At 65.3% G+C, this 57,671-nt stretch carries 46 protein-coding genes and 1 tRNA gene (2 of these 47 running past the window's edge); 27 read left to right on the top strand and 20 right to left on the bottom strand.

What is annotated here, in order from left to right; all coding sequences use genetic code 11:
* The 12 genes from G342_RS23255 to G342_RS0104560 all read left to right on the top strand — a co-directional run.
* On the top strand, nucleotides 1–982 hold the 3' portion of the coding sequence (locus tag G342_RS23255; RefSeq protein WP_018181912.1) for an OpgC family protein. 509 nt of this gene lie to the left of the window's left edge; 982 of the gene's 1,491 nt are visible here — the last part of the coding sequence; its start codon lies beyond the left edge, outside the window; it ends in the stop codon at nucleotides 980–982.
* A gap of 161 nt (nucleotides 983–1,143) precedes the next feature.
* A tRNA-Arg gene (locus G342_RS0104505) sits at nucleotides 1,144–1,220 on the top strand.
* A gap of 351 nt (nucleotides 1,221–1,571) precedes the next feature.
* Nucleotides 1,572–1,805 carry a ChaB family protein gene (locus G342_RS0104510; protein WP_018181913.1) on the top strand — a complete coding sequence of 78 codons (234 nt, stop codon included), beginning with the start codon at nucleotides 1,572–1,574 and terminating at the stop codon, nucleotides 1,803–1,805.
* 17 nt (nucleotides 1,806–1,822) lie between these two features.
* A complete protein-coding gene (locus G342_RS25135) occupies nucleotides 1,823–2,638 on the top strand; it encodes a BON domain-containing protein (protein ID WP_281170438.1) in 816 nt (271 codons plus the stop codon).
* 100 nt (nucleotides 2,639–2,738) lie between these two features.
* Complete coding sequence (locus G342_RS0104520) at nucleotides 2,739–5,399, top strand: erythromycin esterase family protein (RefSeq protein ID WP_018181915.1); 2,661 nt, start codon at nucleotides 2,739–2,741, stop codon at nucleotides 5,397–5,399.
* Nucleotides 5,400–6,208: 809 nt separating this feature from the next.
* A complete protein-coding gene (locus tag G342_RS0104530) occupies nucleotides 6,209–7,279 on the top strand; it encodes an HlyD family secretion protein (protein WP_026304122.1) in 1,071 nt (356 codons plus the stop codon).
* Nucleotides 7,276–10,026 carry a ribosome-associated ATPase/putative transporter RbbA gene (rbbA, locus tag G342_RS0104535; protein ID WP_018181918.1) on the top strand — a complete coding sequence of 917 codons (2,751 nt, stop codon included), beginning with the start codon at nucleotides 7,276–7,278 and terminating at the stop codon, nucleotides 10,024–10,026. The genes G342_RS0104530 and rbbA overlap by 4 nt, the downstream gene beginning before the upstream one ends.
* On the top strand, nucleotides 10,026–11,138 hold the full coding sequence (locus tag G342_RS0104540; protein ID WP_018181919.1) for an ABC transporter permease: 1,113 nt from the start codon (nucleotides 10,026–10,028) through the stop codon (nucleotides 11,136–11,138). The genes rbbA and G342_RS0104540 overlap by 1 nt, the downstream gene beginning before the upstream one ends.
* A gap of 345 nt (nucleotides 11,139–11,483) precedes the next feature.
* A complete protein-coding gene (locus G342_RS0104545) occupies nucleotides 11,484–12,764 on the top strand; it encodes an ABC transporter substrate-binding protein (RefSeq protein WP_018181920.1) in 1,281 nt (426 codons plus the stop codon).
* 196 nt (nucleotides 12,765–12,960) lie between these two features.
* Nucleotides 12,961–13,701 carry a carbohydrate ABC transporter permease gene (locus G342_RS0104550; protein ID WP_018181921.1) on the top strand — a complete coding sequence of 247 codons (741 nt, stop codon included), beginning with the start codon at nucleotides 12,961–12,963 and terminating at the stop codon, nucleotides 13,699–13,701.
* Nucleotides 13,694–14,515, top strand: coding sequence for a carbohydrate ABC transporter permease (locus G342_RS0104555; protein WP_018181922.1), 822 nt, complete (start codon nucleotides 13,694–13,696; stop codon nucleotides 14,513–14,515). The genes G342_RS0104550 and G342_RS0104555 overlap by 8 nt, the downstream gene beginning before the upstream one ends.
* Before the next feature lie 154 nt (nucleotides 14,516–14,669).
* Entirely contained in the window at nucleotides 14,670–15,614 is a 945-nt protein-coding gene (locus G342_RS0104560) for a sugar-binding transcriptional regulator (protein WP_018181923.1), read from the top strand.
* A 133-nt stretch (nucleotides 15,615–15,747) separates the two neighbouring features.
* Here the strand turns inward: G342_RS0104560 and tkt are convergent, their stop codons facing one another.
* From tkt to G342_RS0104590, 6 genes are all read right to left on the bottom strand, one after another.
* Nucleotides 15,748–17,754, bottom strand: a complete 2,007-nt coding sequence (gene tkt, locus G342_RS0104565; protein WP_018181924.1) for a transketolase — start codon at nucleotides 17,752–17,754, stop codon at nucleotides 15,748–15,750.
* A gap of 168 nt (nucleotides 17,755–17,922) precedes the next feature.
* Nucleotides 17,923–19,401 carry a xylulokinase gene (gene xylB, locus G342_RS0104570; RefSeq protein WP_018181925.1) on the bottom strand — a complete coding sequence of 493 codons (1,479 nt, stop codon included), beginning with the start codon at nucleotides 19,399–19,401 and terminating at the stop codon, nucleotides 17,923–17,925.
* Nucleotides 19,402–19,427: 26 nt separating this feature from the next.
* On the bottom strand, nucleotides 19,428–20,399 hold the full coding sequence (locus G342_RS0104575) for a sugar-binding transcriptional regulator (protein ID WP_018181926.1): 972 nt from the start codon (nucleotides 20,397–20,399) through the stop codon (nucleotides 19,428–19,430).
* Nucleotides 20,400–20,435: 36 nt separating this feature from the next.
* Complete coding sequence (locus G342_RS0104580; protein WP_018181927.1) at nucleotides 20,436–21,224, bottom strand: alpha/beta fold hydrolase; 789 nt, start codon at nucleotides 21,222–21,224, stop codon at nucleotides 20,436–20,438.
* An 11-nt stretch (nucleotides 21,225–21,235) separates the two neighbouring features.
* Entirely contained in the window at nucleotides 21,236–21,475 is a 240-nt protein-coding gene (locus G342_RS0104585; protein ID WP_018181928.1) for a biotin/lipoyl-containing protein, read from the bottom strand.
* Nucleotides 21,476–21,513: 38 nt separating this feature from the next.
* Entirely contained in the window at nucleotides 21,514–23,973 is a 2,460-nt protein-coding gene (locus G342_RS0104590; protein WP_026304123.1) for an alpha-ketoacid dehydrogenase subunit alpha/beta, read from the bottom strand.
* A gap of 231 nt (nucleotides 23,974–24,204) precedes the next feature.
* Between G342_RS0104590 and G342_RS0104595 the strand changes: the two genes are divergently transcribed.
* From G342_RS0104595 to ku (G342_RS0104605), 3 genes are all read left to right on the top strand, one after another.
* Nucleotides 24,205–24,519 carry a hypothetical protein gene (locus G342_RS0104595; RefSeq protein WP_018181930.1) on the top strand — a complete coding sequence of 105 codons (315 nt, stop codon included), beginning with the start codon at nucleotides 24,205–24,207 and terminating at the stop codon, nucleotides 24,517–24,519.
* 71 nt (nucleotides 24,520–24,590) lie between these two features.
* Complete coding sequence (locus G342_RS0104600) at nucleotides 24,591–24,746, top strand: hypothetical protein (protein WP_156830805.1); 156 nt, start codon at nucleotides 24,591–24,593, stop codon at nucleotides 24,744–24,746.
* Between the two features lie 10 nt (nucleotides 24,747–24,756).
* Entirely contained in the window at nucleotides 24,757–25,578 is an 822-nt protein-coding gene (gene ku, locus G342_RS0104605; RefSeq protein WP_018181932.1) for a non-homologous end joining protein Ku, read from the top strand.
* A gap of 1 nt (nucleotide 25,579) precedes the next feature.
* On the opposite strand, the gene ligD is transcribed toward ku (G342_RS0104605), so the two are convergent.
* From ligD to G342_RS0104630, 5 genes are all read right to left on the bottom strand, one after another.
* Nucleotides 25,580–28,165 (bottom strand): DNA ligase D, encoded by a 2,586-nt coding sequence (ligD, locus tag G342_RS0104610; protein WP_018181933.1) that lies wholly within the window; start codon nucleotides 28,163–28,165, stop codon nucleotides 25,580–25,582.
* A 40-nt stretch (nucleotides 28,166–28,205) separates the two neighbouring features.
* The gene (ku, locus tag G342_RS0104615; protein WP_018181934.1) at nucleotides 28,206–29,087 is read right to left on the bottom strand and encodes a non-homologous end joining protein Ku; all 882 of its coding nucleotides are present in this window, start codon (nucleotides 29,085–29,087) and stop codon (nucleotides 28,206–28,208) included.
* A 140-nt stretch (nucleotides 29,088–29,227) separates the two neighbouring features.
* Entirely contained in the window at nucleotides 29,228–31,489 is a 2,262-nt protein-coding gene (locus tag G342_RS0104620) for a N,N-dimethylformamidase beta subunit family domain-containing protein (protein WP_018181935.1), read from the bottom strand.
* Between the two features lie 69 nt (nucleotides 31,490–31,558).
* Nucleotides 31,559–31,879: a N,N-dimethylformamidase alpha subunit family protein gene (locus tag G342_RS0104625; protein ID WP_018181936.1), complete on the bottom strand. Its 321-nt coding sequence runs from the start codon at nucleotides 31,877–31,879 to the stop codon at nucleotides 31,559–31,561.
* Between the two features lie 24 nt (nucleotides 31,880–31,903).
* Nucleotides 31,904–33,124, bottom strand: coding sequence for an ROK family protein (locus G342_RS0104630; RefSeq protein ID WP_018181937.1), 1,221 nt, complete (start codon nucleotides 33,122–33,124; stop codon nucleotides 31,904–31,906).
* A 326-nt stretch (nucleotides 33,125–33,450) separates the two neighbouring features.
* Between G342_RS0104630 and G342_RS0104635 the strand changes: the two genes are divergently transcribed.
* The 4 genes from G342_RS0104635 to G342_RS0104650 all read left to right on the top strand — a co-directional run bounded on the left by G342_RS0104635 (nucleotide 33,451) and on the right by G342_RS0104650 (nucleotide 37,794).
* On the top strand, nucleotides 33,451–34,896 hold the full coding sequence (locus tag G342_RS0104635; RefSeq protein WP_018181938.1) for an extracellular solute-binding protein: 1,446 nt from the start codon (nucleotides 33,451–33,453) through the stop codon (nucleotides 34,894–34,896).
* 99 nt (nucleotides 34,897–34,995) lie between these two features.
* Nucleotides 34,996–35,910, top strand: a complete 915-nt coding sequence (locus G342_RS0104640; RefSeq protein WP_018181939.1) for a carbohydrate ABC transporter permease — start codon at nucleotides 34,996–34,998, stop codon at nucleotides 35,908–35,910.
* Complete coding sequence (locus G342_RS0104645) at nucleotides 35,910–36,743, top strand: carbohydrate ABC transporter permease (RefSeq protein WP_018181940.1); 834 nt, start codon at nucleotides 35,910–35,912, stop codon at nucleotides 36,741–36,743. Before G342_RS0104640 ends, G342_RS0104645 begins: the two co-directional genes overlap by 1 nt.
* 7 nt (nucleotides 36,744–36,750) lie before the next feature.
* Nucleotides 36,751–37,794 carry a Gfo/Idh/MocA family protein gene (locus tag G342_RS0104650; protein WP_040878233.1) on the top strand — a complete coding sequence of 348 codons (1,044 nt, stop codon included), beginning with the start codon at nucleotides 36,751–36,753 and terminating at the stop codon, nucleotides 37,792–37,794.
* An 84-nt stretch (nucleotides 37,795–37,878) separates the two neighbouring features.
* Here G342_RS0104650 and G342_RS0104655 read toward each other — a convergent pair whose 3' ends face one another.
* The 5 genes from G342_RS0104655 to G342_RS0104675 all read right to left on the bottom strand — a co-directional run bounded on the left by G342_RS0104655 (nucleotide 37,879) and on the right by G342_RS0104675 (nucleotide 43,538).
* Nucleotides 37,879–38,808 carry a carbohydrate ABC transporter permease gene (locus tag G342_RS0104655; RefSeq protein ID WP_026304124.1) on the bottom strand — a complete coding sequence of 310 codons (930 nt, stop codon included), beginning with the start codon at nucleotides 38,806–38,808 and terminating at the stop codon, nucleotides 37,879–37,881.
* A gap of 29 nt (nucleotides 38,809–38,837) precedes the next feature.
* The gene (locus G342_RS0104660; RefSeq protein ID WP_018181943.1) at nucleotides 38,838–39,950 is read right to left on the bottom strand and encodes a carbohydrate ABC transporter permease; all 1,113 of its coding nucleotides are present in this window, start codon (nucleotides 39,948–39,950) and stop codon (nucleotides 38,838–38,840) included.
* A gap of 109 nt (nucleotides 39,951–40,059) precedes the next feature.
* On the bottom strand, nucleotides 40,060–41,736 hold the full coding sequence (locus G342_RS0104665) for a type 2 periplasmic-binding domain-containing protein (protein ID WP_018181944.1): 1,677 nt from the start codon (nucleotides 41,734–41,736) through the stop codon (nucleotides 40,060–40,062).
* A gap of 393 nt (nucleotides 41,737–42,129) precedes the next feature.
* Nucleotides 42,130–43,068, bottom strand: coding sequence for a ribokinase (gene rbsK, locus G342_RS0104670; RefSeq protein ID WP_018181945.1), 939 nt, complete (start codon nucleotides 43,066–43,068; stop codon nucleotides 42,130–42,132).
* A gap of 14 nt (nucleotides 43,069–43,082) precedes the next feature.
* Entirely contained in the window at nucleotides 43,083–43,538 is a 456-nt protein-coding gene (locus tag G342_RS0104675) for an RbsD/FucU family protein (RefSeq protein WP_018181946.1), read from the bottom strand.
* Nucleotides 43,539–43,732: 194 nt separating this feature from the next.
* On the opposite strand from G342_RS0104675, the gene G342_RS0104680 reads away from it, so the two are divergent.
* Nucleotides 43,733–44,296: a dihydrofolate reductase family protein gene (locus G342_RS0104680; RefSeq protein ID WP_026304125.1), complete on the top strand. Its 564-nt coding sequence runs from the start codon at nucleotides 43,733–43,735 to the stop codon at nucleotides 44,294–44,296.
* A gap of 9 nt (nucleotides 44,297–44,305) precedes the next feature.
* Here G342_RS0104680 and G342_RS0104685 read toward each other — a convergent pair whose 3' ends face one another.
* Nucleotides 44,306–45,109, bottom strand: coding sequence for an IclR family transcriptional regulator (locus tag G342_RS0104685; RefSeq protein ID WP_026304126.1), 804 nt, complete (start codon nucleotides 45,107–45,109; stop codon nucleotides 44,306–44,308).
* Nucleotides 45,110–45,238: 129 nt separating this feature from the next.
* Between G342_RS0104685 and G342_RS0104690 the strand changes: the two genes are divergently transcribed.
* From G342_RS0104690 to G342_RS0104715, 6 genes are all read left to right on the top strand, one after another.
* Nucleotides 45,239–46,600, top strand: a complete 1,362-nt coding sequence (locus G342_RS0104690; protein WP_018181949.1) for an aspartate aminotransferase family protein — start codon at nucleotides 45,239–45,241, stop codon at nucleotides 46,598–46,600.
* A gap of 309 nt (nucleotides 46,601–46,909) precedes the next feature.
* On the top strand, nucleotides 46,910–47,692 hold the full coding sequence (locus tag G342_RS0104695) for a transporter substrate-binding protein (protein WP_425402198.1): 783 nt from the start codon (nucleotides 46,910–46,912) through the stop codon (nucleotides 47,690–47,692).
* Nucleotides 47,693–47,710: 18 nt separating this feature from the next.
* Complete coding sequence (locus tag G342_RS0104700; RefSeq protein WP_018181951.1) at nucleotides 47,711–48,370, top strand: amino acid ABC transporter permease; 660 nt, start codon at nucleotides 47,711–47,713, stop codon at nucleotides 48,368–48,370.
* A gap of 18 nt (nucleotides 48,371–48,388) precedes the next feature.
* On the top strand, nucleotides 48,389–49,045 hold the full coding sequence (locus G342_RS0104705) for an amino acid ABC transporter permease (RefSeq protein ID WP_018181952.1): 657 nt from the start codon (nucleotides 48,389–48,391) through the stop codon (nucleotides 49,043–49,045).
* Nucleotides 49,042–49,824 carry an amino acid ABC transporter ATP-binding protein gene (locus G342_RS0104710; protein ID WP_018181953.1) on the top strand — a complete coding sequence of 261 codons (783 nt, stop codon included), beginning with the start codon at nucleotides 49,042–49,044 and terminating at the stop codon, nucleotides 49,822–49,824. The genes G342_RS0104705 and G342_RS0104710 overlap by 4 nt, the downstream gene beginning before the upstream one ends.
* A gap of 182 nt (nucleotides 49,825–50,006) precedes the next feature.
* Nucleotides 50,007–50,873, top strand: coding sequence for an NAD(P)-dependent oxidoreductase (locus tag G342_RS0104715; RefSeq protein ID WP_018181954.1), 867 nt, complete (start codon nucleotides 50,007–50,009; stop codon nucleotides 50,871–50,873).
* Nucleotides 50,874–50,992: 119 nt separating this feature from the next.
* Here the strand turns inward: G342_RS0104715 and G342_RS0104720 are convergent, their stop codons facing one another.
* Together G342_RS0104720 and G342_RS0104725 are read right to left on the bottom strand one after the other, a co-directional pair.
* Nucleotides 50,993–52,432 (bottom strand): mannose-1-phosphate guanylyltransferase/mannose-6-phosphate isomerase, encoded by a 1,440-nt coding sequence (locus G342_RS0104720; protein WP_018181955.1) that lies wholly within the window; start codon nucleotides 52,430–52,432, stop codon nucleotides 50,993–50,995.
* A 167-nt stretch (nucleotides 52,433–52,599) separates the two neighbouring features.
* Nucleotides 52,600–54,828 (bottom strand): GumC family protein, encoded by a 2,229-nt coding sequence (locus tag G342_RS0104725; protein ID WP_018181956.1) that lies wholly within the window; start codon nucleotides 54,826–54,828, stop codon nucleotides 52,600–52,602.
* Between the two features lie 245 nt (nucleotides 54,829–55,073).
* Here G342_RS0104725 and G342_RS0104730 point away from each other — a divergent pair, with 245 nt between their 5' ends.
* Complete coding sequence (locus G342_RS0104730; protein ID WP_018181957.1) at nucleotides 55,074–57,134, top strand: ATP-dependent helicase; 2,061 nt, start codon at nucleotides 55,074–55,076, stop codon at nucleotides 57,132–57,134.
* Nucleotides 57,135–57,420: 286 nt separating this feature from the next.
* On the opposite strand, the gene G342_RS0104735 is transcribed toward G342_RS0104730, so the two are convergent.
* Nucleotides 57,421–57,671: the 3' portion of a VOC family protein gene (locus tag G342_RS0104735; protein ID WP_018181958.1), read on the bottom strand. Its footprint extends 121 nt past the window's final position; the window shows 251 of its 372 coding nt (coding positions 122–372); its start codon lies off the right edge, out of view — the gene reads right to left on this strand; its stop codon occupies nucleotides 57,421–57,423.

Genomic DNA, 57,671 nt, shown 5'->3' on the forward strand with positions numbered 1-57,671 from the left:
CTTCGTGTTCCTGTCGGGCGCGTCGCTGGCGCTCGCCTATGGCCACCGGTTCCACGCCGGCGAGCGGACCGGCGTGCTGCTGGCGCTGCTGCGCCGGGTCCTGAAGCTCTACGGCGTGCATGTCGCGCTCTCCTTCGCGGCGATCGCCATCTTCTCAGCCGGCGCGCTCGCCTGGCACAAGCCGGAATTGCTCAAGGGGCTGGGCCTCGATCTCTACGTCGCCGATGCCCCGACCTGCCTGATCGGCATCCTGTCGCTCGGCCACCAGCTCGGTTATTTCAACATCCTGCCGCTCTATCTGGTCCTGATCCTCGCCGTGCCGCTGCTGCTGTGGCTGGCGCAGATCGACGTGGCGGTCATGCTGGTCGTGTCGGCGCTGGTCTATGCGGTGGCCCGCAGCTTCGGCTGGAATCTGCCCAACTGGCCGGGGCAGGGCGGCTGGTTCCTCAATCCGCTCACCTGGCAGTTCGTCATGGCGATCGGCATCGCCGCTGGGCTGGCGTTGCGGCGGACGGGCAGCGTCCCGATCCAGCCGACGCTGGTCGCCGTGGCACTCACCGTCGTCATCCTCGGTTTCCTGATCTCGCCATCGGGGCCGGGCGCCGTGCGCAATTGGATCGGCGTGCACGGCCATCTCGACGTCAACAAGTCGTCCCTCGGCCTGACCCGGTTGACCCATTTCCTGGCACTCGCCTATCTGATCTATGCCAGCGGCCTGACGCGGCTTTGCCGCCGGCTGCCGGTGTTCGCGCCGCTTTCGACCATCGGCCGGCACGGCCTGCTGATCTTCGCGCTGCTGTCGCTGCTGTCGGCCGTTGGCCAGGTCCTGAGCAGCACGGTGCGCACGGGCAGGCTGTTCGATGTCGTCTTCCTCGGCGGCGGTCTGGTGCTGATCTGGGGCGCCGCCCATCTCGCCGACGCGGCGCGGCCGCTGCGCCCGCGCCGCCGGGTCGGCGGCATCGTCCCGGCCGGCGCCCGCTAACGGCGGCGTCGGGGGCAGGGATATGGCCAGCCCCGGGGAGTCGGCGCCGGACGACCGTCCGGTCGGATCGGAACTCTTGGGGGAAAGCGCGCCTTTCGCCATTGCTGCCCGCCGGTCCTTCGTTTATGTAGTCCGGCACGCGGCTCAGCCGCTTCCGGCATGCACCCGTAGCTCAGCTGGATAGAGCGCTGCCCTCCGAAGGCAGAGGTCACAAGTTCGAATCTTGTCGGGTGCACCATAAAATCAAAGACTAAGCACGTTCAGGGAGTTCCGTACGAGAATGGTACGGAACACACAGGGCGGCGCTGTAGCCCTTCAGGGACACCGGATTGGGTTTGACCCGTCCCGACACAATCGGGCGCAGCAGGCGGTGATTCTAGGTGCACTCATGCGCATCGTTGGCGCGCCGCCTAGAAACACAATTTGCGCTGCACTGTTTGCCGGCCCAGCGGCGAATCCTGCCGCTCCGCCTGTAAAAAGGTCTTGCTCTGTCCTTTGCGGAGTTGACGCCTCCCATTCCGCAGCCATGGCCGTGTTAGTTTTAATGTCATAGCGACCGCGGAATTCCAGACAGGCGAGCGTGCGCATCATGCCCTATCCCGCGTTGGAGGATCTGCCGCTCGCCGTTCGAGCCCACTTGCCGATCCATGCCCAGGAGATCTTTCTCGCGGCGTTTGACGATGCATGGACCGAATACGCCGCGAGAGGCGAGGAGGCACAGGAGGAAATCGCGCGTCGGGTTGCCTGGGCCGCCGTCAAGCACAAGTGCTGCAAGGAAAGCGATCAATGGATCGCGCTTACTGTCGGCCAGCGAACTAACTGAAGCCGCATGGGAGGAACATTAAGGCGTTCTGGACGGCTTCGTCCGAGGATCTGTTTCGGATGCTGCAGGCCTGCCCCGAGGGTCTCACCACGGCCGAAGCCGGCGAGCGATTGCGTCGGTTCGGTCCCAATCTCCCCGTCGTCAGCGCGCGCTCCAGCCTGTTGGCCAAGCTGGGACGGCGCCTCGCCGAGCCGCGGATCGCGATTCTGCCGATCGCTGCGGCGATTTCCGGTGCAACGGGCGACTGGCAGAGCTTCGTCATCATCGTCGCCAAAAAACGTCATAGTAATCGCAGGATCCGTTTAGCCTTGGTTGGAGCCAAGCAGGTTTCTGCTTGTTGTGCCGCCTCGGCGGCCTCGCTCGTTGAGGCCGCCGGCGGAGAACGCGCGATCTGCTGCGATCGCATCCCGCTCCATCTCCACAGGCACTGCGAGTCCCGTAAGTGCCATCACAATCTCTCGACAGGGCTTGTCGATCATGAGCGACAATTCCAGTTTAAATATGGGTGCAGTGGAGGGTCGCGGTTGGAGGGGAAGATGTCAGATTCGGATCTTCGTCGGACTATATTGTCGCAACTCGAATTTGACCCGAGTATTAATGCAGAGAATATTGGCGTTTCGGTCGATAAAGGGGTTGTGACGCTGACTGGGCATGTACTGACGTTTCTCGAGCGCGCCAAGGCCGAGGCAATCGTGTCCAGGATCCGAGGAACTTCTGACGATGAAATCGCGAAACGCGCTGTTGCTTCATTCAAGTGGAGCACCGCCGTTCCGATAGATAATATCCTCATCGTTGGGTGTTCGACAGGTGTCGATCGCCTTCAGGTCCTCTGATTGCCCATTTCGATCTGTGCGATTGACGATACGCCTATCGGGTTTGGCGTTAGGCTGAACGTTCAACGGAGCCAGATATAGCAGTATGCAGGGAAGCCCGATGTACGGCTCGCCTTTGCGTTTCATGGATCGTGCAGACGCGGGGCGCCAGTTGGCGACAAAGCTGGCGGCGATGTCGCTGCGCAATCCTGTGGTCTACGCCTTGCCGCGCGGGGGAGTCCCCGTCGCCCTGGAAATCGCGCGGGTCTTGCGGGCGCCGCTCGACCTGATCCTTGCCAAGAAGATATCAGCACCGATGGCGCCCGAACTGGCCTTGGGTGCCGTGGTAGAGGGGGAGCCCCCTCAGATCGTCATCAACGAGAGTATCAAACGCGCCACGCAGGTGGACGATGCCTATATCTCGCAGGCCCGCGAACGAGCGATCCTGGAACTCGTGCGGCGCCGCGCCCGCTATCTCGGTGACCATGCGCGGATAGACCCGACAGGGCACACCGCGATTGTGGTCGATGACGGAATCGCGACGGGAGCGACGGCGCGAGCCGCTCTGATCGCCCTCAAGAACCGGGGTGCGATCCAATCGATATTGGCCGTACCTGTGGCACCAAGGGAAACGCTGGCCGGGATGGCCGAGGATGCCGACACGATCGTGTGCCTGCATCCGGCGAGCTACTTCCAGGGTGTAGGCTTCTTCTATGACGATTTCCATCAGCTCTCCGACGAGGAAACGATCGGCTTGATGCGGCAGGCCTGGTCGGAGGGGTTGGAGGCGCCGTCGGGGCTGGGGGACCCAACCGAGCGACGGGAAGTGGTGATTCCGCCGGTGCATCTCACGGGAGATTTGTGCGTGCCCGCCAATCCACGCGGGATCGTGCTGTTTGCGCATGGGAGCGGCTCGAGCCGACGGAGCCCTCGCAACAGGGCTGTCGCCGAGACGCTGAACGGCACGGGTTTCGCGACCCTGCTTCTGGATCTGCTGACCCCGGCCGAAGCCAAGGACCGGCGGAACGTATTCAACATTCCCCTGCTTGCCGAGCGATTGATCGAAGCGACGCTCTGGATCAGTTCCGAACCCGATATCTCCGATCTTCCGCTTGGGCTCTTCGGGGCCAGCACAGGGGCAGGGGCGGCCCTGCTTGCGGCAGCCGAACTCGGCGACCGGATCAGCGCGATCGTATCCCGGGGCGGCCGGCCGGATCTGGCAGGTCCCCGAATGTCGGAGGTGAACGCGCCAACGCTTCTCGTCGTCGGTGGCGCCGATCAGCAGGTGCTGGATCTGAACCGCCAGGCCTTGGCCAGGCTGACATGCGAAAAGCTTCTTCGAATCGTCCCCAACGCCAGCCACCTATTCGAGGAGCCGGGCGCGCTGGAGGCGGTCACCAGCATGGCGAGTGCCTGGTTCCAGCACTATCTGCTGCCGCTGCCAGGCTCGCGACCGTTACCCATTCCGGAACCAATACCCAGGCGGCCCTTGGCCGAATTGCTTCGCGCCGCCGCCGAACCCTTGCCTCCCCTGGATGACCCGCTCTTCGCCGCCGCGTTCGATCGATTTGGCCGGGCGCGGATTGTCCTACTGGGGGAATCGTCGCACGGAACCTCGGAGTTCTACCGCGCCCGCGCGGCTATCACGCGTCGGCTGATCGAGCGTCACGACTTCAAACTTGTCGCTGTCGAGGCTGATTGGCCCGACGCCGCCGCCATCGACCGTTACGTTCGCCATCACCCGCATCGTTCGCCCGGCGCATCGACCTTCACCCGGTTTCCCAGCTGGATGTGGCGCAATCGGGATGTCGATGACTTCGTCGGCTTCCTGCGTCAGCACAATCGCGCGCTGCCGGCTGCGGACCGCGTGGCATTTTACGGCCTCGATCTCTACAGCATGACCGCGTCGATCGCTTCCGTGCTTGCCTATCTGGATCGAGTTGACCCCGAAGCCGCGAAGGTCGCCCGAGCCCGATATTCCTGCCTGTCCCCCTGGTCGCGCGAGCCCTCCGCCTATGGCCGAGCCTCCCTTTCGGAAGGCTATGCGCTCTGCGAAGCGCCCGTGACGCGGATCCTCATCGACTTGCTTCAGAAAGAGATCCGATATTCGCAGCAGGATGGACAGAGCTTCTTTGACGCCATGCAAAACGCGAAGCTCGTCGCCAATGCGGAGCGCTATTACCGGGCTATGTACTACGGCGCCCGCGAATCCTGGAATTTGCGCGATCGCTACATGTTCGAGACGCTTCAAAGCATCCTGACCCGCGCGGGGCCGCACAGCCGAGTCGTTGTCTGGGCCCACAATTCGCACATCGGCGACGCCCGCTATACGGACATGGGCGCCGAGCGAGGCGAGGTGAATATCGGTCAGCTCTGTCGCGAGCAGTACGGGCAGGACGCCGCGCTGATCGGCTTCGGCACCCATTCCGGCACGGTTTCCGCGGCGAGTGAATGGGATGCTCCCATGGAAGTGAAACGAGTCCTGCCCTCGCGGCCGGACAGTTTCGAGGCCCTCTGCCATGAAACAGGATACGAACGCTTCCTGATCGATCTGCAGCAGGGCGATCAGGAAGCGCTGAGGGAAGGACTGAGCCAACCGATTCTGGAGCGATATATTGGCGTGATCTACCGGCCGGACACGGAACGCTGGAGCCATTACAGCTATGCGCGCCCCGCCGATCAGTATGATGCCTTCGTTTGGCTGAGCGATACACACGCCGTGACGCCGTTGCCCGGCCAGGTAATGTCGGGAGAAGACGAAACCTACCCGTTCGGATTATGAGGCTTCAAGTTTCTGGCCGTCAGTACTGGTCTCGCATGAGACAAGCTTGCTTTGGGTGCGAGTCGTTCACTTCACACTTGCGCTTGCGAAGAGAAGCGGCCTGATACTTGAGCAAGGCAACCGAATGCGTTTGATGCCGGGATGATTGTTGCCGGACTGGTGGTGCTGCGCCGGCGCGGGACAGCCAGCAACGCGGAGGTTCACCTCACGGACGGAGCCGCCAAGTATATGCTGTGCCGCGCCTGCTCGCGGTGGGCCTTGGCGTCGGTGCCGTGTTCGGTGTTGGCGGCGGCCTCTTCATCGTTCCGGGCCTGATGGTCGCCACCGGCATGCTGCGGCATTGGCCATCGGGACCTCCCTGGTGGCTGTCCGCGCCTTGGGCATGGAGATGCTGGCCATCTTGATTCTTCGATCACGTCACCTTGATCACTTTTGACGAGCGGTGACTTTGGGCAACGCGGATCGGGGTGCTAGATTTTAGAGGAGGAGTTGGTTTGAGTTATGTTATTTGAATAAGAGATCCATACTGGTGAATTATAATTCCTGAGAGATGTTGATATTCACTGGCAAGAGTCGTTAGTTATGCTCGAGTCGAAGATTTTTTGAAAATTGCGTAAATTATGAATTTGTCATTTATTTAGGTTTAGGCGCCCGAATATCGACTTTTTGCCGATTTACGGGGCGCGCAGGATGGCTTTATGCGTCTGTCGCTCAGCCAGAGAAATGGAGATACCGTCAGTTCTAGACGAGTTCTTCCTCGATGACATCCAATGTGAACTGACGCCATTCAGCCGTGAAACTTCTCAGATATGAGAAATGCAAGATCCTATTGGCTGATCGTGGGTCTGATTGTGGTCCTTGGCGCGACCGCGCTTTATTCCTGGCAACGATCCCGTAGCGACGCCTTGCCCAAGAGCATTGCGAGCGCAAACGGCCGCATAGCGGCCGTCGAAATCGATATCTCGGCGAAGTCTCCCGGACGCGTTAAAGAGATCCTTGCTGACGAAGGTGATTTCGTGAGGGCCGGTGACGTGCTGGCGCGCATGGACACGGCCCAGTTGCAGGCGCAGCGTCGCCAAGCCGAGGCCCAGTTGCGACGGGCCCGAGTTGCCGTGGATACCGCCAACCTTCTGGTCACCCAGCGGCAAGCCGAGAGGAGGACCGCTGAAGCCGTCCTCGGCCAGAGGCAGGCAGAACGCGACGCGACGGAGCAGCGGTTCAAGCGTTCGGAAAAGCTCGCCGCCAGCAACACGATCTCGCAGCAGACCCTCGACGATGACAGGGCGGCCGAACGCGGCGCCGCCGCAGCTGTCGCCGCAGCCGAAGCCCAACTGGCAGCCAGTGACGCGGCGATCAATACCGCGCGGGCGCTGGTCGTCGACGCCCAGGCAGCGATGGATGCAGCCGGCGCCGCCACCGAGGCAATCGACACGGAAATCGACGATGCGACCCTCCGCGCACCGCGCGATGGACGGGTTCAATATCGCGTGATCGAACCCGGGGAGGTGCTGGGCAGCGGGGGCAGGGTGATCAACCTCGTCGATCTCGAAGACGTCTACATGACCTTCTTCCTGCCCACCGCCGAGGCGGGGCGCGTGGCGATCGGCAGCGAGGTCCGGCTGATCATGGATGCCGCGCCGCAATACGTCATACCGGCCAAGGCCACCTATGTTGCCGACGTGGCGCAGTTCACGCCCAAGACGGTCGAGACGGATGAAGAGCGCCAGAAGCTGATGTTCCGCGTCAAGGCCAGGATCGAGCCGGAGCTGCTGCGCAAATATGTCCGGCATGTGAAGACCGGGCTGCCCGGCACGGCTTATGTCAAGCTGGATCCAAAGGCCGAGTGGCCTGCCGCGCTGCAGGGAAACCTGCTCCGATGAAGCCTGGAGCGCCGCCCGAGCCGGTCGTCCGGCTGCAGGGCGTCGGCCAGACCTATCGGGCGGTCGCGGCGCTGCAGGAAATCACGCTGGATATCCCGTCCGGCTGCGTGGTCGGCCTGATCGGACCCGACGGCGTCGGAAAATCGAGCCTCTTGTCCCTGGTGGCGGGCTCGCGCGTGATCCAGCGCGGCAGCATCACCGTGCTCGGCGGCGACATGGCGGATGCGGCGCACCGCCAGCGCACCTGTCCCCGCATCGCCTACATGCCGCAGGGGCTGGGCAAGAACCTCTATCCGTCGCTCTCGGTCTTCGACAATGTCGACTTTTTCGGACGCCTCTTCGGCCTCGGCCGACAGGAACGGGAACGCCGCATCGGCGCGCTGCTGGATAGCACGGGGCTGGCGCCTTTCGCCGACCGCAGGGTGGCCGATCTTTCAGGCGGCATGAAGCAGAAGTTGGGGCTTTGCTGCGCCCTGATCCATGATCCCGACCTCCTCATTCTCGACGAGCCGACGACCGGCATCGACCCGCTGTCCCGGAAACAATTCTGGGGGTTGATCGAGCGGATCCGCGCCAACCGCGACGGCATGAGCGTGATCGTGGCCACCGCCTATATGGAGGAAGCCGCGCGCTTCGACTGGCTGGTGGCGCTGGACGCTGGGCGCGTGCTCGCGACCGGCACGCCCGGGGAATTGCTGGCCCGGACCGGCGCCGCGGACCTTGATGCCGCCTTCATCGCCCTGTTGCCCGCCGGGGCGTCACAAGGCCATGAGGCGGTGGTTCGGACGGCCCGCCTGCCGGTCGCCGACGGCGAGCCGGCGATTGAGGCAGACCATCTGACGAAGCGCTTCGGCGATTTCACCGCCGTGGACGATGTCAGCTTCCGCATCGCACGGGGCGAGATCTTCGGCTTCCTCGGCTCTAATGGCTGCGGCAAGACAACCACCATGAAGATGCTGACTGGCCTGCTTGCTGCGAGCGCCGGGCGGGTCCGGCTGTTCGGGCGCGAGGTCGATCCGCGCGACATCCAGATCCGCCACCGCGTTGGCTACATGTCGCAGGCCTTCTCGCTCTATTCCGAGCTCACGGTCCGCCAGAATCTGGAACTGCACGCCCGGCTGTTCGCCCTGCCGGAGACCGGCATACCGGCGCGGATCACGGAAGTGGCGCGGCAATTCGGCCTGATCGGGCAGATGGATGCGCTGCCGGGCGAGCTGTCGCTCGGTATCCGACAGCGATTGTCGCTGGCGGTCGCCATGATCCATTCGCCCGAGATCCTGATCCTCGATGAGCCGACATCGGGTGTCGATCCGGTCACGCGGGACAATTTCTGGCGCATCCTCATCGAGTTGTCCCGCCGTGACGGGGTCACTATTTTCGTGTCCACCCATTTCATGAACGAGGCCGAGCGCTGCGATCGCGTCTCCCTGATGCACGCGGGCAAGGTCCTGGTGAGCGATACGCCCGAGGCAATCATGGCAAGCCGCTCGGCGCCGACCCTCGAGGCTGCCTTCATCCGCTATCTGGAAGTTGCGGCGGGCGGCACGACCCGGAGCGTCACGCCCGCTCCGTTGCGCGTCGGCGATTCAAGGCGTGCCGAGGAGAGCGCCACCCGTCTCCTGTTCGATCCGCGCCGCATGCTGGCCTATACGAAGCGCGAGAGCGTGGAACTGCTGCGCGATCCGATCCGCGCGACCCTGGCGACGATTGGTAGCCTGCTCCTGATGTTCGTCATCGGCTACGGCATCAACATGGATGTCGAGAACCTGTCCTTCGCCGTTCTCGATCATGACGACACCGTCATCAGCCGAGACTATGCGCTCCAGCTGTCCGGCTCGCGCTACTTCACGGAGAGGCCGCCCCTGACCGGCTATGCGGACATGGACCGGCGGATGGAGCGCGGCGAGATCAGCCTGGCGCTCGAGATCCCGCCGGATTTTGCGCGCAACCTCTCGCACGGCCGTGAGGTCGCCGTAGGCGCCTGGATCGATGGCGCCATGCCGACGCGGGCGGAGACGATCCGCGGCTATGTCGAGGGAATGCACTCGACCTGGCTCGTCCAGAAGGCGCGCGAGACCTATGGCAAGGCGGCCGACCAGCGCGATTTCCAGCTGGAGATCCGCTACCGCTACAACCCGGATGTTCGCAGCCTTGACGCCATGGCGCCGGCCATCATTCCCATGCTGCTCCTGATGATCCCGGCCATGCTGGCGGTCTTGAGCGTCGTGCGCGAGAAAGAGCTTGGGTCGATCACGAATTTCTACGTCACCCCGGTGACGCGGATGGAATTCCTGCTGGGCAAACAGATTCCCTATGTCGCGCTGGGGATGCTCAACTTCCTGCTGCTGACGGCGTTCGCCGTCTACGGCTTCCAAGTGCCCTTTACCGGCGGCTTCGCGACCTTCGCGGCAGCCGCCTTCCTCTATGTCGTCATCGCGACATCGATGGGCTTCTTCCTGTCGACCTTCATGCGCAGCCAGATCGCCGCGATCTTCGCCACCGTGCTGCTGACGATGATTCCGGCGTCGCAATACTCGGGAATGATCGACCCCGTTTCCTCGTTGCAGGGGGCGGGCGCGTTCATCGGAAAGATCTACCCGGCGACCTATTTCATGATGATCTCGCGGGGTGTCTTTTCGAAAGCGCTGGGATTCCAGGATTTGTGGGGCGCGTTTATCCCGCTGCTGATCACGGTTCCCGTCGTCATCGGCCTCAGCGTCGCCTTCCTCCGAAAGCAGGCACGCTGATGCGACTGGCCAACATCTTCCAGCTGGGCGTCAAGGAACTGCGGGTCCTGCTGCGGAACGTCACGCTGCTCCTGCTGATCGCCTATTCCTTCTCGCTGCAGGTTTACACCGCCTCTCGAGCCTTGCCCGAGACACTCAACCGGGCGCCCATCGCCATCGTCGACGAGGACCGGTCGGCCATCTCCGACCGCATCGCGAGCGCTTTCTACCTGCCCTATTTCGTCGAGCCGAAGCTGATCTCCCAGTCCGAGATGGACAGCCGGATGGATGAAGGCCTGGATACGTTCGCGCTCGACATTCCTCCCAACTTCCAGCGCGACCTTCTCGCCGGCCGGTCTCCGACCATCCAGCTCAACATCGATGCGACGCGCATGACCCAGGCCTTCGCGGGGGGAGGCTATGTGCAGTCGATCGTCTCCGGCCAAGTGAGCGAGTTCCTGGCACACCACAGGGCGGAGACGCAACTCCCCGTCGGGCTCGACCTTCGCGCCCGCTTCAATCCGGAGCTGAACAAAAGCTGGTTCGGGGCGGTCAACGAACTGATCGAGGCAATCACGATGCTATCCGTCATCCTCACGGGCGCCGCGCTGATCCGGGAGCGCGAGCATGGCACGATCGAGCAGCTGCTGGTGATGCCGGTGACCGCCTTCGAGATCATGGTCGGCAAGCTGTGGTCGATGGGGCTGGTCGTGCTGGTGGCTGCCACCTTCTGCCTCATTGTCATCGTGCAGGGCCTTCTGGCGGTGCCGATCCACGGATCGCTGCTGCTGTTCCTCGCGGCCGCCGCCCTGGATATCTTTGCCATGACCTGCCTCGGCATGTTCCTGGCGACCGTCGCCGGCTCGATGCCGCAATTCGCCCTGCTCGTCATGATGGTGCTAATTCCGCTGCAGCTCCTGTCGGGCGGCGTCACCCCGCGGGAGAGCATGCCCGAGATCATCCGGATCATCATGTTCGCGGCGCCCACCACCCATTTCGTGATGCTCTCGCAAGCCGTCCTCTTCCGCGGCGCCGGCATAACGGTCGTCTGGCCGCAACTCGTGGCCTTGCTGGCGATCGGCGTCGCGCTCTTCACGCTCTCGTTGAACCGCTTTCGTGAAATGTCGGGCTAAGGGGCGCCCCAACACGTCGCGCCCACTGAAATGCGTTCAGGTCCGCGCCGTTTGGCGTGCATCGTCGATACCTCGTTGTCAGGCCGGCGTGTTGTACGAGAGCTGACCCCAATCGCCAAACGTCGCGGCTGTTGCGGCGAATTAATGAAATTTCCTTCTTTATGAAGGCTTATTGCATTAAACTTCGAAATCATCTCTATTGATCGGCAAGCTTGCTTCTTCCAACGAGTTTGGTTGCCGCTTGAACGATCTGGCAGACGCTGGCTGAGTGCGCGGGCGTGTCGTGCAACCAAAGCCCGAGGAAATAATGGTGAGACAATAAGAATCTGAGGAGGAGAATGGGAAATGCGCTCTCTAAAAGCACGGAATTGGGTATTCGCGGCGTCACTTGCCGCCCTTGGACTTTCCAGCAGCCTGGCGAATGCCGTCGAACTCAAGATATGGCATCACACCTATCCGCCGGCGGAAGAATTCATCAAGAAGAAGGCGGCTGAGTACACCAAGCTGCATCCGGACGTGACGTTCCAGTTCCAGTCCGATCCGCATGGCGACTATGAGGTCAAATTGCTGGCGGCCATCGCGGCCGGCGAAGCGCCGGACCTGATCAACGTCCTCGACTATCTCTATCCGAAGTTCGTCAGCAAGGGCATTCTGGCCGAGGCCGACCTGCCCGCCATGGGCGTCAAGTCCAATGAGGAACTCGAGGCGCTCTATTCGCCGGGCGCCCTCAAGGGCCTGATGATCGACAACAAGATCTATGGCCTTCCCGAAGAGCTGAACACCTTTGCCTTGTTCATGAACAAGGAACATTTCGCGGAAGCCGGCATCGATATCACCGACAAGGCCAACTGGCCGAAGACCTGGGACGATCTATTCGTTCTGGCCAAGAAGGTCCAGAAGAAGGACGAGGCCGGAAACTTCGAGCGCCTCGGGTTCAACTGGGTCTGGGGTCTCGACGGCTTCTGGTATGCGATGGAGTACTGGCCGATCCTGAACCAGTATGGTTGCAAGGTGCTCGATGACGCCGGCAAGGCGGCGATCAATTCGCCCGAATGCGTCGCCGCCTTCACCGACACCTGGCAGCGCGTCGTCACCGACGGCATCGGCGGGCCGGACTACGCCACCGTCAATCCCGTCAATGCCCTGCAGGACTTCTCGGACGGCCGCCAGTCGATGATGATGGCCGGCATCTGGTCGCCGCCGCTGTTCGGCGAGGACGTCAAGCAGAACTACGTCGTCGCGCCGATCCCGCAGAAGGACCCGGCCAATCCGAAGACGCTGCTCTACAACTATTCGATGACCGTCACGGCGGCCTCGAAGAACCAGCCGGAAGCCTGGAACTTCCTTCGCTTCCTGACCTCGGACGGCGACGGCTACTTGCGCAATACCGGCTATGTCACGGGCCTGAAGGACTGGGAGAAGTCCGACGCCGCCAAGGACACGATCGGCGCTGAGATCTTCGCCGACCAGCTCCAGTACGGCTCGTACTACTGGCGCTCGCTGACCTGGAACGAAGAAGGCAAGGCGATCAAGGACGCCATCGAGCAATTCGCCCAGGGCACTTCGGTGCAGGAAGCGCTCGACCAGGCCGCCAAGCAGATCGATTTCGTTCGCAGTCAGCAGTAATTTCTATCGAGGCAGGCGCTCATCCGGCAGGATAGCCGGATGGGCGCTCTATCTGTCGAGAAGGTACAGGCGCGTGGTAAAGTCGCGAAAGAACTGGGCGCTGATTTTCATCGCCCCCTCTCTGTTGTATTTAGCTCTTTTCCAGCTTTATCCCGTTCTATACGCCGTCTATATCAGCTTTCATAAATATGATCTGATGTCGCCGCCGCAGTTCGTCGGGATCTCCAACTACATCCGGTTGGCGTCGGACGAGCAGTTCCTGCGCTCCCTGTGGGTGACGGCGTTCTATGTCTTCTGGACGATCGTTCCGGTGATCGGGCTGTCGTTCATTCTGGGCGGCTTGCTGAGCACGCTCAACCGCAGCCGCGGCGTCTGGCGGGTCCTGCTCTATCTGCCCTCCATCCTGCCATTCGTCTCGGTCGCGCTGGTCTGGAAGATCATGTTCAATCAGCGCGGTCCGATCAACGACGCGCTCAACACGGTCGGCGTCGCGTCGATACCCTGGCTCACCAACAGCGCCTATGCGCCGTGGGCCCTGATCTTCATGAGTTGGTGGCATGCGACCAGCTACTACACCATCATCTTCCTTGCCGGCTTCCTGACCTTGCCGCGCGACTGCTTCGAGGCGGCGCGGCTCGACGGGGCGGGGCTCCTGCAGACGATCCGCCACATCACCATTCCGCTGATGAAGCCGACCATCGTCCTGGTCGTCGTGCTGGCGACCGTGAACGGCCTGAAGGCGTTCGTCTTCCAGCAGGTGCTGACCGATGGCGGCCCCGCCAACGCCACCCAGATCCTGACGATCCTGATCTACAAGACCGCGTTCAGCTATCTCGACATGGGGCGCGCGAGCACTTACTCGATCGTGCTGTTCGGCGGCATCATGGCGCTCGGGCTGATCCAGATCTGGCTGATTTCGGGGCGCCGCGATGCGTAACGCCCGCACCGAACGCATCGCCGTCTTCGCCTTTCTGGCGATCTTCACGGCCATCGCCCTGTTTCCGATCGTCTGGATGCTCGGCGCTTCCTTCAAGACGGACAAGGAACTCCTCGACGGGTCGCTGTGGAGTTTCGGCAGCGCTGGCATCAGCAACTATGTGAAGGCCTTCAGCGCGCGGCCGTTCCTGCGCTACCTGTTGAACTCGTTGCTGGCGGCCGGCGTCTCCGTCGTCATCACCGTCGTCCTCGGCGTGCTAGCCGGTTATGGCTTCGCCAAGCTCCGGAACCAGTACACCGAGATCATCTGGATCGTCGTCCTCGCCTCGATCATGATTCCGATCGAGTCGATCGTCATCCCGCTGTTCCTGCAGGTCCACGCCTTCGGATGGCACGACACCTATGCCGGCATCATCCTGCCGACCGCGCTCAACGCCGCCGGCATCTTCATCCTGCGACAGGCGATCCAGTCGATCCCGAACGAATTGCTCGAGGCGGGCCGGATCGACGGCGCCAGCGAGTTCAGGATCCTGAGGCTGATCGTCGTTCCGCTGCTGGCGCCCAGCATCGTCGTCGTCTCGGTGCTGACGTTCAGCCTGAGCTGGAACAGCTATCTGTGGCCGCTGATCATCACCAGCACGGATTCACTGCGGACCCTGCCGCTCGGAATGGCGGCGTTCCAGATGACGCTCAACACGAAATACAGTGAGATCATGGCCGTATCGACCTTCGGAACCATCCCGATGGCGATCCTGTTCGTCTCGCTGCAACGCTACTTCATCGACAGCGCGATCGGGTCGGGCATCAAGGGATGACCCTTCCGGGCGCGTGGGCGGAGGTTGCGAAAAAAGAGATGGCGGGGCGCAGTCGATGCAAGCGGCCGCCAGATTATCTGCTAGGAGCACGGGCTGGCGCGACAAGGCGCGGAAATCCTTGTCGCGCTTGAAATGGGTCAGTTGAGGAACGGATATGGCACGCCCGAAACCGGACGAAGAGACGCTGATCAACGTCGCCCGGCTGCGGTATGAAAACGGCATCCCCCAGAACGAGATCGCGCGCAATCTCCAGATCTCCGAGGCGACCGTCAGCCGGTATCTCAAGCTGGCGATGGAACTGGGCATCGTCGAGATCCGGGTCGCGACGCGGGCCTTCCGGAACAAGCTTCTCGAAACCCAGCTGATGCAGCGCTTCAACCTGGTGTCCGCGATCGTCGTGGATCGGCGGTCCACCGACGTCAACACGGTGCAGTTGCTCGGCAACGCCGTGTTCCGCGGCATCGAGGATCTCGTGCTGAGCGACACGGTGATCGGCGTTTCCAATGGCGAGACAGTTGCCAGCGTCGCCGCCGCCGGCCGGCTGATCCGTGCCGACAATCTCTCCGTCGTGACGCTGATCGGCGGTGTCGGCCGAGCCGAGGAGGCGAGCCAGACCGGCGAAATCTGCCGCACGCTGGCGCGCCGGATCGGCGCCCGCGCCTGGGTCTTGCCGGTGCCGGCCGTCGTCGACACCGCCGAGGCGGCCGCCACGCTGCGTTCGACCTCAGGCGTCAGCGACATCTTCGAACTGATCGGCCGCGTCTCGATCGCCATCGTCGGCATCGGTGCGATGACGGAAGGGTCCTCGACCTTTCGCCACGGTCTGTTTCCGTCGCACTATCTGCAGACGATCCTCGCCGCCGGAGCCGTCGGCTCGATGTGCGGGCGGTTCTACAACGCCGACGGCCAGGTGCTGCATTCGGATATCGAGGCGCGCACCCTGTCGCTGTCGCTGGATGCCCTTTCCAATGTCACGCACTGCATCGCCGTCGCGCTCGGGCCGGAAAAGGTTCCGGCCATTCGCGCCGCGATGCGCGGCCGCCTGATCAACGCGCTCGGCACCGACGCCGAGACGGCGGCGCTGCTCTGCGAGGGCTAGAGCGTTTTCGAGCGAAGTGAGAACCGGTTCGCGTGAAGAAAACGCGACCAAACAAGGGGCTAGAGCCGCTCGTCGTTTTCCTTGAAACGATGAACGGCTCTAGCGGGCCCGGAGGCCGGCCGCCGTGCCGAACTCAGTTGGTGGTTTCGAGCTTGGCCGCCTCGGTGAGGCGCAGGATCTCGCCGGAGATCGCCTCGGGCGTCAGGCCGAAATGTTCGTAGACCGTCGGTCCCGGGGCCGAGAAGCCGAAGGTCGGAACGCCGAAAATGTGGTCCGAGCGACCGGTGAAGCGTTCCCAGCCGAACGGTGATGCCGCTTCGATGGCGAAGCGCGGCGCGTTGCCAAGCACTTCCGCCCGGTAGCGCCCGTCCTGTTCGGCGAACCGCTCCCAGCACGGCATCGAGACGACAGCCGCGTCGATGCCATGGGTTGCGAGCAGTCGGCGGACGTCGATCGCGAGGCTGACCTCGGATCCGGATGCGAGCAGAGTGAGGTCGCGTCGCGCGCCGCCCGCCAGCACATAGGCACCGCGGCGGGACAGCATCTCGTCCGTGGCCGTCAGGCGCACTTGCGGCACCTTCTGGCGCGCCGCGACCATGACGCTCGGGCCGATGCCGGCGACCGCGTCGTACCAGCATTCGAGCGCCTCGACCGCGTCGGCCGGCCGATAGACCCGGAGGCCCGGGATCGTGCGCAGCGACGCCACATGCTCGATCGGCTGGTGGGTCGGGCCGTCCTCGCCGACGCCGATGGAATCATGCGTCATCAGGAAGATGTCGCGGATCCCCATCAGGGCGGCGAGGCGGATGGCGGGGCGGGCGTAGTCGCTGAAGGTCAGGTAGGTGCCGGCATAGGGCGTGAAGCCGCCATGCAGCGCGATGCCGTTCAACGCCGCCGCCATGCCGTGCTCGCGAATGCCGAAGCTGATGTGGCGGCCGGCGAAATTTTGCGGCGTCAGCGGTTCCATGCCCTTCGGCTTCGAAAGCACGCTGGAGGTCAGGTCGGCCGAGCCGCCGACCAGTTCCGGCATCACGGCCGAAAGGACTGCCGTGGCGTTCAGGCTGCCTTGGCGGACCGGGATCGCGGCGGGATTGGCGACGAGGGCGGAAAGCGCTGACTCGACGGCTCCGCGCACATCCTCGCGCAGCTGGCCGGAGATGCGCCGTTCGAATTCGGATTTCGCCGGGCTGGCGGCGAGCCGCGCTTCCCAGGCCGCGCGGGCGTCGGTGCCGCGTCGGCCGGCCGATCTCCAGCTCGCCGCGATCGCATCCGGCACCTCGAAGGGCCCATGTGGCCAATCGAGCGCCTTGCGCATGGCGGCGACTTCCTCGGCCCCGAGGGGCGAGCCATGGGCGATGGAGAGCCCCTGTTTCGTCGGCGCGCCAAAGCCGATGCGCGTGCGCGCCGCGATCAGGGTCGGCCGATCGGAGGCCCTGGCAGCGGTGAGCGCCGCGTCGATGGCGTTAATGTCATGGCCGTCGACGGCGATCGTGTTCCAACCGGACGCCTGGAAGCGACGGCACTGGTCGTCGGAGGTGCTGACGCTGGTGGCGCCGTCAATCGTCGTGCTGTTGTCGTCGAAGACGATCGCGAGCTTGCCGAGCCCGAGATGGCCGGCGAGCGAGATCGCTTCCTGGCTGATACCTTCCATCAGGCAGCCGTCGCCGCAGAACACCCAGGTGCGGTGATCGACGAGATCGTCGCCGAACTCGGCGTTCAGCATGCGTTCGGCCAGCGCCATGCCGACGGCGGTGGCGATGCCCTGGCCGAGCGGCCCCGTTGTCGTCTCGATCGCGGCGAAATGGCCGTATTCCGGGTGCCCGGCGGCGAGCGCCCCGGCCTTGCGGAATTTCTGCAGTTCCGCGAGCGGGACATCGGCGTGGCCGGTCAGGTGCAGCAGCCCGTAAAGCAGCATCGAGCCGTGGCCATTCGACAGCACGAAGCGATCGCGATCCGGCCAGCGCGGGTCTGAAGCGTCGAACCGCAGATGACGGCCGAACAAAGTGGTGGCGAGGTCCGCCATGCCGAGCGGCATGCCCGGATGCCCGGTCCCCGCCTGTTCCACGGCATCGACGGCGAGGAACCGCAGAGCCGTTGCCATCTTTCCGAGATCGCCCTTGGAAGTCGTCACATCCACCACGTCGCCGCTCCTATCTAGACCCCTTGATCGCTAGGGCATCCGGCGGATTAAAACAATTGATTTCTTTAGTGTAATTTATTCATTTAAATGAGTGGCGCGCCGATCGTTGGAGGGGGCTACGTTCGATGGCAAGGCAGGATGCGACCGGCCGAGGGCCGGAGAGCGGTCTCAGTCGCCGTTCGGGCGAGACAGGGATGCGTAGCTCGCGACGGCCGGGAACATCGCCTTGAACGTCTCGAAGCGATGCTGGTAGGCCTCGGCCTGCTCGGCCAGGGGGCGAACCGCTTCGACCTTTTCCGGTGGCTTGGCGATCAAGGCGATGTCGACGCCGCTTTCGCCGATCATGGCGAGCCGGGCGGCACCCAGGGACGGGCCGAGATCGGCCTCGTCGTAGCGCGCGAGGTCGCGCCCCAGCAGCGTCGCCAGGATCCGGCACCAGAACAGGCTCTGCGCGCCGCCGCCGATCAGCCCGGGGACCGGGCAGGGGCTGCCGGCCTCGGTCAGGAGATCGTCGGCCTGGCGGATCGAAAAGGCGACGCCCTCGATCACCGCTTGCGCGATGTCGATCGGATCGGTCGCCGGGCTCAGTCCGAGAAACGCGCCGCGAAGATCGCCGTCGCCATGCGGGGTCCGTTCGCCGCTGAGATAGGGCAGGAACATCACAGATGACGGTCCGGCATAGCGGGCCTCGACCTTCGCCAGCAAGGCGCCGATATCGGCGGCGCCCGTCAGCTTGCTGGCCCAGGCCAGGGCGCTGGCGCCGTTCAGCATGGCCGCCATCTGGTACCAGCCGGGCGTGCAATGGGCGAAATTGTGCAGTACGAGGTCCGGCTTGGGCGCATAGCGGTCCTGCGCCACGAAATAGACCACGCCGGTGCCGAGCGAGATGAAGCCCGAGCCGGGTGCGGCGCAGCCGAGACCGATCGCCCCGGTTCCGACATCGGCGCCGCCGCAGGCGAGGGGTATGCCGGCGCGAAGGCCGAGCGCCCCGGCAATTGCCGGCCGCAGACGTCCGGCGATCTGGTAGCCCTCCATCAAAGGCGGCATCCAGCCGGGGTCTATGCCGAGCCCGTTCAGGATCGCCGGCGACCATTGCCGCCGCGCCTGATCAAACAGTTGCGTGCCGCCGGCGTCGGACATGTCGCTGGCGATCTCGCCGGTCAGCCACAGCCGCACATAGTCCTTCGCCAGCATCACATGGGCGATGCGGTCATAGTGCTTCGGCTCATTGTCGCGCATCCACAAGAGCTTCGCCGCGGTGAAGCTCGTCATCGGCACGACGCCGGAGATCTCCGCCAGGCCGGGCACGCGCGCGGCCATCGAGGTGCATTGCTCGGCACCGCGGCTATCGTTCCAGAGGATGGCCGGCCGGACGACCTGGTGATCGGCGTCGAGCGTGACCAGCGAATGCATCTGGCCCGAGAAACCGAGCGCGCGAACGGCGGCAAAGGCCTCCGGCTGGGCCTGGCGCAGCGAGGTCAGCACGGACTGCAGCGCTTCGATCCAGAGGGCCGGATCCTGCTCGCTGATGCCCGGCCCCGGGCGCGACGTTGCGTAGTCGCGGGTGGCGCGAGCCAGGGTCCGCTGGCTTTCGTCGACCAGGATAGCCTTGGTCGCCGTCGTTCCGACGTCGATCCCCAGATACATCGCCTTGCCCCCGCTTGCGTCGTCCGTCAGCTTTCCAGGGCCAGCAGCGCCTTGGCGCCGGCCTCGTCCGTGATCAGAGTGTTGCAGCCAACCCGCTTCATCGTGGCGCGAATGGCGATGGCGCGGCTGGCGCCTCCGGTCGCCAGCACGACGTGCCGCGCCTTGCTGACCGCGTCGAGATCGATCGACATGACGCGGTCGTTCAAAGCGTGCTCGACCGTCCGGCCTTCCGCATCCAGGAAATTGCACATCGCGTCGCCGACGCAGCCGGCCTCGACCAGTTCGTTCAGTTCCTGCGGCGAGATCAGGGTCTGCGACAGCGACGTGGCGGACGGACTGATGTCGCCGACGCTGATCACCGCGATGTCGAGATCTTCGGCCAGCCGGTACAGGCGATCCAGGCCGCAGCGGTCGATCAGATGGCGCTTGGTCTCGATCGAGTCGACCAGGAGCGGCGACAGGAAGAGGTAGCATTCGGCGCCGATCTGGCTGGCGAGCCGCCAGGAGAATTCGATCGGATTGGTAAGATGGGCCTCGAGCACGCCGCCAAGCAGCGAGACGACGCGCACGCGCTCGCGGCGGGCAGGGCGGAAGCTGGCGAGGGAGGCCGTCAGCGTGCGCCCCCAGCCGACGCCGATGGTGCAGTCATCGGTGATCGCCTCCGAGAGGAACTGGCCGAGCGCCAGTCCGACCGCCTTGGCGGTACCCTCCGTGTCGTCGGCGCCGGGCACGACGATCGCCTCGTCGAGGCCGAAGGTTTTTTCGAGCTTCACGGCGAGCTCGACGCACTCGCCGATCCCCTCATTGATCCAGAGCTGGACCTCGCCGCGCTTCACCGCCTCGTCGAGGGCGCGGATGATCGTCATCCGGCTGACGCCGAGCTTCTCGGCGACATCCTTCTGCGTCAGGCCCTGATTGTAGTAGAGCCACGCGGCGCGCAGCCGAAGCGACGACGTTTCGGAGAGGGCCTTCTGCGTGCCTCGTCTGAGCTTGACCACGATATTCCTCAGTTTGGCGGCGAAGACCGCGCGGCGCTAGGCGTTGGCGGTCAGGAAGGACTGGATCCAGCCATTGACCGACTTGAAGTCCTCGATCTGCGGCATGTGGCCGGTCGCGGCGAGGACATGCTGTTCGCCGCCGAACCGGGCGAGCCGGTCGCGGTCGAGCGGATTGATGGTGTCCTGTTCGCCCCAAATCGTCAGGCGGGGCATGCCGCTCGCGACGATCGCCGCGACGGTCGGCTGCAGGGCGTCGCCGAGACCCGGCAGGAGGGCGGCAATGGCCGTGATCGCCTCGCGCCGTCCCGGGCGACCGAGATGCGTCAGGACATGCGCCGCCATCGGCTTGTTGATCAGGCGCGGGCGCGCCACCAGCCTCTGCAGCAGGGCGAGCGCCGAGTCCGCATCGTTGAGCTTGCCAAAGCTGGCGGTGAAGTCCGGGTCGATGCCCTTGCCGAGGCCGGCTGGCGCGATCAGCACCAGCGAGCGCACGCGGTCGGGCGCCCGCTCGGCGAGCCGCAGCGCGACGGCGCCGCCCAGCGAATGCCCGACCAGATGTACGACGCCCTGGGTCCGCTCCGCCAGCCCGGCCAGCACCGCATCGACCAGGCCGTCCAGGCTGATGCTGGATGCCGGCTCCGCCTCGCCATGTCCCGGCAGATCAACGCCCCAGACCCGGAAGTCGGCGGCGAGTTGCGGCGCATTGGCCAGCCAGGAAAGGCGGTCCGCGCCGAAGCCGTGGATCAGCACGATTTCGGGCTGGCCGTCCTGCCCGCCCATCGCGTGGAAGGGCGCCGGAAGCGCGGCTGTCTTCGCCTCGGACATGGCGCTGTCGCTCACTCGGTCGCGATGATGGCGAGCGTCGTGCCGATCTCGGCGAGGTCGCCTTCCGGCACGACGATCTGCTTCAGGACGCCGGTCGCGGGCGCCTCGATCTCCATGCTGAGCTTGGTCGTCGTGACGACGAGGATCTGTTCGCCCTCGGTGACGGCGTCCCCCTCGCTCTTCAGCCATTCCGTCAGTTCGGCCTCGGTCGTCTCGTTGCCCAATTGCGGCATCAGCAGCGGAATATCCATCGTTTCCTCTCGGTATTTCTTGTCGAAGGCGCAGGAGCTTAGAGCGCCAGCCGTGCCAGTTCGAGGTCGTCCCAATTACGGACACCGCGGCGATTGACGCGCTTCTCCGGGAAGAAGTCGCTGGTGACGACGTCGAGAATATCCTCGACCTGCGGGAAATAGGTCGATTCCATCTCGGCACCCGGCACGATCCAGTTCGGCGAGCCCAGCACGCGCGGGGCAGCCTTGAGGTCGCCATAGGCGAAGCGGGTGATGTTGCTCGAAAGGGTCATCGCGAAGCTGCCGCGTTCGGAGGCTTCGGAAACCAGAAGCAGCCGTCCGGTCTTCCGAACCGATTCCAGTACCTTCTCATAGTGGAACGGGACCAGCGTGCGGGCGTCGATGATCTCGGCCGAAATGCCGTGATTGGTCTCCAGCTGCTCCGCCGCGGCGATCGCCGAATAGAGCGACGGGCCGATGGTCAGGATGGTGAGGTCCGATCCCACCCGCTTGATGTCGGGCTCGCCGATCGGCACGCGGAAATACTCGGTCGGCACGCCCTCGGGGCGGAACTGCTCGACGACGTCGTAGAGGCGCTGGCTCTCGAAGAAGACGACCGGATCGTCGCTCGAAAGGGCGGAGGCTAGCAATCCCTTGGCGTCATAGGGGGTCGCCGGATAGATCACCTTGAGGCCCGGAATATGGGCGACCAGCGCCGACCAATCCTGCGAGTGCTGGGCGCCGTATTTGCTGCCGATCGAACAGCGAAGCACGACCGGGACCTTGAGGGCGGCCGCCGACATCGACTGCCACTTGGCCATCTGGTTGAAGATCTCGTCGCCGGCGCGGCCGATGAAGTCGCCATACATCAGCTCGACCAGCGAGCGGCCGCCTTCCAGCGCATAGCCGACGGCGGTCGCGACGATGGCGGCTTCCGAGATCGGCGAATTGAACAGCCGGTCATGCGGGAGAATGTCGGAGAGGCCGCGATAGACGCCGAAGGCGCCGCCCCATTCCCGGCATTCCTCGCCATAGGCGATCAGGCTGGGGTCGTTGACCATGTGATGCAGCACGGATTCGAACAGGCCGTCCCGCAGCGTGATGGCGCGCATGGCGGAGAGCTTTTCGCCGGTCTCCGAGAGGCCGAAGCGGGCCTTCTTGGCGTTCTGGCGGATGCGGGCCGAGGTCTCCGGCTGCGCGATCAGCGGCGCCGGGGTGGCCGGAACCGGGATCTCGTTATGGCTGAACATCAGCTTGCCGATCAGGGTCGGATCGGCGCGGACGTCGACGATCGGCGCCGCTTCGGGATTGACGGCGGCGGCGGTGACGGCGGTGATCTGCGCGACCACCTGTTCGCGCAGGGCAGCGAGGCTCGCATCGGTCAGGATACCCTCGGCCAGGAGCTTTGCCTGGAACAGCGCGATCGGATCATGCGGCTCCCAGAGCTGCATCTCCTCGCGGGTGCGATAGGCGCTGGCATCGGTCGTCGAGTGGCCGCTGATGCGGTAGCACTCGACGTCGAGCAGGGCCGGGCCCTTGCCGTCGAGCAGCAGCGCCCGCTTGCGCGCCACGGCGTCGGCGACGGCCAGCGGATTGGATCCGTCGACGGTTTCCGCATGCATCGAGGCCGGATTGATCGCCGCGCCGATGCGCGACAGCCGATCCCAGCCCATCGTCTCGCCGATCGTCTGGCCGCCCATGGCGTAGAAGTTGTTGTTGAAGAAGAAGAGGACGGGCAGGCCGCCCTGCTTGTCGCCCCAGAGCGTGTCGAACTGCGCCATCGAGGCGAAATTCATCGCCTCCCAGACTGGGCCGCAGCCGGTCGAGCCGTCGCCGCTATTGGCGACGGTGATGCCCGTGGCGCCGCTCAGCTTCTTGCGCAGCGCCGCGCCGGTGGCGATGCCGCCCGAGGCGCCGACGATGGCGTTGTTCGGATAGGCGCCGAAGGGCGGGAAGAAGGCGTGCATGCTGCCGCCCATGCCGCCATTGAAGCCGTTGGCGCGCATGAAGATTTCCGCCAGCAGGCCGAACAGCAGGAAGTTCTCCGCCAGCGCCTTGCCCTCGCCGCCGAGATGCGACGTCACCGATTGCAGCAGCGCGCCGTCCTGGTGGCCGCCCATGATCGCCTGCAGCGACGCTTCGTCGAGCCGGGCGATCGCCGAGAGCCCCTTGGCGATGAATTCGCCATGGCTGCGATGGCTGCCGAAGATGTGGTCGTCGGGTTCGAGCGCCAGCGCCGCGCCTACCGCCGCCCCTTCCTGGCCGATGGAGAGATGGGCCGGACCCTTGTAGTTGAACGGGATGCCGGCGTAGGCGCCGGTCGCCTTGAACGAGCCGAGCATCGACTCGAACTCGCGGATGACGAGCATGTGCCGGAGGATTTCCGTCAGCGCCGCGTCGCCGCGCCGGGCCCGCTCCTCGGCGAAGGGCGTCGCATAGGCGTTGACCGGGATCTCGGCGAAGGAAAGCGTCGACTTTTGCCGCACGATCGCTGGATCGACGGTGATTTCCTTGGGCATGCTTTCCTCCATCGGCCATCGCCGGCAACCCGCCCTCGAAGCCCCGGCGGTGGCGATGCTGTCCTCGGGCTTCGGCACGTCACTATTGCGTCGCTGTTACATATGTCAACTCGAATTTGCAAAAGTTGGGATGGCGGTATTCACCGACCTCGACCGCAGAGGCGCCGACCGGGTGGAACCGCACGCCCGCGGCATGCGTTGATCCCCCGTTCCACGACATGGAGGTGCGACATGCCTCGGGGTGACAAATCGAAATACACCGACAAGCAGGAGCGCAAGGCCGACCATATCGCCGAGAGCTACGAGGCGCGCGGCGTCTCCGAGAAGGAGGCCGAACGGCGTGCCTGGGCGACCGTCAACAAGGATGATGGCGGCGGCAAGAAATCGGGTTCGGGCCGAGGCGCCCATACCGGCCATCCCGCCGCGCATAAGGGTGGCGAGAAGGGCGGAGCGGCATCGGCGGCGCGACCGGCGGCAGAACGTTCGGCCTCGGCCAGGAAGGCGGCCGCGACACGCAAGCGCAATGTCGAGCATGCGCATGGCTGATGGCGCCGGCGGGCGAGAGCGCCAATCCGTTCGCGTCCCCCACCTGCGACCGTCCAGCGAAGGAGTTGAAGATGGACCAGAGAGTCGGGCTTTCCCCACAGGAGCCACAATCGACGACGACGCGGGCGCGGCAAGCGATCGCGCCGCATCGGCTGCGCTATATGCTGGGTGCGGGTATCGCGGCCGTCGTGCTAGGTTTCCTCGCTGTCTACTTCCTCGTCACGTGAGGGTGCGACCATGGCGCCCCGCTCGTTCTGGAAGGGCTATCTGAAGCTATCGCTGGTCACCTGTCCGGTGGCGATGGTGCCGGCGACGACGGATAACGAGAAACTTCGATTCCACACGCTGAACCGCGCCACGGGAAACCGCGTCGTCAGCCAGTATGTCGATCTGGAGACGGGCGAGGCCGTCGAGGACGACGATCAGGTCAAGGGCTACGAGCGCGGCGAGGACGAGTATCTGATGCTGGAGGACGACGAGATCGCCTCGGTCGCCCTCGAAAGTACCCGCACCATCGACATCGAAAGCTTCGTGCCGAGCGATGCCATCGACTGGATCTGGTACGACAAGCCGCATTATCTCGTGCCCGACGATCCGGTCGGCGAGGAGGCGTTTTCCGTCATTCGCGACGCCATGGCCGCGACCGGCACGGTCGGCATTTCGCGGCTGGTGCTCTACCGGCGCGAACGCGCGGTGATGCTGAAGCCGCGCGACGCCGGCATTGAGCTCTGGACGCTGCATTTCGGCGACGAGATCCGCGAGGAGGGCGCCTATTTCGAGGGCATCGAAGCGTCGAAGCCGGATCCGAAGCTGATGCAGATGATGCAGACCTTGATCCAGGAACGGACCAAGGCGTGGTCGCCGGCGCTCGTCAGCGATCCCGTGCAGGACAAGCTGCTGGAAATCATCGCCGCGAAGAAGAAGGGCAGGAAGCCGGCAACTGCCAAGGCTCAGCCGAAATCGGAGGGCAATGTCGTCAGTATCCTCGACGCGTTGAAGCGGAGCCTGGCGGCGGACGGCAAGTCCGGCGGCAAGGCTGGCCCCTCCAAGGGCAAGTAGATCAGGCTTTCTTCGACGGCTTGCCATCCTGCAGCGGCGCCGCCGCCTTGCGAAAATCGGCCCAGGGATCGGCGCGGAGCGCGGCAAGCCGGGTCGGCATGTTGAGCACGGTGAAATAGGCGGGGCCGATTCCGGGTGTCAGTTCGTCCCAGGCGAGCGGGGCGGAGACCGGGGCGCCCGGCCGCGCGCGGGTCGAATAGGGGGCGACGGCCGTCTGGCCGCGCTGGTTGCGCAGATAGTCGATCAGGATCTTGCCCGGCCGTTTCGCCTTGGCGATCGTCGCGACATAGGCGTCGGGACTGTCGGCCGCCATGGCGTCGGCGATCCCCTTGGTGAACGCCTTGATCGCCGGCCACTCGGCCTTGGGCTTCAGCGGCGCGACGACATGCAAACCTTTGCCGCCGGACGTTTTGACGAAGGGCTCGAGCCCGGCATCGGCGAGACGCTGGCGAACCTCCTGGGCGGCGGCGATGACCGCTTCCCAGCCCGTGCCCTCGCCGGGGTCGAGGTCGAGGATGATCATGTCCGGTCGTTCCCATTCGGCGAGCGTCGAGCCCCAGGGATGGATCTCCAGCACGGCCGATTGAACCAGGGCAATCAGCCCGTCGAGATCCGCGATGCTGATCAATTGCTCGACTTCGGCCGTCGAGGGATCGTCGACCAGCCGGATCGCCGCGTTCAGGCCTTTCCAGGCGTTCTTCTGGAAGAACTGTTCGCCGCCGATCCCGCTCGGGCAGCGCAGCAGGGACAGCGGACGATCGGTGACGAAGGGTGCGATATGCGGCCAGACTTCGGCATAATAGTCGGCAAGGCCCTCCTTGGTGACGCCGTTATCCGGCCAGTAGATGCGGTCGGGGTGGGTCAGCTTGATGCCGTGATGCGGCACCTCGGCGGTGGTCTCCGCCTTCGCCTTGCCCGTCTCGACCATGCTCGGCTCCTCCCGGATGATTTCTTCGGCCGCCTTGTCCTCGCGCAGGCCACGGAACGCCGCGTGGCGCAGATGGCCGTCCGCTGTCCAGGCCCGGTACTCGACTTCGGCCACCAGTTCGGGTCGCACGAAGCGGACCTGCCGGCCTTCTTCCGCCGTCAGCGGCCGTCCGAACGGATTGGCCGTGACCCGCATGCGCTCCAGCCGCTGGTAGAGATCCTCGGCCAGGCGCGCGCTGAAGCCGGTGCCGACGCGGCCGACAGGCTGCAACGCGCCCCTCTCGTACACGCCCAGCACCAGCGAGCCGATGGCGCGCCGCGACGTCGTCGAGGGAACATAGCCGCCGATGACGAATTCCTGCCGACTTGAACTCTTCACCTTGAGCCAGCTCTTGCCGCGGCCGGAACGGTAGGGCGAATCCAGAACCTTGGAGACGATGCCCTCGAGGCCTAGCCGGCTCGCATGGCGAAAGACCTCCGCGCCGTCTTCCTCGAAATGCTGGCTGAAGCGAAGGAGTGATGCGCCCTGCGCGATCAGTGGCGCGAGGGCTTGCTTGCGCTCGGAGAGCGGCACCTCGCGAAGGTCATAGCCGTCGAGATGGAGGAGGTCGAAGGTGTAGAAGACGAAGCGATCGGAACGGCCTTCGCTCAGATCCGCCTGCAGAGCGGAAAAATCGGACACCCCGCCCGTCGTCTCGACCACCAGTTCCCCGTCGATCAGCGCGGTTCCGACGGGCAGCGCCTGCAGCGCGGCGACGATCTCCTTGCCGAATTTCTTGGTCCAGTCGAGACCCGTGCGGGTCGAGAGCTTGACCCGCCCCGCGCTCAGATGCGCCTGCAAGCGATAGCCGTCGAATTTGATCTCGTGGATCCAGCGCTCGCCCGATGGCGGGGTCGCCGCCAGCGAGGCCAAGGCGGGCTCGACGAAGGCCGGCAGCGCGGCCTTCTTCGCGCCGACAATCGTCGCCGGATCGGGCAGGGCAGGGGCAGGCTCTGCCGCTTCCTCGTCCCTCTCGGCGCGGGGCTTCTTCTTCGCTGATTTCTCGATCTTGCCTGTCTTCGACGACCAGCCCGGCTCTTCGCCGGCGACATCGGCGATGGCGCGTCCGGTCTTCACCGAATCGGGCGATTCCTCAAGGATGTCCGGCGCACCAGCGGGCCGCGCCTCCTCGTCCTCCGCCTTGATGAGCAACCAGTTCTCGCGCTTCTCGCGCGGCTTGCCCTGCATTTTCACAAGGTGCCAGCGGCCGCGCAGCTTTTCGCCTTTCAGTTCGAATTCCAGATGGCCCTTGGCATAACCCTTGTGCGGATCGCCGACGGGTTCCCAGCTGCCGCGATCCCAGAGGATCACGGTGCCGCCGCCATATTCGCCCTTCGGGATGGTGCCTTCGAAGCCGCCATATTCGAGCGGATGGTCCTCGACATGCACGGCGAGCCGCTTCTCGGCCGGATCGAGGCTCGGCCCACGCGTCACCGCCCAGCTCTTCAGGACGCCGTCCATCTCGAGCCGGAAGTCGTAGTGCAGTCGGGTCGCATCATGCTTCTGGATGACGAAGCTGTGGCCGGCCTTGGCCTTGGCTTTCGAGGGCTTGCGGCCGGCCGGTTCGGGCGTCGACTTGAAATCGCGCTTGCTGCGATAGGTTTCGAGCGTCGCGGCCATCTCAGCTAGCCCTCATGTCCGTCAGCTCGCCCCATGTCCGTCAACTCGCCTTGCGTCGTGGCGCGGTGGACTTGGCCGGCTTCGCGGCCGTCGCCGATCTATCACGCGCCGCGCCGCTCTTCTTCGCTGCCGGGGCTGCCTCGGCCTTGCCCATCCCGGCGCTTTCGCGCAGCGCCGCCATCAGGTCAACGACCTTGGCGGTTTTCTGCGGGGCCGGTGGCGTGAAGGTCTTGCCATCGAGCTTGGCTCGGACCAGTTCGGCCAGCGCGGCCTCATAGCGGTCGTGGAAACCGGCGGGATCGAAGCTGCCGCGCTTGGTTGCGATGATGTGTTCGGCCAGCTCCAGCATCTCGCCTTCGATCTTGAGCTTGGGGATGTCGTCGAACACCTCGCGCGCCGGCCGCACGGCGTAATCGAAGCTGAGCGTGGTGGCGATCATGCCATTGTCCTCGGCCCGGATCAGCACGCTGCGCATCCGGCGGAACAGCACGGCACGGGCAATCGCCACGGCGCCGCTGGCGCGCATGCCGTCGCGGATCAGCGCGAAGGCTTCCTGCGCCGGCCGGTCGGCGGGTGTCAGGTAGTAGGGGCGATCGAAATAGACGTCGTCGATCGCATCGGCGGGGACAAAGGTTTCGACGGAGAGCGTCTTGTCGCTTTCCGGCTGCGCGGAAGCGATTTCCTCGGCATCAATCTGGACATACTCGCCGGCGGCCACTTCATAGCCCTTGACCTGGTCTTCGCTTTCGACCGGCTTGCCGGTGTCCTGGTCGACGAACTGCCGGCGAATGCGGTTGCCGGTATTGCGGTTGAGGGTGTGGAAAGTGATGCGCTCGGAGGTGGAGGCCGCCGTATGGAGCGCGACCGGACAGATGATCTCGGCGACTTTCAGATAGCCTTTCCAGACTGCACGGGGAGCCATCGGCAACTCCTACGCCACGCGACACCGGCCGCCGTCCGGCGGTCAGAACGGAGTCCAATGACGGAGGGGCGGTTTTGGTTCCCAGGCGACGGATACGAGCCGGCTTGCGCTGGCCCGTATCCGTCGGAAGTCGGCAGCGCCTAGGCGAACGGCGTCTCGTCGAGGAAGCGCTCGAGCACGTTCCAGGTGATGCGCGAGACGTTGTTGTCATAGTCGTTGTGCAAGAGCGAGCCGCACCAGGCGATCGACGAGGTAGCGAACAGCGCGCCGCCGGAAGGCGTCTCGCCGAAGGCCAGATCGGCATGCACGCGCTCGTTCTGGTCGCCGCCGAGATTGGGCGGCACCACGCCGAACTCCTCGTTGACCAGCATCATCATGGCGCTGTGGCCGTCCGAGGAAGCGAGCCGCAGCATGTTGGGCGGACCGCCGAGATTGGGCGTGATGCAGTCGAGCTCGATGCCGGCCGCACCACCGCCGACGAGGCCGAAATCACCGATGATCTCGTCCGGCACGTCCTTGAAGATGAAGGCCGCGCGTGGATTGTCGGCGTCGGGCGCGCGGCGGTAGTAGGTCGAGATGTCGAAGCCCTGGGCGATGAAGCCGACGCCGGCCATCACGTTGGGGGCGCGGCCGATGCGGCGCCAGAGACCGCCGAACTCGCCGTTGAACGACTGGTAGTATTCGCCCGGCTCCGCCGCCCAGGTGCGGATGCCGTCCTCGGCGCGACGCACCTCGATGACGCCGGGCTCGGTCTTGTGGAAGCCGATGCGCCAGTACCAGCCATTGCCGCCCATATACATGAGCCGGCCGCCGCGATCGATCCACGCCTTCATGCCGTCCCACATAGCCGTCGAGTGGTATTCGGGATGGGTGCCGGTGATGACGACGCGGTAGTCGGCGAGGAGGTCGTAGCCTTCCTCGTGCAGGTCCTCGTCGGTGATCAGGTCGTAGTCGACGCCCTTGTGGTCGAGCCAGTCGAACAGATGCGTGTCGGCATTGTACTGGTAGAGGGCCGAGCCGGGGCCGCCGAGCCAGGAATGGTAACGCGGCGAGAAGTTGAGGTTCGGCCGCAGCCGGCTCGAATAGCAGACGCCCGAGCCGTCGGCATGGGTGTCGTATTGCGAGCCGCCCAGTTCCGGGTGGTCGTACATGTAGAGATCGGCGTGGCCGAAGGTAAGCAGCCGGCCCATCTGCCGCTCCGCGCCGCGCGCCGTGATGTGTTCGGCGTGGTTGCAGTAGGAGAGGTAGGACATGGTCGGCGCCAGCACGAGGACGGGCGGGCGCTTGCCGCGCTTCGCCTTGTCGCGCGGCGGGCGGACGAAGAACGGGATGTAGGTCTCGCGTGTCGCCGTCTCGTCGCTGTCGCCGGCGCGGGCATGCAGCGCATAGGCGCCGCTCTTCAGATCCTCGGGGATCGTCAGCGAGACCGAGGTCTCCCATCCGGCGTCATAGATGTCGTCATGGTGGAAATGCACCGCGCCGTAGTGTTCGGGCTTGTTCGGCCAGGCGTGTTCCTCGCCGGTCCAGTTGTGGCCCTTCATGCCGCGCGCCGGCATCTGCATCAGCCGGCCATGCCGGCGATGCGGGCCGATGTCGACGGCCTGCACGCTCTCGATCTCGCGGGAGAAGTCCCAATGTGCGAGGACCGCGTTCCGGACGTCGCGCGGCGCGGTGCCGGCCAGCAGGGCGTCATGGTCGGCGTGGGTACGCAGGCCCGAAAGCAGGATCGGCCCGTCGATCTTGCCGTCGAAATGATGCCCCATCGTGCCGTCCGCCTCGGGCTTTCCGGCGAGGAAGAAGGGCACGTCCACGGCGCGCGCCGCGACCCGGACGCGGCCACGGAACTGGCCGTGGTCGCGGATCACCGCGAAGGGCACAAGCGGGCGCTGGTCGAGCGTGACCTCGCCGCTGGCCGGATCAAAGGTGGCGGCCAGCTGGTACCATTGCCGCTCCAGCATCGGATGATCGACGCGAACGGTTTCCAGTCCACCGGCGCCGTCGCCGACGGTCAGCGACAGCCGGCCCATATCGCCGATGCCGATCGTGAAGCCTGCCTGGGTCGCGGCATCCCATTGCGCGGCGATGACCTGCTCGCCGCGCTTCGGCAGCGTCGGCCAGACGAAGCCGAGAAAGGTGAAGGTCCGGCCGGCCACCGGCGGCAGGCCTTCGGAGACCATGTAGGAGCCGGCGTCGATCCGCTGCGGCCTGCCGGCATGGCTGCCGTCGATCCCGGTCGGGATGTGCGGAAACTTGAGGCCGGGACCGGCGGGATTGCAGTCACCATTGACGACCCGGACCAGCCGGGCCTCGAACCGGTCGCCCTCTTCGAGCGAAATCTTGAAGGCGATCTCCTCGCCCGGAGCAACGCTGTAGCGGTCCGGATAACCGACGATCTTGAGCATGGAATGAAATCCAGATTGGCGCGTGAAACGGGATCGCCGCGGCCGGCGATCGACTGTTCGGGACTGCGGTCAGTCGCGCAGCGGCCGGTTGATGCTTTCGCCCGTCAACAGGCGCCAGCGGCGGCGGAACACTTCCCATTCCGCTTCTTCGATGTCGGTGAAGACCGGGCCGTCCTCGATCGCGATCGGTTCGCGGCGGTCCACCGGCATCATGCCGAGCACCCATTCCTCGAACGGACGCTTGCAGACCAGCACCACCTGCTTTCCCGACGGATCGTGGCGCATCGTGTTGAGGAGGCGCTGCAGACCAGGGCTATGCGCCCCGATCGGCTTCTGGCGAAACTCCTCGATGTAGTGTCGATCTTTGTCCGGATCGATCTTGTAGACCATGAAGCACTCCCCCTGCGCGGCACTCTACAATGGAAACTGAAGCAACTCCGACAAGACAAGGCCCGCCGCGCCCAGCAGGGCCGCGCGGTCTTCCGTCTCGCCGATCGCGAAGCTGATCTCCCCCCCGCTTCGCGATGGTACGAGAGCGCGGACGTGCCGGGCAATCGCCTTGGCCATGATTTCCCCGCCACCGACGACGTCGCCGTGCAGGACATAGAAGTTTGGCGCCACGGTCTGCTGCAGATTGGCGATGCCGACCGCGACGTTGCGGGCATAGCGATCGAGCAGGTCCTCCGCCCCCGGCGCGCCGTCGCGCGCGAGTTCGACCAGGCGGCGTGAATGGATATCGTCCGGCGCGTCGATGCCGATTTCGCGGGCCTGGCGGCGCAGCCAGCCAAGCGTCGCGATCGTCTCCCAGCAGCCGCGACGGCCACAGGAGCAGATGTCGCCGTCGACCTGCACGAAGGTATGGCCGAGCTCGCCGCCGGCGCCGCTCTGGCCTCGATAGAGATGGCCGCCGAGATAGAGCGCGCCGCCGAGCACTTCACCGGTATAGACGGCGGCAAAGGTCTGCAGGCCGCGCCCCTTGCCGAACCAGCGGTCGCCGACGAGCAGGGCGCGCGGATGGTGGTCGAGCAGGGCGGGCAGGCCGAACCGTCTCGTCAGCATGTCGCCGAGTTCGAAGCCGTTCAACACTGGTGCCAGGTTGACCGCGATGACGGCGCGCCGGTCGGTATCGACCATGCCGCCGACGGCGACGCCGATGCCGAGCGGTTCGCGCCGGGCGGCCGCCAGCGTGCGCGCCGTGCAGAGTTCGATGGCGCGCTCGACATCGGCGATGCGAGGGCGTTCGACGGGAAAGGGTTCGCTCTCCTCCGCCGAGATCGTGCCGGCCAGTGTCACCAGGCAGGTATGCACCGCGTCCGGCATCAGCAGCATGCCGCAGATCGGGCGGGCTTCTGGCGAGAACCAGAGCGGCCGGGCCGGCTTGCCACCGGATTCACTCGGCCGGATCGGCTTGCCCTCGACCAGAACCTGCTGGTCGAGCAGCGGCTGCACAATGCCGGAAATCGTGGTGCGGTTGACGCCGGCCAGGCGCGCGAGCTCGGCCCGGCTGGTCGGGCCGAGGTCGAACAAGGTCTGCAGCACCCGGCCACGATTGGCCGAGCCAACCATGGCAGAGGAAAGCAGGGAACGGCCGGGACTGACGGTCTTGAGGTCGCTCGCCGCGTCCTCCTCGTCCATCGACCAGCGTTGCGCCGACGTTTCGCGCTCCAATCCGTCCTCGTCATGCTTGCGGGCCGCTCGCGCGGATCCTCGCTGATATCTGAAACCGGCCGGGCACGCGCGCTTCCAGTGCGGCTTCCGAATTAATTTCTAGCCGAACATCGGGTCGTTGACGAGTTAAAATGTTTGTGCGAGCCTCATACTAACAAGTCGATCCGAACGGAATGACAGCCTTCGAAGGGAACCGAGGCTGTTGGTCACGTCGAGCAACTGTGTTCGTCACGAAGAACGATCGTCAGGCGTGGATCTGACGGCGCCAATGCTTCCAAGAGGAGAGTGGGGACATGTCTGGATTTGATTTCAATCTTTCCCGTCGCGGCCTGCTGAAAAGCGGCGTCGCCCTGGCCGGCACGGCGGCGATCGGCGGCGGCCTGGCGCCCCGCCCGGCGCGGGCCGCTGACACGACCTTGCGCGTGCTGCTCGCCGGAGATCCGTTCTACTATGCGATCGAAGGCCTGAAGGATCAGTTCCAGCAGGAGACCGGCATCAAGCTGGCGATCGAGGCGATCTCGCTCGAGGCCCTGCAGGCCCGGCTCACCTCATCCTTCATCAGCAACGAGCCGGATGCCGACGTCATTTCGGTCGATCAGATGTGGCTCGGCCAGTATCTCGAAAGCAAGTGGATCCATCCGCTCAACGAGCTGATCAAGGCGGACAGCGACGTCAACGTCGAGGACTATATCCCGGAAGTCCTCTATTCGATGAACACCTGGCGCGGCCAGGTCGGCACGCTGCCGGTGGCCGCTTATGGCCAGATGGTTCTCTACCGCAAGGATTTCGTCGAGAAGGCCGGCATCAGCGTGCCGGAGGACGGCAGCTGGTCGTGGGAGCAGTATCTCGCCGCCATCCAGAAGATGAACGGTCAGGATTTTGACGGCCACAAGATGAGCGGCACCGTGCTCGCCGGCCAGCAGCCGGCGCCGGTCGTGCACATGTACAGCCAGCTCGCCGCCAGCATGGGCACGCGCTGGTTCAAGGACTTCCCGGCAGGAACGCCGTGGGATTTCCAGCCGACGATCAACAGCCCGGAAAACCTCGCGGCGCTCAAGATCTTCTCGGAGCTCTACAAGAACGCCCCGGCGGAGTCGGTCGGCTATAACTGGTTCGACGCCGGCATGCGCTTCGCCAAGGGCGATGTCGGCATGTTCTACTGGTGGACGCCCTATGCCTACCTTTGCAAGAAGGACGGCTATATGAGCGGCAAGGACTCGGTCGTCGCCGACAAGCTCGGCATGGCCCGCCTGCCCAAGGGGCCCGGTGAACAGGTCGTCTCGCTCGGCGGCCACAGCCTCGGCATCACGGCGAACACCGCCAATCGCGACGCCGCCTGGCAGTTCGTCAAATGGGCGACCTCGGCCAAGACGCAGAAGGCGATGGGCCTCTACGACAAGTATGGCCACCAGTTCTCCGACTTCGCCCGCAAGTCGCTCTACAGCGATCCGGAACTCCTGAAGATCTATCCGCATCTGACCGCCCAGCTCGGCGATCTTGAGCGCGGCAACGGCAAGATCGTGCGCCCGCCATGCCCGGTCTACACGACGCTGGAGGGCATCTACGGCCTCAACCTCAACAAGGTCCTGACCGGCCAGCTGACCCCCGAAGCCTGTCTCTCGGAGACCTCGACCTTCTTCGAGACGATCCTCAAGGGCAACTTCCTGATCCCGTACCAGCAGGCTTCCTATGACGACACGCTGGATGCCACCAAGGCTTTGCTGAAGTCCTTGGCCTGAACCAGGAAGCCGGGATCCTCCCAAGCGATCCGGGCTCGACTAAGAGCGGGCGGGGCCTTCCTCCCAGCCCTGTCCGCTCTCTTTTCGATTGGAGCGTCCATGTCCGCTGTTTCCATCGCCGCGCCTTCGCGGGCGCGACGGCGCCTGCCTGACTATACGCCGTGGCTCCTGATCAGCCCGTCGATCCTGCTCCTGCTGGCGCTGATCGCCTTCCCGCTGCTGTTCGCGCTGAAGAACAGCTTCTACTTCTGGAACCTGCAGATGGGCCCGGCGCCGATGGGTTTCATCGGCCTCGACAACTATCGCATGGCGCTTTCGAACGGCATGTTCCTCGGCTCGCTCTGGACCACGCTGCAGATGACGCTGGTCGGCACAGCGATCGAATTCTGTCTCGGCCTTGCCATCGCGCTGCTGCTGCTGCGCCGACTGCCCGGCATCAAGCTGACCCGCGTGCTGCTGATCATGCCGACCACGATCGCGCCGATCGTCGTCGGCTTCCTGTTCCGCTACATGTACGATCCGAATGGCGGGCTGATCCCCTGGCTGCTGACATCGGCCGGTATTCCGCTGCCCGCCGCCGGCCTGCTCGGCTCGCCGTCGACGGCACTCTGGGCCGTGCTTTTCGCCGATATCTGGCAGTGGACGCCGTTCTTCGCGATCGTGCTCTACGCGGCGCTGCTCGCCGTGCCCGGCGAGATCGTCGAGGCGGCGCGGGTCGACGGCGTCTCGCCCTGGAAACAGCTGCTGTACGTCAAGCTGCCGCTGATCCGCAAGACGGCGCTGATCATCGTGATGCTGCGCTTCATGCAGATCTTCAACACGTTCGACCTCGTGGTCGTGCTGACCAAGGGCGGGCCGGGAACCGCCAGCCGTACCCTCGGCTACAGCCTCTATCAAGCGGGGCTGGTCGATTTCAACATAGGCCTCTCCAGCGCCATGACCTGGATGATGGTGATCATCGTCAACGCCATCATCGGTCTGTTCGTTTTTTTCGCGTTCAAGGATTGGGACTGATGGAAGGCTCGGAAAGCGCTACCGGCCGCTGGCTTGGCATAGCAGCCATGGTGCTGTTGCTGCTGGTCTTCATCGGCCCGATCGTCTGGTTCATCCTGCTCGCGATCCGGCCGGCGGAGACCTATTTCGCCATGCCGCCGGTTCTCTCCTTCACGCCGAACTGGGAGTCGATCCGCTATACCTTCTTTGATCCCGGCAACAACGCGCCGCAGCTCGGCAACAGCCTGATCGTCGCGATCGGCGCGGTCGCGCTCAACCTGCCGTTCTCGTTCCCCGCCGCCTATGCGCTGTCGCGCTACAAGATCCGCGGCCGCAAGCACATCATGCTCTGGTATCTCGGCCTGCTGATGGCGCCGCCCGTCGCCTTCCTCATTCCCTATTCGGTCCTCGCCAGCATGGCGGGCGTGAAGGGGACCTATTTCTCGATGATCCTGATCTCGCAGACCCTGACCATTCCTTTCTCGGTCTGGCTGATGCGGAGCTTCATCGACGAGGTGCCGATCGAGATCGAGGAAGCGGCCCGCATCGATGGCGCCGGAACGACGACGATCCTGCTCAAGTTCATCCTGCCGATGGTGATGCCGGGCCTTATCGTCACCTCGATGTTCGCCTTCGTGTTCTCGTGGAACAACGCGGCCTTCCCGCTGGTGCTGGCCAATCGTAGTACGACGACGCTGCCGGTCGGCACGCTGCAATATTTCGGTACTGCCGGCGTCACCTGGGGCTTCATCGCCTCGGCCGCCGTCGCTGCCATGATCCCGCCCATGCTGATCTTCCTCGTGCTCGACCGCTATGTCGTCCGAGGCCTGACTTTTGGTTCCGTGAAAGGATGATACGGAAATGACGTCATCGCGTAGAATTCGCTTCGGCGTGGTGGGGGCGGGCCTCTGGGGCTCGTTCCATTGCAAGACGCTGAGCTCGATCGCCGGCGCTGAACTCGCCGCCGTCTGCGATCTGAACCCCGAGCGTGTCGCCGAGATGCAGAAGCAGTTCGGCGCGGCCAAGGCCTATACCGACTATCGCGAGCTGATCGCCGATCCCGACATCGACGCGGTGACGGTTGCCACTCCCGATTTCGCTCATGGCGACATCGTGCTGGCGGCGATAAAGGCCGGCAAGCACGTGATGAGCGAGAAGCCGCTGGCGACGACCCTGGCCGAGGCCGAGGCGATCGCCGACGCCGCCGATCGTAGCGGCCGCAAGGTCATGGTCGATTTCCACAATCGCGTCAGCCCGGGCATTGTCGCCCTGCGCGACACGATCGCGGCGGGCGATATCGGCCTGCCACTGCATGGCGCGGCGCGCCTCTCCAACACGCTGTTCGTGCCGTTCGAGCTGCTCTCCTGGGCCGGCAAGTCCTCGGCGCTCTGGTTCCTCGGCAGCCATTCGGTCGATGCGCTGCGCTTCGTCATGGGCTCCGAGGTCAAGCGTGTGCAGGCGATGGTGCGGCGCGGCTTCCTCGCTTCGCAGGGCGTCGACACGGCCGACGTGCATGTCGCGGTGCTCGAATTCGAGAACGGCGCCGTCATCTCGCTGGAGAATAGCTGGGTGCTGCCGAACGACATGCCGAATATCGTCGATTTCCGCATCGAGATTGTCGGCGAGAAGGGGCTGGTCCAGGTCGAGCCGACCCAGGCCGGGCCGTTCCGGAAGTTTACCGGCGCGGGCCTGCGCGGCGCGGATCTGTTCGGCGTTACGCCGGCGGCCGGTGGCCGCATCGGTGGCTTCGTCATGGAGGCGATCGCCCGCTTCATTGATGCCGTCGCCACCGACGCACCCGTCATCGCCAATGCGCGCGACGGCCTGCAGGTGACCCGCGTGCTCGCGGCGATCGAGAAGGCGGCTGCGACGGGGCAGACGGTCACGCTCGCCGACGGCGTCTGATCGGGCGCGACTACCGAGCCAACAAAAAAGGGCGGCGGCGCGGTTCATCCGCGCCACCGCCCTTCTTGTTTCGGGTGTTGGCGACTACTTCACCGCGCCAGCGGTCAGGCCCTTGACGATGTAGCGCTCGAGGAAGATGCCGACGATGGCGAGCGGCGCGATCGCCGCCGTCGACAGCGCCGCCATCGACCACCAGTTGATGCCCTGCGAGCCGGTCTGGCTCGCGACCATCACGGGCAGCGTGTTGGCGTTGGTCGAGGTCAAAAGCGCTGCGAAGAAATACTCGTTCCAGCAGAGCACGACCGACAGGATGAAGGCGGCGACCATGCCGGGCAGCGAGATCGGCAGCACGATCCGCAGGAACGCGCCCCAGGTCGAGCAGCCGTCGACGAGGGCCGCCTGTTCGAGCTCGACCGGGATGCCGCGGAACTGGTCCCGCATGATCCAGATCACGATCGGCAGCACCATCAGCGTGTAGACGACGATCAGGCCGATCCGCGTGTCGAGCAGCGCCAGCTCCTTGTAGAGAACGAGGAACGGCATGGCGAGCACGACCGGCGGCAGGATCAGCTGCGACAGGAAGAAGAACGAGATGTCGCGGTTGCGCCAGATCGCGAACTTGTAGTCGAAGCGAACGAGGCCGTAGGCGGCGAGCGAGCCGAGCACGACGGCCAGCAGCGATGCGCCGATCGCCATGATGGCCGAGTTCAGGAAGCGCTTCATGAACTCTTCGCGCACCGTCGAAGTGTTGAAGATCGTGTCCGGCGACAGGCCGATCGAGCGCCAGCCACGCCAGTCCGGCGTGTAGTCGACCCAGGGGATCAGGTGGCCCTGGGTGACATCGACCGCGACCTTGAACGAGGTCGTGATCGTCCAGTAGATCGGGAACAGCGCGATGAAGGTCCACAGCAGCAACAGGCCGTAGATCGCGACCTTGGCGGCGATACGCTTGGTGTTGCTGGCGAACTCGCTCTGCGGCTCGCGATAGGTATAGGGCTTGCTGCGGGTGGCCATGCCGGATTGTGCTTTCATAATCGTGGCCATCACCCGGTCACCCGCTTCATCCAGCGGCTCGAACCCCAGAGCAGCAGCGCGACGAAAAGGGCGATCAGGATGAAGTAGAACTCGGCCACCATGGTGCCGTAGCCGACATTCGACCTGTCTCGGTATTCACGGAAGATGAAGCTCGACACCGTGTCGGTGGCGCCGCCGGGACCGCCGGAGGTGACTGTGATGACGATGTCGGCGAGCTTCAGCTGGAAGATGATGCGGATGATGATCGCGGTGATCGAGACCGGTAGCATCAAGGGGAAGATGATCTGCCAGAACGAGCGCCAGGGGCTAGCACCATCGACCTTGGCGGCTTCCAGGATCTCCTTCGGCAACGCCTGCAGGCCGGCGAGGAGTAGGATCATCACGAACGGGATCCAGACCCAGGCGTCCATCGCCATGATCGAGAAGCGGGCGATCCAGGGCGAGGCGAAGAAGGCCGGGTTTTCCCAGCCGAGGAAGCGGGCCAGCGTCGCCGCCGGGCCGAAGCGATATTCCATCAGCGACTTGCCGACCATCCAGCCGACGGCGACGGGGCTCAGCATGAATGGCATCAGGAAGGCGACGCGGAAGAATTTTCGCGCGCGGATCTCGGCGTTGAGCAGCATGGCGAGGCCGAAGGCGATAGCGTATTGCACCAGCACCGCCAGCACGTAATAGGCCATGTTGCGCAGCGCGTTCCAGAAATAGCCGTCATTCATCAGCGCCCAGAAATTGGCGAGGCCATTGAACGAGCGCCCCTCGAACGAGGCGAGGTTCCAGTCGGTGAAGGCGATGTAGAGACCGGCGACGGTGGGGAAGATCACCACCGCGACGGTGAACAGGATGGCAGGCAGCACGAACAGCGCCCGCTTGCCGCCTTCACCGCGGATCATCACCTGGCCGACGCCGAGCGCCACGCCCCAGGCAAGATAGGCGTAGAGGACCGGGCGCCAGTTGGAAAAGCCGATATCGGTCTGGCCGGCGGCGTAGAAACCCTGGAGTATGGCGATCGCGGCGAGCGCGATCGTCGCCAGCGTGATCAGCCATTTTCCGGCCGTCCGGCGTGCCTCGGGAATATCGTGAGCCGCGATCGTATCGTGCGCGGCCGCTGTCGAGGTCTGCATGGTGGTTCGCTTCGTCAAAGAGCGTCGCAACGACGCTTGCAGAAAAAAGCGGCTGGCGACGCGTCAGCGCCGCCAGCCCCGGATGATCAGCAGGTAAGACCTGCTTGGCTCAGAGACCGAGCGAGGCCTTGTAGAGCTCGATCTGCTTCTCGCGGCCGATCTGGTCGGTCAGCTTCTCCCAGGCGGCGGCGATCGCATCGGCGCCCTGCTGGGCGGTGTTCTGGCCGGCGAAGGTCTTGGCCAGTTCGTCCTCGGCGATCGAGTAGTACTGGAAGATGCCCGGAATGCGCGGCTCGATCGCCGCGTTCGGGTGGTTGTAGCTGTCCTTGTTGGCGTTGAGATAGGCGGTGATGAACGCCTCGTCATAGCCGGCGGCAACCCATTCCGGGATGTTGAACTGGCTGTTCCGGTAGGGCTGGAAGCCCGACGGATAGGCCGACATCCAGAGCGCGATGTCCTTGCCGCCGAGATGGGCGGCAGCGGACCATGCGGCCTTCTTCTTCTTCTCGTCCGCGTCGACGCGCGACATGACGTAGACGCCCCAGCCGAGGAAGGCCATGTTCGGCGCGTAGTTCGGGCCGCTGGCGAGCTTGTCCCACTGGCCGGTCTTGGCGTTGTAGACGTCGTCCGAGCCCGGCAGGATCGAGAAGCCGGTGACGTCGCCGACCACCGAGGTGTCGCTGGTCTTGGCGTTGGAGCCGACGTCGCCCCACCACGAGACCATCGAACCGGTGCCGCCGAGGAACTGCTGGAAGGCGGTGGTGTTCGGATCGGCGTTGATCTGGTCGGCCGGCTCAGACGGCAGCGCGTCAATCACGTCCTGGATGGCGCGCACCCAGGCCGGATTGTTGATGCGCGGCTTCATCGTGTCGGCGTCGAACAGCCAGGCCTTGTCGTCCGGATGCTTGGCGTAAGCGGTGGCGCGGCTGCCGAGGAAGTAGAAGCCGAAGCCGCCCCAGGCCTTCGGCGCGTCGAGATAGCCGTAGAGGTCCTGGCCGCCGAGCTTCTTGCCCTTGAGGAACTTGGTCGCGGCCTGAACCTGCTGCCAGGTCTTCGGCACCGCCCATTCGCCGGCATTGCCTTCTTCCTTCCACGCCTTGGCGAGGTCGGCATCGGCGAAGACGTCGGTGCGGTGGTTGAAGGTATGGCAGTCGCCGTCGATCGAGACGCGATAGGTCTTGCCGTTCCAGGTGCCGACCGGCGCCTTGAGGTAGCCGACATAGTCGTCCATGTCGATCTGGGCCTTGACCCAGTCCGGCATCTCGGAAGCGAGGCCCTTGCCGCAGACATCGCCTTCGAACGGCGCGCCCATCTCGATGACGTCGAAATCGACGGTGCCGGTGGCGATCGATTGTTGCAGGCGGGCGTTGTAGTCAGCCTGGGCGAGATCGATCCAGTTGATCTTGGCGCCGGTATAGGCCTCCCACGGCTTCAGGAAGCCGCGGAACAGCATGTTGTGCAGGTTCTGGTTGTTGAGCCCCATGAAGGTCAGCTCGACGCCCGCGAACTCGCCTTCCTTGACGTTCTTCTTGGTGGCGTCGAGGACCATCTCGCCAACCTTCTGCCAGTCGGCATCGGTGGGCGAACCGGCGCCGACACCGGGAACGGCCAGAAGCTGGGCGCGAAGGTCGCCGGCCTGCGCCATGGCGGGCTGGGCGAACAGGCTCGAGCCGCCCATGCCGAGCGCGCCGGTGGCAGCCAGTGCGCCAAGGCCGGCGGCGCCCTTCAGGATGCCGCGGCGGCTGGCCAGCCACTTCGAATGCTGATCGTAGTCCTGCTTCTTCATGAAAACTCCCTCCCAAAATGATGTGTCGCGGCCTTTGCTGCGCTTCGCCGCATCCCGTTGACCGGTTCGCTGGCGCGCATGCGAAAACCCGCAATGGAGACGCAATATCCGTCTCCATTCTCCCCCCGCGTCGCCCTCCAGCGACGCAATTCAGTTCCGGTTGAGATCGCCGCAACCAAGCTTCCGATCCACCGGGCGACAACAAGAGCCATAAATGCGCGACGCGTCAATCCGGAAGATGGAAGTGCCCCCTACCCAGGGGAATAGCCATTGATTTTGCTGATGAAACAGTAAGGCTTAACTATGTCTGATCTATAGGATTGGAAAGGCTAACTTATAGTCAGGCATAGTTGATCTGTGTCGCGAAAATCAGCCCCGCTCGCCGCGCTTGGGCTAGACTCCGGCCCCTGCCAGCAGCGCTTCGACTTCGGCGAGATAGGGCATGGAGGGCGCGGTGCCCGCGCGCGTGACCGAGATGCCGGCGACGGCGCAGCCGAAGCGGGCCGCTTCGACCGGATCGGCGCCGCGGGCGAGGGCCGCCGCGAAGCCGCCATTGAAGGCGTCGCCGGCGCCGGCCGTCTCTACGACTGGTCCTGGCGCCATAGCCGGAACGTGGGTCGAGCCGTCGCGGCTGTGCAGCAGCACACCGGCCTCGCCGAGCGTGATTAGCGCCGTGCCGACGCCCTTGTCGAGGAACGCGTCGCCGGCCCGGCGCGCGCTGGCGAGATCGGTGACGGCGACGCCGGTCAGGAACGACGCCTCGCTCTCGTTCGGCGTGACATAGTCGCAGAGCGCATAGAGCGCGTCGTCGAACGGTTCGGCAGGTGCAGGGTTGAAGATCGTTGTCACGCCGGCGGCGCGGGCGATTTCGAGCCCTCGCCGCGCGGCCGCCACGGGCTGTTCGAGCTGGGTGATGAAGACCGCCGCCGCGCGAATGGCGTCGGCCGCCGCCTCGACGTCGCCGGCGCCGATTGTCGCGGCGGCTCCCGGCACGACGATGATGGCGTTCTCGCCCGATTGGTCGTTGACGTAGATGAAGGCGGCGCCGGTCGGCTGGTCGTCGAGTTCCGCGACACGCGCGACAATTCCCTCGGCCCGCCAGGTGTCGAGCGCGATCGCGCCGAACGCATCCTTGCCGACCTTCGAGAGGAAGGTCACCGGCGCGCCGGCCCGCGCCGCGGCGACCGCCTGGTTCGAGCCCTTGCCGCCGGGCCCCATCTTGAAGCCGGATCCGGCGATGGTCTCGCCGATGCCGGGCATACGCCCCGCCCGAAAAGCGAGGTCCGCCACGAAGATACCGAGAATGGCGACGCCGCGCCGTGTCTCCGCCATGCTGCGTCTCCGACCTAGCGCGCGTCGGGCGGAATGACGCCCTTTTTCAGGATGAAGCAGCCATAGAAGCGGCGTTCGCCGGTCTGGATGACGCAATAGGCATTCTTCGCCCGTTCGTAGAACTCGAAGCGCTCGACCGAACCCATCGGCCAGGAGCGGCCCTCGGCGGCGTCGATCTCGGCCTGCACTTCGTTCTGCACGTCGGGAAGCTGGTCGGGGCTGCCGACGATTTCCATCCGGAGCGCCGGCTGGTCGACGAAGCTGTCGAGCGGCAGGACGGAGAGGATCGCGCGCGCTGCCTGCGCGGCCGAGACATTGTCGATGCGCAGCAGTTCGCCCAGCACGGTCTCGCGGGCAACGGCGTCGGCCGGGAAATTGGTGTCGCAGATGACGAGGTCGTCGCCATGTCCCATCGCCCTCAGGGCGTACAGAACATCCGCGTTCAGAAGCGGGTCGATCGATTTCAGCATGAAGTCCCTCCGTTGGTCGTCCGTCCGCTTGGCACGGATCTTCGGGCGGCCGGTCCGGCGCGCCGTGCCGGCACTCTAGCGTGACATTCGGCGCGGCGGGAATGGGGTCCGGGATGGAAAGAATTCCGCCTGTCGATATCGCCCGCGTTCGAACGTCGTCGTTCGGACAAGGGCAGCGACGAAGGAGAGATCCGGTGAATCGATTGACAGTCTTCAACCAGGTGACGCTCGACGGTTATTTCGCCGGTCGGGATGGCGATCTCGGCTGGGCCCATCGCGGCGACGATGACGAGTGGAACGCGTTCCTGGCCGATAACGCCGAACAAGGCGGCCACCTCGTCTTCGGACGGGTCACCTATGAGATGATGGCGAGCTACTGGCCGACGCCGATGGCCTCGGCGGCCGATCCGGTCGTGGCACGGGCCATGAATGCTCTGCCGAAGACGGTGTTCTCGCGGACCCTCAAGGCACCCTCCTGGCAAAACACCCAGCTCGCGACCGCGGATCCCGCGACGGAGATCCGGGCGCTGAAGGCTGGCTCCGAGCGCGATCTGGTGATCCTCGGTAGTGGCAGCCTGGTGGCGCAGCTCGCGTCGACGGGTCTGATCGACCTCTACCAGCTGATCGTCAATCCGGTCGTGCTGGGCGAGGGCTGGGCCCTGTTCGAGGGCGCGAGGCGGCGGCTCGATCTTCGTCTCGCCGACATTCGCCGCTTCGCCAATGGCAATGTGCTGCTCAGCTACGAACAGCGGGGTTGAGCCGGTCCTTCAGTCGGGATCGCCGGCCAGGCGCTGATAGTGCGACGAGGCGAGTTGCTGCGAGATCTGTGTCGTCGCCTGGCGCAGCCTTGCGATCAGCCGCGGCCGGATCTCGTCCGTCACCCGCCGCTCCGGCGCCGAGACGCTGATGGCGGCGACGGGATAGCCGATCTCGTTGAGGATGGGGACCCCGATGCACATGGTGCCTTCCTCGTTCTCGCCGACCTCGATGGCGACACCTTCCGCAGCCGCGTCGGCGAGTTGCCTTTCGATCGTCTTCAGCTGCGTGATCGTCCGGAGCGTTCGTTGCGGCAAGGCGTCGGACAGCAGCTTGTTGCGCTCGTCGAGCGGCAATTGCGCCAGGATCGCCTTGCCGAGCGCGGTCGAGTGGACGGGATCGCGGCTGCCGATCCGCGCCTGCATGCGCAGCGCCCGGGTCGATTCGATGATGTCGATATAGACGACGTGGTTGTCGGCCAGCACGGCGAGATTGGTGGTCTCGTTGAATTCGCGGTTGATCTCGGTCAGCGCCGGCAGCGCGCAATCGCGCAGGCGTTGGATGCTCTTGTCGGCGGTGGCAAGCGCGCGGAAGCGGATGCCGACGCTGTAGCGGTCGCTGCCGGCGTCATAGGTGAGGAAGCCGGCAGCACTCAGCGTGCGCAGATAGCGGAACACGCTGGTCTTCGGCAGGCCGAGTTCGGCGGCGATCGTCGTCAGCGAGGCCGGGTGTCCCTTCTGCGCGATTGCGTCGAGAACCTTCAGGGCCTTGAGGACGGGGCCGACTATGTAGCGGTCGTCTGTTGCCGTGCTCATCTTCTGCTGATCCAATCCTGTCCGACTGGCGGGGAAACTAGCTTTTTTCCGCCACGCGAAACAAGCATCCGTTTACATGAAACGGCCCATCTGGCTTGGTGCGGGGACAGCCAAGCAGAGGAGCTAGCGTTGAGCATCCACAACCAGGCGGACACCATGACCACCGAAGCCGCCCAGTCGTCCAAGCCGTTGACCTTCGACCGTTCGGTCGAGGAAATCCGCCGCAACGCCCAGTGGATCGCCGGCGGCGTCAACAGCAATTTCCGCATGAACATCTCGCCGACGCCGCTCGTCTTCGAGAAGGCGGAAGGCCCGTATCTGTTCGACGTCGATGGCAACAAGCTCATCGACTATTATCTCGGCATGGGGCCGATGATCCTCGGCCACAACCCGCAGGCGCTCACCGACGCCGTCACCGAGCAGATGCGGCACGGCATCCTGTTCGGTGGCCAGTCCAAGGTCGAGACCGAAGCGGCCCGCCTCGTCTGCGAGATGGTTCCCTGCGCCGAGCGCATGCGCTTCGCTTCCTCCGGCTCCGAGGCCGACCAGGCCGCGCTGCGGCTCGCCCGCGCCGCCACCGGCCGCCAGGTCATCATCAAGTTCGAGGGCCACTATCACGGCTGGTTCGACAACGTGCTGTGGTCGACCGCCCCGGCGCTCGACGCGGCAGGTCCTGCCGACAAGCCCGTGCCGGTCGCCGGCAGCAAGGGCCAGCTGCCGCAGTCGTCCGAGGGACTCGAGGTCCTGCCCTGGAACAATCTGGCGCTTCTCCAGGCGCGTCTTGCCAAGGGCGACGTCGCCGGCGTGATCATGGAAGCGACCATGTGCAACGCGGGCGCCATCCATCCGGCGCCGGGCTATCTCGAAGGCGTGCGCGAGGCCTGCACCAAGGCCGGCACCATCCTGATCTTCGACGAGGTCATCACCGGCTTCCGTCTCGGCGCCGGCGGCGCGCAGGCGCATTTCGGCGTCACGCCGGATCTCGCCACCTTCGGCAAGGCGATCGCCAACGGCTTCCCGGTCGCCGCCATCGCCGGCCGCGCCGACCTGCTCGACATGTTCGTCTCGGGCGGCGTCGTGCATGGCGGCACCTACAATTCGCAGCCGCTCTCGATGGCTGCGACCGTCGCCTCGCTGAAGTCGCTGACGCCGGAGCTCTACGCCACGATCGGCCGCAACGGCACGCGCCTGATGGAGGGCATGCGCGCCATCTTCGACAAGGCCGGCGTCAAGGCGGTCGTCACCGGCTATCCGCAGATCTTCCACGTCGCCTTCGGCCTCGACGCGCCGGCGGTCGACTATCGCGATCTCGCCCGTTCCGACAAGAAGGCTTATGTCGCCTTCACGACCGCGCTGCTGAAGCGCGGCGTCCGCGCGCTCGAGCGCGGCGCATGGTTCATGTCGATCACGCATGACGAGGCGGTGGTCGATGCGACGCTGGCCGCCGTCGAGGGCGCCGTCGGCGAGCTGAAGGCCGGCGGTATCCTGTAGTTGGCGATTATAAATAATTTCGTGCAGTGAAACACGGCCGTCTTGCCATCGTCGTTTCGGCGAGGGACGTTGTGTCTGCAGAATCGTATTCGCCGCGCTCGCTACCGGATAAAAGCCGGAGCAGCGCGGCGTAGTCAGGGATGAATAGGTCGGGCGCCCGCATTAATTCGGAGTCCGATCTTCGAATCCCCATGGCGAAACTTGGGAAGTCGGCTGATGCTCTGCATCATCTGAGAAGAGGGGAAAATTATGCGCGCTACCGCATTGAAGATCGCAACCGGCCTTGGCGCCGTTACGCTGGCCCTGTCGATGGCGCAGCCGGCCTTCGCCGGCAAGCTCCAGGACGTGCTCGCCCGCGGCAAGCTGGTCGTCGGCACCGGCAGCACCAATCCGCCGTGGCATTTCCGCGATGAATCCGGCGAGCTCGTCGGCTTCGACATCGACGTCGCCAAGATGATCGCCAAGGGCCTGTTCGACGACGAGACCAAGATCGAGTTCGTCAACCAGGCGTCCGACGCCCGCATTCCGAACATCGTCACCGACAAGGTCGACATCGCCTGCCAGTTCATCACCGTGACGGCGGCCCGCGCCCAGCAGGTGGCATTCACCGTCCCGTACTATCGTGAAGGCGTCAGCCTGATGATGGTGGCCGGCGGCAAATATCCTGACTATGCGGCTCTGAAGGCGGCTGGCGGTGACGTGACCGTCTCGGTGCTGCAGAACGTCTTCGCCGAAGGCATGGTCAAGGCCGCACTGCCGGATGCCAAGGTCGACCAGTTCGAGAGCGTCGACCTTATGTACCAGGCGCTGAATTCCGGCCGTGCCGACGCGGCCGCGACCGATACCTCGTCGCTGGCCTACTACATGAAGCAGAACGAGGGTCGCTACGTGGACTCCGGCTTCAGCTGGAACCCGCAGACCTATGCCTGCATCGTCAAGCAGGGCGACCCGGACTGGTTGAACTTCGTCAACGTCGCGCTGCGCGAGTCGATGACGGGCACGACCTTCCCGACCTACAAGGCAGCCTACGAGCGTTGGTTCGGCGTGTCGCCGTCCGACCCGCAGATCGGTTTCCCGGCTGAATTCCGCTAAGTCCGGGCGATCTACAACGTGAACTACACGCTGCATTTCGGTGCCGTCTGGGCGAGCTTCGACCATCTTCTGGGCGGGCTCGCCATCGGACTGGGCCTGGCGGTCGCCGCCGTGGCGATCGGCACGCTTATCGGTCTGCTGTCGGCCTTCGCTAGCGTGTCGCATTCGCGTCTGCTCCGCGCGATCAGCGGGACTTACGTCCTGCTGATCCGCAACATTCCGCTGCTGGTCCTCGTCCTGCTGGTCTATTTTGCCCTGCCGGCAACCGGCATCCGGCTGGACAAGTATGAGAGCTTCATCGGCTCGCTGGCGCTCTATGCGGGTGCCTATCTGACGGAAGTGTTCCGCGCCGGCCTGCTGTCCGTGCCGAAGGGCATCGTCGAGGCGGGCAGGGCGATCGGGCTGACGCGCCTGCAGACGAACCTCTACGTCGTCGCCCCCGTCATGCTGCGCAATTCGCTGCCGTCGCTCGGCAACACCTTCATCGGCATGTTCAAAGACAGCTCGATTGCCGCGGCGATCGCGATTCCCGAGCTGACCTTCGAAGCGCGCAAGATCAATGTCGACACGTTCCGCGTCGTCGAGACCTGGTCGGTGGCGAGCGGCCTCTACATCGCGGCCTGCTTCACGATCGCCGCCCTGCTGCGGATGCTCGAGCGACGCTTCCCCAAATTCTGATCGGGTCACATCTATCCAATGGACGCCTTTCTCGCCCAGCTCTGGATCGCACGATGGCCGATATTCGACGGCTTCCTGATGACGATCGGCATCTCGGTCGGCGCCATCGTGTTCGGCACGATCCTCGGCTGCATTGTCGGCATCCAGCTCGTTTTCGGCTCGTTCCTGGTCAAGCTGCCGTTCCGTCTCTATGTCGACATCATGCGCGGCACGCCGCTGCTGGTGCTGATCCTGGCAGCGTTCTACGTCCCGGCCGTGCTCGGGCTTTCGCTCTCCGCGCCGCAGGCCGGAACGCTGGCGCTGGGTCTGTTTGCCGGCGCCCATATCGGTGAGCTGGTACGCGGATCGCTGCAGGCGATCCCGCCCGGCCAGATCGAGGCCGGTCGCGCCATCGGACTGCGGTTCCCGCAGATCCTCGCCAATGTGCTGCTGCCGCAGGCGCTTCGGACCGCCTTGCCGCCCTGGATCAATACCGGCGTGGAGCTGATCAAGGGTTCGAGCCTGCTTTCGATGATCGGCGTCGGCGAATTGCTCCTGAAGACGCAGGAAGTGATTGGCCGCAATTTCATGACCATCCAATTCTACGTCTTCGCCGGCATCCTTTATCTGGTCGTCAACATCGCGCTCGACCTGCTCGGCAAGTCGCTGGAACGCCGCCTCGGAGCCCGCCTATGATCCTCGACGAAACCGCGCGTCCGCTGCTGGACATCAGAGCTCTGAGGAAGAATTTCGGCGCCGTCGAAATCCTCAAGGGCGTCGATCTCGCCGTGCGGCCGAAGGAGGTCGTCTCGATCATCGGCTCGAGCGGTTCCGGCAAGACGACGCTGCTGCGTTGCGTCAACCTGCTGGAGGAGTTCCAGGGCGGCGATATCATCCTCGACGGTGAGACGATCGGCTACAAGACGGCCGGCGGCAAGCGCGTCCGGTTGCGCGATGCGGAGCTGTCGCGCCAGCGCGCCATGACCGGCATGGTGTTCCAGAGCTTCAACCTGTTCCCGCATCTGACCGCTGCCGGCAACGTCATGCTCGGCCTGCGCAAGGTCAAGAAGATGGGCAAGGACGAAGCCTTTGCAATCGCCGAGAAATGGCTGAGCCGGGTCGGCCTCGGCGCGCGCCTCAATCATTATCCGAGCCAGCTTTCCGGCGGCCAGCAGCAGCGCGTGGCGATCGCCCGGGCGCTGGCGATGAACCCGAAGCTGGTGCTGCTCGACGAGGTGACCTCGGCGCTCGATCCGGAACTGGTGCAGGAAGTGCTGACCACCATCAAGGGCATCGCCGACGATGGCGCGACGCTGCTGATCGTCACGCACGAGATGCGCTTCGCCCGCGAGGTGTCCGACCGTATCGTCTTCATGGAGCAGGGCCGCATCGCCGAGGAAGGCACCCCCGAGGTGATCTTCGGCGAAGGGCGCAGCCAGCGGCTGAACGAATTCCTGAAGAGCTCGCGGCATTGATCGCCAGCACGGGCGGCGTTTCGCGCCGGCCCTGACTCTTGAAGCGAGGCGCCGGGTCCGGGCCTCGCTTTTTCGTTGGCGCGGCATGCCCTTGCGGGTGCCAGGACGCGCCTCGCGTGCTAGGCCTTTCCCCGGCGCGCCGCGACCCGGCGCCGGCATGGTGGACTTCGACGGAGATCGAGATGACGAAGGTAGCGTTCCTGGGCCTCGGCGTGATGGGCTATCCGATGGCGCGGCATTTGAAGGCCGGGGGTCACGAGGTGACCGTCTACAATCGCAGCGCCGCCAAGTCCGCGAAGTGGGTTGCCGAGTTCGGCGGCCGCGCCGCCGCGACGCCAAAGGAAGCCGCCATCGGCCAGGACATCGTGTTCGCCTGCGTCGGCAATGACGACGATCTGCGCTCGGTGACGATCGGCCCGGATGGCGCCTTTGCCGGCCTCGCCAAGGGCGCCGTCTTCGTCGATCACACGACCGCCTCGGCCGAAGTGGCGCGCGAGCTGCATGCCGAGGCAGCCAAGCTCGGCTTCGCCTTCATCGATGCCCCCGTCTCGGGCGGCCAGGCCGGTGCCGAGAACGGCGTGCTGACGGTGATGTGCGGCGGTGATGCCGAGCCGTTTTCCCGCGTCGAGCCGGTGATCCAGAGCTATGCCCGCGCCTGCCGGCTGCTCGGTCCGGTCGGTTCGGGCCAGCTCGCCAAGATGATGAACCAGATCTGCATCGCCGGCATCGTCCAGGGCCTGGCCGAGGCACTGCATTTCGGCAAGCGCGCCGGTTTGGACGTCGAGGCGGTGGTCGAGGTGATCTCGAAGGGCGCAGCGCAGTCCTGGCAGATGGAGAACCGCTACAAGTCGATGAATGCCGGCCAGTTCGAGTTCGGCTTCGCCGTCGACTGGATGCGCAAGGACCTCGGTATCTGTCTCGACGAGGCGCGCAACAACGGCGCGCGCCTGCCGCTGACGGCGCTGGTCGACCAGTTCTACGGCGACGTCCAGGCCAAGGGCGGTAATCGCTGGGACACGTCGAGCCTGATTTCCCGGCTGGAAACGTAGGACGCCGGGGGCGGGGTTAACACGCCCCGCGCCGTTAGCGTCCTGTCAACGTCGCGGTAACGGTCGCCGGGGAAGCGTGGACGCCACGCTCCCCGCGACGCGGATGGGAAGACGCCCCCTCAGACCCGTGCGTAGATATCCTCGATGCGGACGATGTCGTCCTCGCCGAGATAGGAGCCGGTCTGCACCTCGATCAGCTCGAGCGGGATCTTGCCCGGGTTGGAGACGCGGTGGATCGCGCCGAGCGGCAGGTAGATCGATTCGTTCTCGTTCACCGTCTTGATGGTGTCGTTCAGCGTCACCTCGGCGGTGCCCCGCACGACGACCCAGTGCTCGGCGCGGTGATGGTGCTTCTGCAGCGACAGCTTGGCGCCCGGCTCGACGACGATCTTCTTCACATGGAAGCGGTCGCCCCGGCAGATCGTCTGGTAGGTGCCCCAGGGTCGGTGGATCTTGATGTGCTCATTGGCCTCGTTGCGCTTCTCCGCCTTGAGGCTGGAGACCAGATGCTTGACGTCCTGCGCGCGGTCGGACGGCATGATCAGGATGGCGTCCTCGGAGGCGACGACGGTCAGATTGTCGAGGCCGATGCCGGTGATCAGCGGGCCTTCCGAATGGACGAAGGCGTTGTGGCTGTCGATCAGCGCCACCGGACCCGAGGTGACATTGCCATGATCGCCGGCCGGCCGGCTGTCGCGGACCGCGTCCCAGCTGCCGATGTCGGACCATGAGAAGCGGCCCTCGATGACGGCGGCGCGGTCGGTGCGCTCGAGCACGGCATAGTCGATCGACTTCGCCGGGATCGCCGCGAAGCTCTTGTCGTCGAGGCGGAGGAAGCCGAGATCCTCATGCGCGCCGGCGATGGCGGCCTCGGCGCCGGCAACGATCTCCGGCTCGAACTTCGCCGCCTCGGCCAGCATCAGCGCCGCCGGGAAGATGAAATTGCCGGAGTTCCAGAGATAGCCCTCGGCGACGTAGCGCTCGGCCGTCTCGCGGTCCGGCTTCTCGACGAAGGAAGTGACGGCGAAGGCGCCCGGCGTCCCGAGCGGCTTGCCTGGCTTGATATAGCCATAGCTGGTGCGCGGCTCGGTCGGCGTGATGCCGAAGGTGACGATGTGGCCCTCCTCGGCCGCCGCCGCCGCGTCGAGGCAGGCCTGCTGGAACAGGGCGACATCGGGCACGAGATGGTCGGCGGCGAGCGCCAGCACCAGGCAGTCGTCGCCATGCAGCATCTGCGCGTAGCGGGCGGCGACGATCAGCGCTGCGGCGGAATCGCGACGGGCCGGTTCCAGGATGATGGTGGCGTCGACGCCGATCTCGGCTGCCTGTCGCCGGGCGAAGAAGCGAAACGCGTCGGCCGTGATGACGATCGGATCCGTGCCGCCCTCGCTCTTCGGCGGCAGGCGCAGCAAGGTGTCCTGGTAGAAGGTGCGTGCCGAGCCGAGAGCCAGGAATTGCTTCGGCATGCTATCCCGCGAAATCGGCCAGAGGCGCGTTCCCGATCCGCCCGCCAAAATCACCGGAACAATCTTCGATCCTGCCATGTCATCGCCTCTCATGCGCTTTTCGCTGGGATGGACCCGCTCGCTTTGCCTTGATGTCGCATGGAGAAGGTTACAAATTCAACGCGCAGAGCGGTTAACGGTTCGCAGCCGTGCGAAAAGTTATGTCTCGACGTGGGTGTGCTCCGCGCTGTCGCCGATCGGCGGGTCTCCGACCGGGGGGATTAGGAGGGCCTGTGCGGGCGGGGACGGGCGAAGCGTGACGGGGCAGGGGCGGCCGTCGGTGATCCGGGGCTGGCGCGACGCCGCGACCGGCGAGCCGCCGGCATGGCGACGCGGTTGAGCACCAGCCATAGATGCGCCGTGCCGGTGCCGCCGCGCGCCAGCATGCGCAGCGCGGTTCGGACGTCGCGCGGCGGCGTCGCGCTGTCGACCACCATCAGGATGTCGTCGACATGCGGCATCAGCAGCAGGGCGTCGATCGCCGCGAGCAAAGGCGGGCTGTCGATCAGCACATAGTCGAAATTCTGCCGGGCATCCTGGAGGAGCTGGTTCAGCCGGTTCGACTGCAGCAGCGTATCGAGGTTGAGGCGCGGGTCGGCGGGGCTGGCCGCGATGGCGAGGTTGGGCGCGATGTCGTCGACGGTCAGGCCTTCCGAACCCATGCCCCGGCCGGCGAGATAGTCGGCGACGCTATGGCGGGGGGCAAGGCCGAGCTCTGTGTGGATCGTCGGGCGCCGGAGATCCCCGTCGATCAGCAGCGTCCGCCGGCCGGCGAGGCCGAGCGAGCGCGCCAGCGCGATCGCCGTCAGCGTCGCGCCTTCGCCTGGCGTCGCCGCCGTCACCAGCAGCAGGCGCGCCCTGCCGGCCGTGGCGGGGGCGCGATCGAGCCCGAGCCGCAGGCGCCGGATCGCCTCGCCATAGGAGCCGTGCGGATGGGCCAGCGTTTCGTCGGCCGGTCCGTCGCCGGGCCGGTCATGCCGGGTTTCGATCGTTGGCAGGGTCGCGAGCACGGGCACGCCGGCGAGCTGTTCCAGCGCGCTCTCATCGCCGAAGCCACGGGTCAGGTTGTCGCGCAGGATCGCAGCACCGACGCCGAGGATCAGGGAGCCCAGGAAAGCGAGCGCGAAGATCAGCGGCTTGTCGGGGAAGGCGGGCGTCGACGGCGCGAGCGCCGCCGAGACGATGCGGCTGTCCGGCAGTTGCAGGTCGATCTCGGCCATGGCGACGGTCGAGTTGGCCGTCAGCTTGTCGACAACCTGGCGCAGCGCCGCCGCGTCGCTCTCGGCCTCGCGGAAATGCAGGACGATGTCGGCGGGCACGTCGCTACCGGCCAGCCGCTGGCTGAGCCGGCCGCGCAGTTCCGTTTCGCTCTCGCGCGCCAGAGCTGCCTCGGCGGCGATCCGGTCGATGACGGCCTGGGCCTCCTTGTCGATCTGCCGGTCGAGTTCGGTCAGCTTGGCGATCGCCTGCGGATTTGTCGCCGCATCGGGGCCGAGCTGCAGGCGCAGCGTCGTATGCTCGGCATTCAGGCGGACCAGGCGGTCGGAGTTCAGCTCCGCGATCAGGGCATCCCACTCGCGTTTGCGGGCCTTTTCGCGGGCCCGGCCGGCGAGGGCGTCATAGCGCTGCCGGGTCGACGCCTGCTCCTTGATCGCCGTGCGGATCTCGGCCAGTTCCGCGCGCAGCTCCGGATTCTGGATCTGGCCGATGCTGTCGTCGAGGAAACTGTCGAGCTTGCGCTCCATCTCGCGCAGGGTGGCGCGCGTGGTTTCGAGCTGCTGGGCCAGGCGTTGCTGCACGCTGGCGGCGAAGGCGACCTTCGCCTGGATCTGGGCGTCGATATAGGCGGCAGCCGTCGCATTGGCGATCCGCGCCGCCTTGTCCGGGTCCTCCGAGCGCGCCGCGATCTCGATGATGTAGGTTCCGACCCGACGGGTCACGGTCGTCGCCGCATCGAGCCTCTTTAACGTCAGCTGCGTGATCGCCTCGTCGGAGAGTTTTGGCGCGGCCAAGCCCAGCCTTTCGCCGAGGCGCGTCAGCCATGAACCTCCAGGCGCGAATTCGGGATCGCTGGCGAGCCCGAGGCGGGTCTGTGCCGCCAGGAGGATGGAGGGTGAGCGCAGGATCTCGACTTCGCTGTCGACGCGGGCGCTGTCGGCCGGCCGCGCGGTGCCGGCCGGCTCGGTATTCAGCATGCTGCGTTGCCAGGGATCGACGATGACCAGGGCCGAGGCCTGGTAGACCGGCGTCAGCTGGCTGACGGCCAGGGCCGTAAGCAGCATCCCGGCAACGACGATGGCGAGGATGGTCCAGATCTGTCGCCGGATCAGCCGGAACAGGCGCCAGGGGTCGAACGCCGGCGGGGCCGATGCCGGGATCCCGTCGCGCAGGGGCGGATGTTCCGACGCGGGTGGCACAGCGGCGGTCCCTTCGGCCGGCGGCTCGGGCATATCCCGGCCGTCATCCGTGGCGAGGCGAAGGCCCCTGCCTTCCAACATCCTGGCTACCCCCCCGGCTGCCGGTCCGCTCGTGACGGTCGTCGGATGCAAGGACGACCGTGTGTTTCAGCCTGACGTAAGGGAATGAAGGAGTCAACGCGGCCGGCTGCGGCGGTCCCGCGCATTGCGAACAAAACGGGAAACATGCTCCAATCCGGGACGACCTTCCCTTGATTCGACGGAACGACCGATCCGCCATGACGGCTGCCCATCTCGCCCGGCTCAACACCGACCAGCGTCGCGCCGTCGAGTTCGGCATCACCACGCCCGAGCGCGGGCCGCTGCTCGTCATCGCGGGCGCCGGCTCCGGCAAGACCAACACGCTGGCGCACCGGGTCGCGCATCTGATCCTGAACGGCGCCGATCCGCGCCGCATCCTGCTGATGACCTTTTCGCGCCGTGCGGCGAGCGAGATGGCGCACCGGGTCGAGCGCATCGCCGCCGGCGTCCTGGGCGACAAGGGCGGCATCCTGACCGATGCGCTCGCCTGGTCCGGCACCTTCCATGGCGTCGGCGCCAAGATCCTGCGGGAATACGCGCAATGGATCGGCCTCGATCCGGCCTTCACGATCCATGACCGCGAGGATTCCGCCGACCTGATGAACCTCGTCCGGCACGAGCGGGGCCTGTCGAAGAAGGAGAGCCGGTTTCCCGCCAAGGGCACTTGCCTCGCCATCTATTCGCGCGTCGTCAATGCCGAGACGACACTCGACGAGGTACTGGTCCGGGTCTTCCCGTGGTGCGCGATGTGGAAGGACGAGCTGAAGGCGCTGTTCTCCGCCTATGTCGAGGCGAAGCAGGCGCAGAACGTGCTCGATTACGACGACCTGCTGCTCTACTGGGCCTATCTGATGGCTGAGCCGTCGATCTCGGGTGAAATCGCCGAGCGCTTCGACCATGTGCTGGTCGACGAATACCAGGACACCAACCGCCTGCAGGCCTCCGTCCTGCTCGGGCTGAAGCCTAGGGGGGACGGGCTGACGGTGGTCGGCGACGACGCGCAGTCGATCTATTCCTTCCGCGCCGCCACCGTGCGCAACATCCTCGATTTTCCCGCCCATTTCTCGCCGCCGGCCGAGATCGTCACGCTGGAGCGCAACTACCGCTCGACCCAGCCGATCCTCGCTGCCGCCAACGGCGTCATCGGGCTGGCGACGGAACGCTTCACCAAGAACCTCTGGACCGAGCGCGACAGTGGCGCCAAACCACAGCTCGTCACCGTGCGCGGCGAGGCCGAGCAGGCGCGCTATGTCATCGAGACGGTGCTGGAGGCGCGCGAGCGCGGCGTCGCTTTGAAGGAGCAGGCGGTGATGTTCCGCGCCGCGCATCATTCCGGCCCGCTCGAATTCGAGCTGACCCGGCGCAACATCCCATTCGTCAAGTTCGGCGGGCTGAAATTCCTCGACGCGGCGCATGTGAAGGACCTGCTGGCGGTGCTGCGCTTCGTCGAGAACCCGCGCGATCGTGTCGCCGGTTTTCGCGTCGCGCAATTGCTGCCGGGCGTCGGGCCGGGCACGGCCGGCAAGATGCTGGACGCGATGGCGGGAGCGGTCGATCCGGTCGCGGCCTTGGCCGATTTCAAGCCGCCGCAGAAGACGGCGGCCGACTGGCCGGCCTTCGTCGCGCTGATCGACGCGCTCAAGGGGAGGGGCATGGGCTGGCCGGCCGAGATCGAGGCGGTCAGAAACTGGTACGAGCCGCATCTCGAACGCATCCACGAGGACGCGACGGTGCGGCTCGCCGATCTCGTTCAACTGGAGCAGATCGCCGGCGGCTATGCCTCGCGCGAGCGCTTCCTGACCGAGCTGACGCTCGACCCGCCCGACGCGACGAGCGGCGAGGCGGGCGTGCCGCTGCTCGACGAGGATTATCTGATCCTCTCGACCGTGCATTCCGCCAAGGGGCAGGAATGGAAATCGGCCTTCGTGCTGAATGTCGTCGATGGCTGCATGCCGATCGATCTCTCGACCGGCACGGCCGAGGAGATCGAGGAGGAGCGGCGGCTGCTCTATGTCGCGATGACGCGGGCGAAGGACGAATTGCACCTCGTCATGCCGCAGCGCTTCTTCGTCACCCAGCAGACGCGCGGCGGCGACCGCCACGTCTATGCGACGCGCACCCGCTTCATCCCGTCGGCGATCCTCTCCCTGTTCGAGCAGGTAATCTGGCCGCCGGTGGCGGCGGAGGCTGAGGGCGCGGCGGCAAGGCCGCGCGTGCCGGTCGACATCGCGGCGCGGATGCGCGGGATGTGGAAGTAGGTTCCTTGCCCCGGCCCAGCGGGAGAGAGGGAAGACGGAGCCGCTCTCCCCTTCACCTCTCCCTGAGGGAGAGGTCGGAGCGAAGCTCCGGGTGAGGGTCTAGGGAAGGATCTGGATGAAACTCTTTCTGTAGAGAGCCAAGCGTGTGAGGCCGTAAACCCTCACCCGCCGGCCTGTGGCCGTCGACCTCTCCCTCCGGGAGAGGTGAAGGACAGAGCCGCGCGGATGCCGCCAGTTCCCTCTCCCGCTGGGGGGAGAGGTTGGGGTGAGGGCTTTCATCCAGCCCTCACTCGTCCTGCAGGCAGACGCGCAGGCGGTGGCCATCGGGGTCGAGGGCGACGAAGGTCGGGCCGAAATCCAGCACCGTCAGCTCCTGCGCGATTCTGAGCCCGCGCGCCTGCCAGTCGGCATAGAGCGCGTCGATCTTCGGTTTGCCCTCGACCATGAAGACGATCTCGCCCTGCGCGCCGCCGGTACCGCTGGTGGCCGGCTTGACGGTGCTGCGGGCCCAGAGGCCGAGCGTCATGCCGCCATCGA

This window comes from Kaistia granuli DSM 23481 (assembly GCF_000380505.1).
In the GTDB taxonomy this organism is placed as follows: Bacteria; Pseudomonadota; Alphaproteobacteria; order Rhizobiales; family Kaistiaceae; genus Kaistia; species Kaistia granuli.

What these genes read in the sequence shown, in the direction of transcription:
- G342_RS0104510 (WP_018181913.1), top strand. Translation starts at nt 1,572, where the DNA reads ATGCCCTATCCCGCGTTGGAGGATCTGCCGCTCGCCGTTCGAGCCCAC.
- G342_RS0104520 (WP_018181915.1), top strand. Translation starts at nt 2,739, where the DNA reads ATGTACGGCTCGCCTTTGCGTTTCATGGATCGTGCAGACGCGGGGCGC.
- G342_RS0104530 (WP_026304122.1), top strand. Translation starts at nt 6,209, where the DNA reads ATGAGAAATGCAAGATCCTATTGGCTGATCGTGGGTCTGATTGTGGTC.
- rbbA (WP_018181918.1), top strand. Translation starts at nt 7,276, where the DNA reads ATGAAGCCTGGAGCGCCGCCCGAGCCGGTCGTCCGGCTGCAGGGCGTC.
- G342_RS0104540 (WP_018181919.1), top strand. Translation starts at nt 10,026, where the DNA reads ATGCGACTGGCCAACATCTTCCAGCTGGGCGTCAAGGAACTGCGGGTC.
- G342_RS0104545 (WP_018181920.1), top strand. Translation starts at nt 11,484, where the DNA reads ATGCGCTCTCTAAAAGCACGGAATTGGGTATTCGCGGCGTCACTTGCC.
- G342_RS0104550 (WP_018181921.1), top strand. Translation starts at nt 12,961, where the DNA reads ATGTCGCCGCCGCAGTTCGTCGGGATCTCCAACTACATCCGGTTGGCG.
- G342_RS0104555 (WP_018181922.1), top strand. Translation starts at nt 13,694, where the DNA reads ATGCGTAACGCCCGCACCGAACGCATCGCCGTCTTCGCCTTTCTGGCG.
- G342_RS0104560 (WP_018181923.1), top strand. Translation starts at nt 14,670, where the DNA reads ATGGCACGCCCGAAACCGGACGAAGAGACGCTGATCAACGTCGCCCGG.
- xylB (WP_018181925.1), bottom strand. Translation starts at nt 19,401, where the DNA reads ATGTATCTGGGGATCGACGTCGGAACGACGGCGACCAAGGCTATCCTG.
- G342_RS0104580 (WP_018181927.1), bottom strand. Translation starts at nt 21,224, where the DNA reads ATGTCCGAGGCGAAGACAGCCGCGCTTCCGGCGCCCTTCCACGCGATG.
- G342_RS0104585 (WP_018181928.1), bottom strand. Translation starts at nt 21,475, where the DNA reads ATGGATATTCCGCTGCTGATGCCGCAATTGGGCAACGAGACGACCGAG.
- G342_RS0104590 (WP_026304123.1), bottom strand. Translation starts at nt 23,973, where the DNA reads ATGCCCAAGGAAATCACCGTCGATCCAGCGATCGTGCGGCAAAAGTCG.
- G342_RS0104595 (WP_018181930.1), top strand. Translation starts at nt 24,205, where the DNA reads ATGCCTCGGGGTGACAAATCGAAATACACCGACAAGCAGGAGCGCAAG.
- G342_RS0104600 (WP_156830805.1), top strand. Translation starts at nt 24,591, where the DNA reads ATGGACCAGAGAGTCGGGCTTTCCCCACAGGAGCCACAATCGACGACG.
- ku (WP_018181932.1), top strand. Translation starts at nt 24,757, where the DNA reads ATGGCGCCCCGCTCGTTCTGGAAGGGCTATCTGAAGCTATCGCTGGTC.
- ligD (WP_018181933.1), bottom strand. Translation starts at nt 28,165, where the DNA reads ATGGCCGCGACGCTCGAAACCTATCGCAGCAAGCGCGATTTCAAGTCG.
- ku (WP_018181934.1), bottom strand. Translation starts at nt 29,087, where the DNA reads ATGGCTCCCCGTGCAGTCTGGAAAGGCTATCTGAAAGTCGCCGAGATC.
- G342_RS0104620 (WP_018181935.1), bottom strand. Translation starts at nt 31,489, where the DNA reads ATGCTCAAGATCGTCGGTTATCCGGACCGCTACAGCGTTGCTCCGGGC.
- G342_RS0104625 (WP_018181936.1), bottom strand. Translation starts at nt 31,879, where the DNA reads ATGGTCTACAAGATCGATCCGGACAAAGATCGACACTACATCGAGGAG.
- G342_RS0104630 (WP_018181937.1), bottom strand. Translation starts at nt 33,124, where the DNA reads ATGGACGAGGAGGACGCGGCGAGCGACCTCAAGACCGTCAGTCCCGGC.
- G342_RS0104635 (WP_018181938.1), top strand. Translation starts at nt 33,451, where the DNA reads ATGTCTGGATTTGATTTCAATCTTTCCCGTCGCGGCCTGCTGAAAAGC.
- G342_RS0104640 (WP_018181939.1), top strand. Translation starts at nt 34,996, where the DNA reads ATGTCCGCTGTTTCCATCGCCGCGCCTTCGCGGGCGCGACGGCGCCTG.
- G342_RS0104645 (WP_018181940.1), top strand. Translation starts at nt 35,910, where the DNA reads ATGGAAGGCTCGGAAAGCGCTACCGGCCGCTGGCTTGGCATAGCAGCC.
- G342_RS0104650 (WP_040878233.1), top strand. Translation starts at nt 36,751, where the DNA reads ATGACGTCATCGCGTAGAATTCGCTTCGGCGTGGTGGGGGCGGGCCTC.
- G342_RS0104655 (WP_026304124.1), bottom strand. Translation starts at nt 38,808, where the DNA reads ATGGCCACCCGCAGCAAGCCCTATACCTATCGCGAGCCGCAGAGCGAG.
- G342_RS0104660 (WP_018181943.1), bottom strand. Translation starts at nt 39,950, where the DNA reads ATGCAGACCTCGACAGCGGCCGCGCACGATACGATCGCGGCTCACGAT.
- G342_RS0104665 (WP_018181944.1), bottom strand. Translation starts at nt 41,736, where the DNA reads ATGAAGAAGCAGGACTACGATCAGCATTCGAAGTGGCTGGCCAGCCGC.
- rbsK (WP_018181945.1), bottom strand. Translation starts at nt 43,068, where the DNA reads ATGGCGGAGACACGGCGCGGCGTCGCCATTCTCGGTATCTTCGTGGCG.
- G342_RS0104675 (WP_018181946.1), bottom strand. Translation starts at nt 43,538, where the DNA reads ATGCTGAAATCGATCGACCCGCTTCTGAACGCGGATGTTCTGTACGCC.
- G342_RS0104685 (WP_026304126.1), bottom strand. Translation starts at nt 45,109, where the DNA reads ATGAGCACGGCAACAGACGACCGCTACATAGTCGGCCCCGTCCTCAAG.
- G342_RS0104695 (WP_425402198.1), top strand. Translation starts at nt 46,910, where the DNA reads ATGGCGCAGCCGGCCTTCGCCGGCAAGCTCCAGGACGTGCTCGCCCGC.
- G342_RS0104705 (WP_018181952.1), top strand. Translation starts at nt 48,389, where the DNA reads ATGGACGCCTTTCTCGCCCAGCTCTGGATCGCACGATGGCCGATATTC.
- G342_RS0104710 (WP_018181953.1), top strand. Translation starts at nt 49,042, where the DNA reads ATGATCCTCGACGAAACCGCGCGTCCGCTGCTGGACATCAGAGCTCTG.
- G342_RS0104715 (WP_018181954.1), top strand. Translation starts at nt 50,007, where the DNA reads ATGACGAAGGTAGCGTTCCTGGGCCTCGGCGTGATGGGCTATCCGATG.
- G342_RS0104720 (WP_018181955.1), bottom strand. Translation starts at nt 52,432, where the DNA reads ATGAGAGGCGATGACATGGCAGGATCGAAGATTGTTCCGGTGATTTTG.
- G342_RS0104725 (WP_018181956.1), bottom strand. Translation starts at nt 54,828, where the DNA reads ATGCCCGAGCCGCCGGCCGAAGGGACCGCCGCTGTGCCACCCGCGTCG.
- G342_RS0104730 (WP_018181957.1), top strand. Translation starts at nt 55,074, where the DNA reads ATGACGGCTGCCCATCTCGCCCGGCTCAACACCGACCAGCGTCGCGCC.